This is a genomic window from Xanthomarina sp. (genome assembly GCF_035306605.1).
Classification (GTDB): domain Bacteria; phylum Bacteroidota; class Bacteroidia; order Flavobacteriales; family Flavobacteriaceae; genus Xanthomarina.
In genome coordinates this window covers 1-49,778 of record NZ_DATGNR010000006.1, presented here as the reverse complement: position 1 = coordinate 49,778, position 49,778 = coordinate 1, and the positions used below count along the sequence as shown (strand labels likewise).

The window sequence follows — 49,778 nt, the reverse complement described above, 5'->3', positions numbered from 1 at the left end:
TGTAATACCTCTTTCTTTTTCTTCTGGAGCATTATCAATTTGATCAAATGATCTTGCTTCTGAATAACCTGCATCAGCTAATACTTTTGTAATAGCTGCAGTCGTGGTTGTTTTTCCGTGATCTACGTGTCCAATTGTACCAATATTTAAGTGTGGTTTTGAACGATCGAAAGTTGCCTTTGCCATGTTTTAAATAATTTAATCTTAGTTATATAATATTATTAGTGTATTCTATTTTAATCTAGCTTTTTAAAAGAGCCAATGACGAGAATTGAACTCGTGACCTCTTCCTTACCAAGGAAACGCTCTACCCCTGAGCTACACCGGCGCAAAGTGTTTATTCTTACTTTAAATTTTGCAAGAACCCTGCCTTCGCAGGTAATTTTTGAGCGAGAGACCGGGTTCGAACCGGCGACATTCAGCTTGGAAGGCTGACGCTCTACCAACTGAGCTACTCTCGCATTTATCATTTTTTCCCGAACTTAAACTCCGTAAAACAGAATCTTTTGTTTTAGAATAATGAAAGGTTTTCAATATTTCAATTAAACAGCCTTGTTTCAACTTGGCATATTTAATAAGAACAACAGCTTATTAAACTTTTAATTAATTTTCAGAACAAGTTTTTTTTTTACAACAACCTATTTTGAAAATTTTGTGGGGAGAGCAGGATTCGAACCTGCGAAGACGTAGTCAGCAGATTTACAGTCTGCCCTCGTTGGCCGCTTGAGTATCTCCCCAAAACCTCAGTTTTTTAATGAACTTTCTCAAAATGTATTTTATTTTGAGACTCCTGACTTTCTCAGGAAACTTAAGAGCCGATGGAGGGACTCGAACCCACGACCTGCTGATTACAAATCAGCTGCTCTAGCCAGCTGAGCTACATCGGCTTGTTAAACCTTTTTTAACACAAAAAAAAGCCCGCTATTTCTAACGGACTGCAAATGTATATATTTATTTTCTTTTTCAAAACATTTTTTCTGAAAAATTTATTATAAATGTGCTCTTAATTTCTCTTTTCGTTTTTTAAGTTGTCGTTCTAATGACGCTACGGCCATATCTACTCCCTCTTCAAACGTTTTACATTGCTTTTTCACTACCAAACTATCTCCTGGAACATTTACGCGAGCTTCAAAAACTTTATTTTCTTTATCGCTAGTGTTTTCTACTTTCAAATAAACATCTGAACTAATTACTTTGTCATAAAATAAATCTAACTTATCCATACGCTTTTGAATAAAGTCTATCAATTTTTTATCGGCAGTAAAATTGACTGATTGCGTGTTTACTTTCATACTTCTTTTGTTTTTGGTTATACAATAGATTGTACTGTTTTACTTTTTACTTCTTGGATGCGTGCTTAGGTACACCTTTTTCAATTCAGATATACTATTGTGAGTATAAACTTGGGTTGCAGCTAAGCTCGAATGTCCTAAAAGCTCTTTAACAGCATTTAAATCTGCACCTTGGCTTAGTAAATGAGTTGCAAACGAATGCCTTAATATATGAGGACTCTTTTTTACTTTACTAGATGCTAAACTAAAATACTCATTAATTATTCGGTAAACAAGTGTTTCATAAATTTTAACTCCTTTTTTTGTTAAAAACAAAGCCTCTGAATCAGTTACAGTTTCTAATTTATTTCTGTGTTCTAAATAAATCTTTATGGAATTTATAACTTTTGGCAATAAGGGTACAAATCGTTCTTTATTTCTTTTGCCTAAAACCTTTAGAGTTTGATTAGAAAAGTCGACATCCTTTAGCTTTAAATCTATCAATTCAATTCTTCTAATTCCTGTAGAATAGAAGAGCTCGATAATTAATTTATTTCTGATTCCTTCAAAATCATTTTCAAAATAAAGCTCTTCTAAAACCGTGGTAATTTCATTTTCCGAAAATGGAACCTGGATTTTTGTACTGGTTTTTAAAGCTCGGTGTTTTGCTAAGGGATTCGCTTGAATACGGTCAATTTTCAATAAGAACTTATAATAGGAATTTAATGCCGAAACTTTCCTATTAACACTTCTATTAGAAATGTTTTTTTCTACCAAACTTACAATCCAACTTCTAATTTGTGGATAATTTACACCGTCTATTGAATCCTGATCAAATTCTAATTTAATAAAGTCTGAAAATTCGCTTAAATCCTTCTGATACGCTTTTATAGTGAGCTTAGAATAGTTCTTCTCAAGTAACAAGTAATCTATAAATGCTTTAAAAGACATAATAAAAGTGTATAGTTACGTAAATATATAGAATAAAAAAGGAAGCAAACTGTTTAACGCAAAAAATCCTGTTAACCTCAGCTTTAGCTATGGTTAAACAGGATTTAATTTGGATTTAACAAATATCGAGATTAGATATTCTCTTGATCTCTTAAACGTTGGATATATTGCGCTTTTTGATGCTGTGCTCTTTTTAGAACAGAAGGCTTATCAAACTGCTTACGAGTTTGTAATGCACGTTTAGTTCCAGTTTTATCAAACTTTCTCTTGTAACGCTTTAACGCTCTATCTATATTTTCTCCTTCTTTAATTGGTATTATTAACATAGTGTCTTAACCTCCTCTCTTTTAGAATTTCAAGGCGCAAATATAAAAACTATTTTAGAATGGACAACCAAAAATTTAAAAATTATTATAAAGTTTTATTCTATTCTAAAAACCAAGGACCCTTCACGCAATAAAACACTGATTAACAGCTTTTTATTGTTATGTTTTTTTAAGAGTTCCTTTTATTCTTTATACAAGGAAGAACGCTTAGTTAAGTCTTGAATAAGCTTTTCTTCTTCTTCACTCTCCAATAAGGTGTTGTAGTTTTTCCAAAAGTCTTTATTGTATGGCCTAGACATAAAGATGTCAGGGTTCCAAGTACTATTTAAAGCCGCATTGATTTGCTCCTTGTCTAAAATAATTTCGGTAAACAAGATTTCTTGAACGGTATAATAATATCGTTCTTCCGGATTACTTTCAAGCTCTTCGCCTTTGGTATTCGTTCCTGTTCTTGAACCAACATTTACAAGTTTTGGAGTTTCGTAATAAATATAGCTTGGGTACATTTTATCTTGATACTCCATATAATTAATGACTAACTTATGGTTTGTTTGGGTTCCAAAAAGGGTTTTGCTTCTGCTTTTTTGAGCACTAGAGGCCGCAATTAACTCGTACTCTATTCTTTTAATAGCATAGGTATCCCAATAAACATAAACCCAGCCATTCGCCTTATACCCATCATTGTAAATTCCTTTAGTTTCTAAATTGATATAATCTTTTCCTTCAGAAATTTTAATTTTATAAATTTTCCTGTTGTTATCAACCAAAACGGTGTCTAAAGAAAATAAATGCTGATCTAACATATTTTCGTTAAATAAGCCATTTGATTTATTAGAATTTCTAATAAGGTTTAATTTTCCTTGAAACAAATTCTCCAAACCGTTAATTCTAGTATCATTCCATTTAATGGCTTTTACCAAGGAAGCTGTTTTAATGGTATCTCTTCTTAAATTGCTAGATTTTAGATTTCTGTTATTGGATTTGTCTTTTAGGTAGGCTGTATACGTCAACAAACTGTCTATGTCTCTTAAGTCGTAACTTTTCCTAACCTCATCCACATTAACTTTAAGAAACTTGGAAGTGTTTGTTTGATAGCTGGAATCGTAGAGGGTTATTGCCCCCTCTACGAGCCATTTAAATTCCTTTTTGTTACGTTCTTTATGTCTTACGAAGCCTTTTTCAATATAAGCAGAGTCTGGCAAATTATTTGGCAGCCTTTCCAATGCACGAAGCATAATATCGTTCCCTGTTTTGGGTCTTGAATCTGCAACGAGCAAAATTTCATCCAAAGAAGCTACATCTGGCTCTAAATAGACATCAAAAGTGCTATCAAATTCATCTACCTTAACCTTATAACTTTTAAAACCTATAGAAGATACAACTAACGTATCGCTTTTATATCGGTCTGGCACTACTAAAACAAACTTTCCGTCGGTATTGGTAATAGTTCCTATGGTTGTGTTTGCAACATACACACTCGCACTTTCTAAAGGCAGAAAGGTTTCGGCATCCAACACCGAGTTTTTTAACTCAGTTTGTGAAAATGTCGAAAAACTACAAATAAGCACAAGGGCTCCGAAAATACGCTTGATATGTTGAGACTTCATAAAATTAATGACTTAAAAATTAGGTAGCAGGTTTATAGTTTTTATCGTCTAAAAGCATTTTAGCCAAAATTTCGCGAAGTATTTCTGAGGTTCCCCCACCAATTGGTCCCAATCTACTATCGCGAAGCAGTCGTGCCATAGGATACTCTTCCATATAGCCATAACCTCCTAAAAATTGAAGGCAGTCATAAATAACTTCATCTGCCATTTTAGTCGATTTTAATTTAGACATGGTTGCTTGCTTCACAACATACTCACCTTTATTAAGTCTGTAAGCTACGGAATAATTAAATTCCCTACAAACCTCCATATCTGCATACAGTTCGGCGAACCTGTGTCGAAGAGCTTGAAAGGTATTAATCGTTTTACCAAAAGCTGTACGCTCGCTCATATATTGTTTGGCATAATCTAAAGCATACTCCGCTCTGGCGTGGGCATTAATTCCCATAATCAGCCTTTCTAAAGCAAAGTGCTGCATAATGTATGGAAAACCTTTTCCTTCTTCACCCATAAGTTGGTTCGCTGGAATAACAACATTATCGAAAGCAATTTCGGCTGTATCACTAGCTCTCCATCCCAATTTATCTAACTTAGTTGCAGAAATTCCAGGAGTATCTCTATCCATAATAAAAATACTCATGCCTTTATGGCCTGCATCTGGATCTGTTTTGGCTGCAACCACTAAATAATCACTATAAACACCATTAGTTATAAAAGTTTTTGAGCCATTAATTACATAGGTATCTCCTTTTTTTACGGCAGTGGTTCTCATTCCTGCAACATCACTTCCTCCAAAAGGTTCTGTAATACACAAGCAACCTATTTTATCTCCAGAAATACTTGGGGTTAAATATTTTTCTTTTATTTCATGACTCCCTTCTTTATTAACATGAGTCATTGCTAAATAAGCATGAGCCCACATATTTGCGGCAAAACCACCTGAATTTATTTTTTGAAGTTCTTCTAAAAAGATTACTGTGTAAAATAAATCTAGATTCATTCCACCATATTCTTCAGGATAGGCCAAGCCAAAGAATCCCATATCTCCAAATTTCTTCCAAATAAAACGTTCTACCGTTCCGGTTTTTTCCCATTTTTCAATATGCGGAACTACCTCTTTCTGTAAAAAATCTTTAAGACTTTCTCTAAACATCTGATGTTCTTCCGTGAAGTACATACTATTCATACCTTATTTTCTTTATTAATTAAGCTTCAAATATAATTTAATTATCTCGAATTTGTTAGAGGGAAAGCTTTTAACTTTTAATAATTCGTCCATAGAATAATATCCATCTCTTAAAGTTCGTTGTTCTAAAATATGATGAGCAATTTCATAATCTATATGAGGAACAGTAACTAACTGCTCGAGTGTGGCGGAATTTAAACTAATTTTATCAACCTGTTTTGGAGTTTTTACTGTGAAGTGCTCTTTAAGGCTTTCAATAACATCTGGTGATAATCCATAAATCTCCTGCAACTGAACATCTGCAATAAAACCACCAAACTTATCCCGGTAAGCAATAATCCGCTTGGAATAAGCTTCGCCAATACCATTAACTTTTTGTAATTGTGATGCTGTAGCCGTATTTAAATCCTGTTTTTGTTCGAAGGTTTTTGGCTGATTGGTATTTTTAAGTAAAAAATCGGTTTTTGGTTTCGGGTTAGTAACCCAATCAGGAAATTTAAAATAGGGCGAAAGTACATGTAATAACGAGTCGGACACTTGAGTGACCTGTTGAAACTCTTTAGCTGAATTAATCCATTGATCTTGTTTTCTGAATTCTAATAACCTATCAATTTCTTCATTAGTCATACCTAAAGTATACCCCTTATAATCTGTGATATAATTTGGGTTAAAGGGATACATTTTTGGTTTTCTATTTTCAATTTCAACCTGACGAAGAGAATCGATTTCCTTGTGAAAAACCTCTAATTCGTTTGGACTTATTTGAACATCCTTAGAAGAAAAACTTACAAAAAAGTAAAGAACCTGTAAGGTCACTATAATGAGTATCAATAAAAAAATCCCACTCCGTTGTTTTTTTGAAAACGTGAAATGGGACTTTAAATTTTTCATAATAATTTATTTCTTTTCTACCACCGGCTTTCGAAAAAGCAGATTGGCTTTTAACTTTTTAGTATAAGCATCTAAATCAAATTTAACTTCTTTAGACATAATATACAATCCTATAATATTTGGGAAGGACATAGCAAGAATCATCATATCTGAAAAGTCTAACACAGCTCCTAAACTTACGGATGCTCCTATCACCACAAACACTAAGAATAACATTTTATAAATAAACTCAACTTTTTTACTTTTTCCAAATAAGTAAGTCCAAGCTCTCATTCCGTAATAAGACCAGGAAATCATAGTTGAAAAAGCAAATAAGAACACTGCTAAAGCTAAAACATAAGGGAACCAAGAAATCTGACTTCCAAAAGCATCAGAGGTTAATTGAGCACCTGCCATACCTTCTACTTCATGCATTCCTGTAAAAATTAATACCAATGCTGTTAATGTACAAACTACAACGGTATCTAAAAATGGCTCTAACAGGGCCACAAATCCTTCTGAAGGTGGATGATTCGTTTTTGCTGTACTGTGTGCAATAGCTGCAGATCCTACACCAGCTTCGTTTGAAAACGCTGCACGTTGGAAACCAACTACCAATACCCCAATAACGCCTCCTTTTAAAGCTGACGGACTAAATGCTCCTTCATATATAGCAGAAAATGCCGGACCTATATTTTGGATATTCATAATGATAACCGCCAAAGCTGCTACAATATAAATAGAAGCCATAATGGGTACTACACGACCAGTTACTTTTGCAATACTACTAATACCTCCAATAATTACAACACCTACTAAAATAGCTGTTATTACTCCGAAATAAAATCCGTTTCCAACTAACATAGGAAATTGCCCTGCTAATTGCTCGAAAGACTGATTGGCTTGAAACATGTTTCCTCCTCCAAATGAAGCTCCTACAGCTAAAACTGCAAACATTCCAGCTAAGACTTTACCTAAGCCTTTCATATTTCTTTTTTCTAATCCGTAACGCAGATAATTCATTGGACCACCAAAAACACGTCCATCAGGTAGAATGTCTCTATATTTCACTCCTAAAGTACACTCTACAAACTTGGTAGACATCCCTAGCAATCCACATACAATCATCCAAAAAGTAGCTCCAGCACCTCCTAATGAAACGGCCACGGCCACACCTGCTATATTTCCAAGACCTACAGTTCCTGATACGGCTGTAGCCAATGCTTGGAAGTGTGTTACTTGTCCTGGTGCATTAGGATCATCGTATTTCCCTCTTGCCAAATCAATGGCATGTTTAAATCCTCTAATATTAATAAAGCCCATTCTAATAGTAAAAAACAACGCTCCTAATACCAACCAAATAACAATAAACGAAATGGGTTTAGTAAGTGGGTCTCCATTAGGGTGTGTTAAAACTATTGGCTTATCATAGGTTATTTCAGCAAAAAAGTGCGCACCTTGTTCAATAACATGCTTTTTGTTATCCGAGTTATAAATAACTTCACCTTCTTTAGTTATATGTTTTAATTTTCCGTTTGCTAGAGAATTAACGACTATCTCTCCTCCAGATCTATCAGTTATAATAGCAATAGCCTCATCTTTATAAACATGAACACCATCCTCTTTTAACCATTTTTTAAGTTCATATTTATTATCTACCTCATTCGTCCAATTTGGAATTCCTATACGCTTAGAATCGGCATAAACTACAGGATCATAAATTCCAATAGCTGCAAAAGGATCCCAGAACAAAATAGAACCTAAGGCACTAACAGCAGGCGTCATAGCTCCGTTAAAAACCTCAGTAATAGCTTCGGTTTTAACCGTAAAAACTGCCGTTTTAGAATTACCTACAGCATCAGTAACAACTACGGTATAAGGAACACCCTCGGTTAATCCTGTCGACCTATTTGAGGTTAAAGAAGTAGCCTGATTGCTCCATCGATAAGTGTAAGGCGCTACGCCTCCTGTTACTTCTACGGTAACAACGCCATCATTAATAGTTTTGGAAGGGTTAGAAACAATTCCCTCAACATTAAAGTCTTGGGCAAAAATTATACTTGGTAAGATTAATGTGAAAATTGAAAGAAGAAATTTCTTCATAAAAATTGATTGTTAGTTAGTTTCTGGTTTTATGGACAGCAAGATGCTAAAAAAAAATGGTTTTTTAAAGTTTCAACTTTTATTTAACTCGATATGATGTTAATTAAAGCTTATGAAATATTTAATAAATTTAAGTCTATATTATAGTTAATCTCCAAAAACCATTGATTTCCGTACCATACACACGCCCAAATGGAATTTAAAATTGGTCTGAAACACAATTGTAAAATTTTAAATCTATAGTTTCCTGCTGTACAAACTAACTTCAATAACGAATCAAATGGTTTGTGTTTTACAAGTCGAAAACCGATGAGCGTTTGGTATACAACAAGTCCTTAATGTGCATCCAAAACGCTATAAAAAGATACAATGCAAATCCAAAGCCTAGAGTTACAAAGGTTAAGTACATAAATGAGGTTCTAACAACTTTAGCCCTAATCCCCAATCTGTCAGCTATGCGCTGACAAACGTAATATCCATGCTTTTGGAAATAAAGTAAGATTTTATAAAAAATATTCATACGGCAATGTACTTATAATAATTAATAAATAAGCTTGTAAAATATAACAAACATAATATTTATAAATTGGTTTTAATAAACAATCAACGCGTTACCTACGGCGCATTCCAAACACTTGTTTTTACTACAATATTCAGTTTTAAGCTGAACTAAAGCCTGAGATTGCATGGCCGAATGAGACAGCTTCCTTAAATTATTAAACGCCGAAACAATATTATTTTTCTCTGCAGGAATTTCTTGAATTAAGCTCAACAAACTTTCATTAACATCCTTGCCTTGAAATTTAGAATAAGTAAATTTGATAGGTATGATGGTGTTTATCAATAGTAAATCAATAAAAGGCTTGGCTATTTTTTTAGTTGAAGGTTTTGATGTCTTTCCAAATGTATAATGAGAGTCCCAAAAGGAAGAAGCTCCTACTTGGAAGAGTTGATAAAACTCTTTCCTAGTATTAATATCAATAATTTGAGAAAACAGATGGGTTCTAGAACTGTAAAGAGAAGCCAATTGCGACAACCGAATAGTTGGAAAGTTTTGTGGTCTCAATCTGAAAAATTGCATGGGCAACACCTGGCCTTGATTCAACTGAAACTTTTGTTTTAAAAAGTGATATGCCTTCCGCAACTCTAAATAATAAGAATCTTGAGCATCTACTTCCAACAATCCTGCCTGACCAAAAAACAAAGCTTCAAGCAACATTTGGTCGGTTTGTATTTTTCTAATCACATTATAATCAATTGATTTTGCTAAGCTAAAAAAAGCATCACCATTGACTTTTAATCCAAAATTTTTGGCAAGCATCTTAAACAAAACGGCTTCCCAATTATTTTTAGAATCTATTAGTAAACCTTCTATCGTTTTAGACTTCCTTTCAAGACGTTCAAAATACAGTCGTTCTAACCAATGATCCAAGACAAAATTATCGACCTCACCAAAATCTGATTCACAATTAATCCATTTGTTTTGAGAAGACATCAGTTTGACATAATTTTTATAAATGCCTTGATTCACTACTTGCTTTAACTCCAAAGTTGGGATGATAGAATTATCTTTTCTGAAAATTTCGGTATCATGCTCCCAAACCACATGTAAAATTACATTATCGTAGGCTGGGTCAATTTCATGATTGTGCACAAACCAATCACTGGATTTAATATGAACTTCTACATTTCCAGCCCAAAGTTGCTCTCCAATTTTAAGTTGAGCATTAAAAAAGTCTGGTCCGGCATTGGTGTTATACTGTCCAACCGAAACAATATCCAAAGCTTCAAATTGCGTAGTTGTTAAATTTACAACCGCCATTTTTTTATACTGCCAGATATAATGTAAAAATGATTCTTGCATAATCTAAAAATAATAAATTTTATTGGATCTTTTCAAAAGGAGAACACAACAACATAAAACAAGAACAAACAAAAGATAATCAAACACTTAAGCCACATAAATCTTCCTGATATTCAATGTAAAAATTAAACCTTTTAATAACTACCAATATATATATTCAATAACATAGATTGACAGGACTAACCGATAGTAATCAGTTAATATGGAAAAAGACTAATAAAGTTATATCTTTGCAGCTTTAAACAATCAGCCATTATTAAACGAAGATTTGGATATAATGGCACAAAAACCTTATACCTATGAAGACTTATTTAGGAGTTTTATTTTTTAGTCTAATTTTATTTTCTAGTTGCGATCAATCTGATTCTAAAAAATCAAATACGAGTACTGAACAGACTGTAAAACAAGAAGAACCTGCAAAACAAGCAATAAATGCAACAGAAAGTAATTCTGAGAATGCAGCTGCGACTTCAACTCCTGCTCAAACTGCTACAGGCATGAACCCACCTCACGGCGAGCCAGGACACAACTGTGCCATTCCTGTTGGTGCTCCATTGAATAATAAAACCAATGCATCACCTGTAATTAACCAGGGATCTTCAAGTCCTGTAAAAAATGCCTTAGGAACAAATCCTCCTCATGGTTCACCAGGACACGACTGTGCTGTTCCAGTTGGTGCCCCATTAAATAAATAATATAACTATTACCATAAACATACACATAAAAAAACCTGAGCAAATAGCTCAGGTTTTTTTATATAATATAATTTAAGTTATACTAATCTATATAACCCATTTTCTTCATCCACTCGTCGTTAAACATTTTACCAACATATCTACTTCCATGATCGTGAAATAATACCACAACCACATCGTCTTTTGTAAAGTGTTCTTTTAATTGCAACAAACCTTTTATAGCTGCTCCGGCAGAGTTCCCTAAAAACATACCTTCCTTTTTAGCCAATAATTGTGTGTAAACTGCAGCGTCTTTATCGGTTACCTTAGTAAAACCATCAATAATATCGAAATCCACATTTTTAGGTAAAATGTCTTCACCAATTCCTTCGGTAACGTATGGGTAAATTTCATTTTCATCAAAAATCCCGGTTTCATGATATTTTTTAAATACAGAACCATAGGTGTCAATTCCCCATACTTTAATGTTTGGATTTTGTTCTTTTAAGTACTTTCCAACACCAGAAATAGTTCCACCTGTCCCTACTCCAACTACAAAATGCGTGATTTTCCCTTCGGTTTGTTTCCAAATTTCTGGACCCGTACTTTGGTAATGCGCTTTAGAATTACTTAAGTTGTCATATTGATTTACATACCAAGAGTTTGGAATTTCTTCACCTAAACGTTTCGAAACAGAGTAATATGAACGTGGATCTGATGGTTCTACATCTGTTGGACAAACAATAACTTCTGCTCCAACAGCCTTAAGTATATCAACCTTTTCTTTACTCTGCTTATCAGCCATAACAAAAATACACTTGTAGCCTTTTACTATGGCAGCTAAAGCTAAGCCCATTCCTGTATTTCCTGAAGTTCCTTCAATAATTGTTCCTCCTGGTTTTAAGCGTCCATCGGCTTCTGCATCTTCAATCATGGTCAATGCCATACGGTCTTTTACGGAATTCCCAGGATTAAAAGTTTCGTATTTAGCCAACACCAAACATGGTAAATCCTCTGTTAATTTATTTATTTTAACCAAAGGTGTATTTCCTATGGTTTCTAAGATATTCTTTGCGTAATCCATACTAAATTTTTTCAACTGCAAATGTAAGTTTTTGCTACGAATACACGAATTGTTTTAACGAAGAATTAATTGGCAACAATTTCATAAGTATTCATTAAAATAGATAATACAAAAACTTGAAGCTCTTTTACGAGTCTTATTACAAGCTGTTTTACCAATTGAATTTTTTTTCTGAAAGAAGTTTACTCGAACCGAATTGCTTTTACTGGCGAGATTTTTGTTATAATATAAGATGGCAATAACAACATAATTAAACACAGAACAAAGGTTCCTATATTTAATGCAAGAATATAACCTAAACTAATATAAACTGGTGCTTCTGTTACATAGTACACATCCGGATTTAAAGGAAATAGCTTTAAATATTTTTGCGCAAACAATAAACCCAATCCTATCACATTTCCCCATATCAATCCTAAAGTAATTAAATACGAAGCATTGTATAAAAATATCTTTCTAATAGCCCAATTGTTAGAACCCAGGGCTTTTAATATTCCAATCATTTGTGTACGTTCTAGAACAAGAACCAACAAAGCGGTAATCATATTAATGCCTGCCACCAAAATCATGACGCCGATTATGGCATAGATGTTTTTAACAAAAATTTTGATCCATTCGAAAATAGAACCAAATTTCTGCTCTACAGTAACCACATTTAATAAGGAGGGCGTATTTTGGTAAACTTCATTAAAAACCTCATTCAGTTGACTATAATCATTTACAAAAACCTCAAAATGCCCGGTTTCATTACTTTGCCATTTGTTTAAACGTTGAAGGTGACGTAAATCTCCAAGCACATAAGTTTCATCAAAATCTTTAAAACCCGAACTGTAAACTCCCACAATAGTATAAGTAATCATACTTGGTGGCTTATTCGGATCATCTTTTCTAAATAAAGAAGTAAAACTGTCTCCTAGGTTAAAGCGTAATCTGTTAGCTAAATAATGAGAAATTAAAACCTCTTCATTTCTTTCCTTAGAGTAATCTGGAAGCCGTCCTTCTACTAAAAAATCTTCAAAATATTTCCAGTTAAAATCGGCTCCTACACCTTTTAAAATAATAGCTTCAAAGTCTGATTCCGTTCTAATAATACCAAATTTAGTAGCAACAGCTTGAATATGGCTGACTCCTTTAACCGATTTAAATTCAGGATAAAACTCCTGATCCATAGAGATAGGATTGCCACTTTCCTGAGAATTATTACTATCAAAATTAGAAATTATTATATCCCCATTAAAAGCAACGACTTTTTCTCGAATTTTTTGTTGAAGTCCAATTCCTGTAGCAATGGCAATCATCATCACAATGATTCCAATAGCAATAGCTGCAATACCAATTTTTATTATTGGTGCCGATACACTACTTTTATACGCTTTACTATCAATAATGCGTTTGGCTATAAAATATTCGAATTTCAAATGATGCAATTAAAATTTATACAGTTCAAAAATACATTTTTATTATTTGTTTTAGTACTCATTTCTTGTGGAAACTTCTCGAGTACCAAAACAGAAAAAAAAGTAAAACCGAATGACATCGGAATTAATGAGCCCCAAGTTCCACAGGATATAGAACCAATAATTGTTGGGGCAAATCAAACCGAAAATTACCTTCCTCTTCTAAACGGAAAACGCGTTGGTATTGTTGCTAATCAAACCAGTGTTATTTTTAAAAACACAAATCATACAGAAAATACTCACCTAGTGGATTCTTTATTAGCACTAAATGTAAATGTGAAAAAAGTATATTCTCCAGAGCATGGTTTTAGAGGAACTGTAGATGCCGGAGAATTAGTAGCTAGTGGAAAAGACACTAAAACAGGCTTGCCTATTATTTCCCTTTACGGAAAAAACAAAAAGCCTTCATTAGAATCTGTAAAAGATATCGATATAATGATTTTCGATGTACAAGATGTTGGGGTAAGATTTTACACCTATATTTCTACGCTTCATTACATGATGGAGACATGTGCTGAAGCCAACATTCCTCTTCTTATTTTAGATAGACCAAACCCTAACGGACATTATATTGATGGGCCAACTCTTGAAATAGAACATAAAAGCTTTCTTGGTATGCATCCAATTCCCCTGGTTCACGGTTTGACCATTGGTGAATTTGCGAAAATGTTAAATGGTGAAAAATGGTTAGAAAACAATGCACAATGCAACATAACAGTGATACCTGTAAAAAATTACACCCATAACACTCCGTATAGCGTACCTATAAGGCCTTCACCGAATTTACCAAACGATCAATCAATAAAACTATACCCTAGCCTTGGCCTTTTTGAAGGAACAGATATAAATGCTGGTCGCGGAACAGAATTTCAGTTCCAACGTTACGGAGCTCCATTTTTAGATAAAAACTCATTCTCCTTTAGTTATACCCCTAAGGAAAATTTTGGGGCTAAAAACCCAAAACATAAAAATGTACTTTGTTATGGCGAAGATTTAAAAACGGTAAGCATCAATAATGAAGTGTCTCTGAAATGGTTGATTAAAGCGTATAACCATGCTACAGATAAAAGTAAAGTTTTCAATACCGCAAACTTCACCAAACATGCCGGTACAGCTAAACTACAACAACAAATTGAAGCCGGGATAAGCGAAAAAGATATTAAATCTACTTGGCAAAAGGACTTGGAAAACTACAGAAAATTAAGAGCCAACTATTTAATTTATGAGTAGAAGTTAATCATAAGGTCGACCATTAGGTCGTAAATTGTTTCTTCGATACTCAGCTCTAGATTGAATGTTATGATTTCCATAACGAATATCAGTTAGGTTATAAACTTTAGAATATACAGGTTTACTGCGTTCTAGGATATTACCAATTTTTCTGGTTCTTAAATGCTTCTCATCTAAGACCTCTTTTTCTTTTATGGCAGATAAGGATCCAGTAGTTCCAATATCAGTTAGTAAACCAATAAGCTCATGATCTGAATCTATAGACTTTATATCCTCAGAACTAGCCAAAACTTGAAGTTCAGGATACTCCTTAATTATTTTATTTTGCTCTAGATCCAAAATCGGAATATTATTAGACACCAAACTCATTGAGCTTTTTAATGGTTTTATTCCTCTAGAGATATCACTATCTATGGGCAATAATCTAGAAATTTTAAAAATGATGGTTTTTGTGTAAATATATGTGTCATCACGACCTTCCGTTTGAACTACTGCAAAAGTATAATCCCCAGTTGGCAAAGCATTTAAAGGAACTTTAATCGCTTTAGTAATATTGTTAATGGCATATATTTCAAGACCACCATCACCAATAATTTCAATTTTATTCAAATCAAATTTACTTTCTAAGTATAACGTGTCGCCTGTATAATTTAGATGGTGTTTTAAATTTTTAGCTGTTTTATTTACGTTTTTAAATATGGCTGAATAAATAACATCCTGGCTATAGGACGTATGTACAAACAGCACTATTAAAAACATAAAAACCTTGGAGCTACAAATTCTCATTATCACTAAATTTTGTTGAACATATGCTATCTCGCTATAATTAATTCTTCGATGAACAACATAAAAATACAACAATAAGAATGGTAAAATTCAAATGGAATTACATATTCGACAAGACAAGTACTAAATTAGATAAAACGCTAAAAAACACACTAATCATCTGTTTTTTATGTATTTAAACGAAATAACACCTAAGGATTTAAAGTAAAGTACTTCTTACAACATGAAGAATTTAATCATCGATTGCCATTAAAGGTCCAGCCCCAAAAACATGTATAACAAACAAAATTTTCTTAGGACTCTGATTTACAATGACAACGTGTTTTCCTGAAGATAAATTGGAAATCGGGATTTTTATATCTCTAGAATTTAGGTACATATCAATTTCCCTTTCATTCTCTGAATTTAAAGAATACACCTGTGAAATTTCTAAATTACTTTTTAATAATAAAGTATCCTTTGCTCTATTCAGTTCGTGATATAATCCTTTTGCTAGGTTGTTCCTGTTTTTTTCAAGTTTAGCAAAACTTGCCTGAGAAAAAACAGAGCTAGTAAAAACCACCAAACAAATAGCTATTAAAAGTGATTTCAAACTATATTCCTTATAATTTATATAAAACATACAGTACTAAACGCCAAAACCGTACGGTTATTGAGTATTTTCAAGTATGTCCTTATCTGGAAGAATGGTTGGTTTTTGATAATTTTGAAAAGGCTGCTTTAAAAGTTCCTTAATTTGGCCATTTCTAACTTCATCTGGAAAAACATCTACACCATAAACCAACTTCTCCCTATCTAATTCCATATAGGTTCCAAGTAGCCTGTCCCAAATAGAAAATATATTCCCATAATTAGAATCCGTATAAGGCAACACGTAATGATGGTGAATTTTATGCATGTCTGGCGACACAAACAAGTAACTTATCATTTTATCCACCTTTTTAGGCATTTTAATATTAGCATGTGTTAATTGAGTAAAAACTACGGATAGTGATTGATACATAAACACAATAGCAATAGGAGTACCTACTACAAAAACTCCCATAAGAGTAAAAGTAAACCTAATAATACTTTCTAAAGGATGATGTCTATTTCCAGTTGTTGTATCAACATAATGATCCGTATGGTGTACGATATGAATCATCCATAAAGGTTTTACTTTATGCTCGACGTAATGCGCTAAATAAGCTCCAAAAAAATCAAGTAATAAAACCCCTAAAGTGGCATATAACCACAGTGGCATGCTTGGCAACCAATTAATAATTCCAAAATTATTGGCTTTTACCCAATCGGCTGAAAACAATAATAAAAAGGCTAATCCGAAATTGATCAGGATGGTGGTAGCAGTAAAAAAAAGATTTGGCCAAGCGTGTTTCCACTTCTTATACGAAAACTTAAACAAAGGCAAAGCACCTTCCATCAACCAAAACAAGGTAATACCTCCGGCAAGAAGCAGCCCTCTATGTAAGCTTGGAATAGTTTCGAAATAATGATAAAGGGTTTCCACTGATAAAATTTTTGATTAAATATACTAAAAAGAATGAATTCTAAAATTTATCCATCACAAATCCGATTTCTCAATTAGAATTTGTGAATTTCAGCGCTAAAAACAGGATAAATAGAGTCTGATTTAACTTATAATTTTTAAAATTACTAATGAAGGTTTAATTCGCTTAATTCTTATCTTTGAAGAGTTTTGAAAGAAATTCTATTTTGGATTTAAAGTACAAAAACCAGAACCCTACAAAACAATAAAAATTCAACTTAACAATAAACTGTAAGCCTTTGGAATTAAAAGACCTGTTTGGAAAAGCACTACTTGATTATCAAAATGATAATTATACAGAAGACATAATCACTTCTACTAATATTTCAGACGAAGATGAGCTCCCGCTTCCCTACCTTTTCAGAGATTTTAACGACATGCCTAAATTAGAACAAAAAGCCTTGCAACTTTCTAAAGGAAAAGTCTTGGATGTTGGCTGTGGTTCCGGAAGTCATAGTTTGTACTTACAAGAAAAAGGTTTGGATGTGAAAGCTATCGATCTTTCCAAAGGAGCAATTGAAGTTGCCAAAAAACGTGGTGTTTTAAAAGCTGAATTAAAGGAGCTTTTAAATGAAACCGAAACTTTCGATACGGTTTTACTGCTTATGAATGGCACAGGCATCTTTCAAGAATTGTCTCAGGTTGCTACATATTTAAAACACTTAAAATCACTTTTAAATCCAAACGCACAAATCCTTATAGATTCTTCTGACATAAAATATATGTACGAAGATGAAGATGGCGGACTTTGGGTTGATACCAATGCGAATTATTATGGCGAATTGGATTATTTTCTAAGCTATAAAAATGAAGATGAAAATCCGATGAAGTGGCTCTACCTAGATTTTGACAACTTGAAATTTGCGTGCGAGAGTGTTGGCTTATCCTGTGAAAAAGTAATGGATGGCGAGCATTTTGATTATTTAGCCAGATTGTATTAGCACCCATTTAACTTGGAAGCCAGTCTAGCATTATTCTACCATTCATCTACGAGGATGCTTCAAGAACAGCATAATGGCTAAAATTACCTTCTTAAAATTAAAAGGACTCAAATCAAGGTCTTACTACAAGTTATTGTCTTTTCCCATCAATAAAAGTATGTAGAACTTTTGTGCTTGGAATGTTTTTCAAATCTGTAGTCATTAAGTCCTGATCTAGAATAATGAAATCGGCAAATTTTCCAACCTCAATACTCCCTTTTTCATTTTCTTCAAAATTGGCATAAGCAGCCCAAATAGTCATTCCTTTTAAAGTTTCTTCTCGAGTTAAAGCTTCTTCTATTTGAAAGCCTTTCTCTGGGTAACCTGAAACATCTTGCCTAGATACTGCTGAATAAAAAGTTAAAAACGGACTAACATGTTCTATAGGAAAATCAGTTCCAAGAGCCACATTTCCACTGGCATTTAAAAGCGATTTAAAAGCATAAGCTCCTTTTATACGCTCAGCCCCTAATCTATCCTCGGCCCAATACATATCGCTAGTAGCGTGAGTTGGCTGCACAGATGGAATGATGTTTTCATTTTTAAAAACCTCAAAATCTTCGCCCGTAATTATTTGAGCATGTTCCACTCTCCAACGTCTATCTTTATTTCCTTTTAAAGCTTTTTCATAGGTACTTAAAACGACTCTGTTGGCAGAATCGCCAATGGCGTGAGTATTCATTTGAAAATTAGACGCTTCAAGTCTTGCAGCTAAATTCTTAAAATCATCTAATCCAATCACCATAGCGCCAAAATGGTTTTCTTTATCAGAATAAGGAGCTTTTAAAGCAGCTCCACGTGAGCCTAAAGCACCATCGGCATATACTTTAACCGATTGCACATTCAACCTATCGGTTTTAATTTTACCTTTTGTTAAATAGTAATTTAGGTTTTCCTCAGAGTTATCAATCATGGCATACACGCGCATGTGCAAATCACCTGATTGTTGTAAACTATCTATTAACTCGATCACATCTCTATTTAATCCCGCGTCTGAAACAGTTGTTAAACCTAAATCTGTACATATTTTTTGAGCATCTAATAAAGCGCCTATTTGAAAGTTTTTGTCTGGTTGAGGGAAAACATCATAAACTAACTTCATCGGATTATCGATTAAAACACCGGTTAACTCCCCATCTTTAAGTACGACTTCTCCTCCTTCTACTTTCATGTCCTTAGTAATTCCGGCTAAATCCAAAGCGGCTTGATTACACAACAAAGCATGACCATCAATTCGGGTTAAAGCTACGGGTGTATTTGGAAATAATGCATCTAACAATCTTTTATTTGGAAAGGTCTTATCCTCCCAATTGTTTTGATCCCATCCACGACCAATAATAAAATTGGTTTGCTTTTCATTTTGATAATCCAACACCCGCTTCATTACCTCTTCAAAACTAGTCGTGCCTCTTAAATCTACTTTTTGGAGATTCGTTCCTAAACCATAAAAATGACAATGTGCATCTATAAACCCCGGAAACACAGGCTTTCCTTGGGCATCAATAATCGTATCCGCTTTAAATTTGTTTTGTATCTCTTTTGAGCTTCCTATTTGGAAAAACTTACCATCTTTTATAGCAAAAGCTTCAGCTTTATCGAAGTTTGTATTTACCGTATATACCTGGGCATTGATAACAATAGTATCAACTTGTTGCTTTTCTTTCTGACAAGATAGGATGAAGATGAAAACGAAAATTAGTAAGAGTTTTTTCATAAGTATTGGTTGTGATTGACGGTTGGTAAATAGGAATTTGTCAATTTTATGAATGATGTGTTTGGATTTTATTTTTACAAATATAAATTAATTGTTACAAAACAACTCTATGGTCTTCTCGAGGACTTGAGAAAACACCCTTAATTATAAATTAGTATTGATTTGAATGATCTTTACAGTTTTCTTTAGTGGACTTAAAACAACAAAAGCGTTCTGGTTTGAACGCTTTTGTTAAAGATTATCTACGCTGAACCTTACGGTTTGACACGTCGTTATATCCCTGTCTGCCGACAGGCAGGCTCGCAATGACATGCCTCCTTTAAAAATCAAACTTATAAGTTGCTCCTGCAATAACTTGAATGCTTTGCACTGGGTAATCTAACCATCGCTGGTAATTTTGATTCGCAATATTATTGGCTCTAGCAAATACTGAAAGTTTATCGTTTATACGATATCCAACATGAGCATTGGCATCGAAATATCCATCTAGAGTCATCGTGGTAAATGATAAAATATCTGTGGTTTCATACCCCTGGTCTTTACGTTCACCCACATAGAACAAGCTTGCTCCTGCAAACCAATGTGAATCTATTTGATAATCCATAAATAAGGATCCTGTGATACTAGGTAAATTCCACGCTTCACCTTCATCACTTGTATTGTATGCGAAGAAATCTGCTTTTACTCCTAACTTGAAATTTCTATTAACATCTACACTTAATTCCCCTCCTATATTAAAGGTTGATACCTTATCATAAGCTACTGCAAATGAATTTCCATATTGATAGCTTTTTTCTGGAGTTGTTGTAACAATTTCGTTGTGTTTAAAAAGCGCTTTGTTATTTTCAGAGTAATAAGCTCCATTAATATCATAACTTACACTATTAGACACTTTACCTTTTAAACCAACATATCCATGATATTGCTGATCTGTCGGACTCATATTTAAAGTAGGCGAAACAAACTTATTTTCCTCAACAAAGTTCTCGTAAGTATTCTGGATCAAGCCTCCTTTAATTCCCCCATAAGCTATTAAAACCTCATCAACTAAACGATAAGACGCTGCAATGTTTGGATAGATATAGAACTTATTTTCACTCGCTTGTGTGTCGTTTAAATAAAACAAGGAAACACCTAAATCTAAGGTTAAATCGTCCTGAGTATATCTATAGGTTGGAGCCAAACCAATATTGAAGTTCCCATATTTATTTTCTACATCTAAATCGTACGCTCTATCAAAAGAACCTCCTAGAAAATCAAACATCACTTTGGTAGAAATTTCTATATCTGCAATAGGAATATTTGCTAAAAAATCGGCTGAGAATCTATTTTCTCCTGAACCATAATTGTCTCCAAAATGTCTGAACATGACATGGGCCTTTTTAAAGTATGAATCATTAAAAGCTAGGTCGCCTCCTAAATTCCCACCATAAAAAGTATGACTAACACCTAATTCCGTTTCAGGCGAAGTAATATCGTAATAAGGTTGTGGCAAACCATACCAATTAAATACTTGATGCTTGAATCCACCTTCTACATTCCAACTTAAATCTCTTTGTTTTCTTGAGAAATTAACATTTAAATTAGTATCGTAAAAATAATCGTCCAACAAAGCATTATCAATACCTCCCTGTGAGGAATGATGACTTAAGTAACCTCCAATATTATCAGTTTTGCTTAACTCATGATTTAAATAAGCTTCTCCTAAAATGGAAGTATAACTTCCAAAACCTAGGGAGGCATAATTATCATAAAACTTTGCTGGTTTTACTTTATCTAAAACAGCTGCCTTTCCTTTTGCAGGAGTAAAGGTTGAGGCTACTGGAAAGGAGAAAATATTATACTCTATGTCCTTTTTAGCTGTGGTTTCATCGTCGTCTAAAATGGGGGTTTCTTTCACTTTAAACGCATCTGAAATAGTTGGTGTATATGGTTTTATTACCTGAATAACATCGGTTTTAATAGTATCGTTTCCTCTTTCTTGAGCCCAAAGTGAGCCAACATGTAAACTTATAAGTAAAAGGATAATTTTATGAATGTGCTTTCGCATAGATTGTGTTTTATTGACGATTGTTGATTTATACAAAAAACTGAGACTGAGAACTAAATTAATCTTTGTCCTCCTCTGGTAAAATGGAGGCGTTAGTTTTAGCTTGTTCTGTTTTAATTTTACTTAATTCTTCTTGGGCTTGAGTGACCACTTCGCTAAACTCTTTAAAGTTTTCTATAACACTTTCTAAAATATAAGTGGCTTGAAATGCATCATCTAATTGATAGAAGTTTTTGGCCATAAGCACCAGTCCCTTTGCACTAAAGTACTTATAACTAGAATAATTTTTAGCTAAACGTTGAACCATTTCATTAGATGCTTCATAATTACCTGCTTTATTTTTAAAATAAGCATTGTAATACAAGGCTTCGGCAGCCGCTTCACCCGTGGCAGTTTTTTCTACTTCGGCATACGCTGTTTTTGCGCGATCTTCGTTTTTGGTTTTTATAGCAGAGCGTGCAATAATTAAATGTGCATCACTTTTAATTTTTGAATCGATGACACTTTGACCAAGAACTTTTTCAGCATAAGCCACCGCTTCAGCATATTTATTTAGCTGATAATTGGCTTTCATTAAATTTGATTGTGCGAAAATGACATTCTGAGGAAAACTAGCTTCTTGCTCCAAACGATTTAGCACAGGAACAGCCTGAATCCAATCTTTCTTTTCCAAATAAATTTGCGAAACCTTAGTTAAAGACTCCTCTGTAAATTCACTAGGAGTTGCATTTGCCACGTGTTGATAATGTGGAGCCGCATTTTCTTTAAGCCCCTTTTTATCATACAATTGCGCAAGATAAAAATGAGCTTTTAAACTATGTAATCCTTTAGGAAACTGACTTAAATAGCTATTAAATTGTTTAATAGCATCATCCGTTTTGTTGTCTATATATTTCTTTTCAGCAGACTCATAAGTCGTGTTATCTAAATCAGCATCGGTAACTTCTACATAATCTAAAGTCCTTACCCAAGTAGCGTAATCGTTTACACGACCTAAATCGATATAAATTAATCGTGCTGTAGCCACAGCTTGATTGGCTTCAGGTGTTCCTGGATAATTCTTTGCAACTGTTTTAAAGGAATTCAACGCTTGTTCATTGTTGCTTTTATTATAATGAATCAAACCTTGACGCAACATAGATCTTGGTACAAACGTACTCATTCTGTAATCTTCCTGAAGTTTAGAATACATTTTTAAAGCCTTCACATCATCATTGGCCTTAACGTATGAATTTCCTAACTCGAACATGGCGTCATCACTCAGGGTAGATTTTGGATATTTTTGAAGGAAGTTTTCTAATTCTTCTATCTTTTTTGATGCTTTTCCTTCGTAACCATAACTTATGGACTTCTGAAAAAATGCGTAATCTGAATCAACTTTATTTATTTTTATAGCTGCATCATAAGCTTGAATAGCTTCCGCATATTGACTAGACACAAAATGTGCATCTCCAAGACGTAAATAGGCATCATTTAACCGAATGTCATCAGTTTGCTGACTTGAGATAAACTGTTTGTAATTGGAAATGGCCTGTGGATAATTTTTTTGTTTAAAATATGTGTAAGCCAAGTTATAGGTGATATTCTTATTTTCTGGAGTACTAGAAGCATTTGCTTGTTGTTGAAATTGCTTAAAACCAATTAAAGCTTCGCCATAATTTGCTAAAACATAATTTGTTTCTGCATTCCAAAAAGTAGCTCTAGTTGTAAATTTAGCATCTCTAGGTTCCTTTAAAGACCCAGAAAACATCTCTAAAGCTTCTTGATACTTTGCCTCGTTATATAGCTCCAATCCTCGATAAAAAGCCACTTTCTGATAAGCAACTTTATTTTCGAAACTATTTTTTCCTTTTAATAATTTTAAAGCTTCCTGATAGTTTTTAGAAGTAATATAAGAGTCTATTAAAAGCGTTTCTATTTCTTCTTTATAGGCCGAGTTTGGATATTTGGCTAAATAACTAGTCAATACTTGTGGCGCCGACTGGTATGGATTACCTATTTCGTAACTGATTTTGGCATAATTTAACCACGCATCTTCTTGAATTTTTAAGTCGAAATCCATTTGAGAGGCATTTCTAAAAGCGTTTAATGCTTCTTGTTTTTTGCCAGATTCCACATAGCTTTCCCCTAAGTGATAATAGGCATTTTGTGCCACAGCATTATTTCCTCCAACTATTTTATTGAATTCTGAAATGGCACTATCGTAATGACCTTCCTTGTAATGCGCATAACCCAATTGGTAATAATCTGTGTTGTTCCATTTTCCTTGTTTCCCTCTGTATTCGGTTAAATAAGGAATGGCTTCGGCATATTTTCCAAGATTGAAATAACTTTCACCTATAATTTTATTAAGCTCGGACACCTCACTTCTCTCACTTGTAGGTAATTGTTCTTTTGCTAATTTGATAGCTTCTTCAAATTTGCCAAGTTTAAAATTTAAATCGGCTTGATAATAAGATAGTTTCTCCTTGTACTTTTCATTGTCGCTAACCTGATCAAAGTACTGGTTCGCTTGCTTGTAATCATCACTTTCATACGCCATAAAGCCAATATAATATTTGGCTTGCGATCCGTATTTTTGAGAATTTTCAACTCGAGTTAGGTATTTTCTAGCATCTTTAAAATTTTTGGTGGTAAAAGCTACATATCCGTTATTAAAATTGAATTTCTCACGTTCATTTCTAGCTAAGGAGTTTTCATCTACCTTATCGTACCATTTTTTAGCGTAAGCAAATTTCCCGTTATTGAAATAATATTCTGCTACATCTACATAGGCAGAATTCCGCTTTGTACTCGTTGGATAATCATTAACAAAATTCTCCATTAACTGATCGGCATTAAGCTGATTTAATCGCACAGCACAGTTGGCTATATAGAAAGCACAATCTGACTGTAATACTTCGGTTTCGGCCGTTTTCTGTATTTTAGTAAATAAAGATTGAGCAGCAGCATATTGCTGGTTGTCGTACAAAGCCAAGGCTTTTTGATAGTCTGCCAAATGATTGGTATAAATAGCAGATTCCTGACTAAAAACATTTAAGTTAATGCTGAAAGCAATAAATAAAATTAAAATTTTATGGATACTCATAGATGCGATTTTTCAATTAAAACCAAAGATAATTCAATCTTCATTTTATAACGTTAGAATTATGTTATAATTATAAACAGACTTCTAATTATTGTACTTTAGCATCAAAATTCGTTCCTTTTTAAGTTTGGTTCAAATTTCATAAATTGAAAAATTATTTAATACTATTAAAACGTAACTAATTACTTTTACAAACCTAAATAAAGGTAGAATTTATTGTATGCAAAAAACCTGTGTAATTATTCCTTGTTATAATGAAGAGTTTAGATTTCAAACTGAAGATTTTAATACTTTTTTAAAATCACATCAAGAAATAGACCTGTGTTTTGTAAACGATGGTAGCTCCGACAACACCATCTCTCTATTAAATAGTCTACAAACAAGCTTTCCAAACGTTTCTGTATTTAACTTGGAAAAAAACCTTGGAAAAGCAGAAGCTATCAGACATGCTGTTTTGCGATTAGACAATAAAAAATACGACTATCTTGCTTATTTAGATGCGGATTTATCAACCTCTTTACAGGAAATATTACGCTTAACTGGTTTTACCTCTAACACAGCTAAATTTATAGTTGGATCGCGTATTAAAAAACTGAATTCATCCATAGAAAGAAGTCAGATAAGACATATTTCAGGAAGATTTTTAGCCACAGTCGTACATACCTTTATATTAAAAATGCCTATTTACGACACGCAATGTGGCGCAAAAGTAATTGAAACCAAGCTAGCTAAAGATATTTTCAAAGAACCATTTGTTAGCAAATGGCTCTTTGACGTTGAACTTTTACTAAGAACTAACAAGTTAAAAGGAACCGACTTTTGTAAGGAAGCCATTCTTGAAATACCTTTAAAAAAATGGCACGACAAAGGAAGTTCAAAAATTACCTTTTTTGATTTGCTAAAGGTTCCAATAGATTTATTGAATATATATTTTGAGTATCGCAAATAGAATGTTAAAAAAAATAAGCACTTATATCAATAGCTACCCTTTGGCTATTTTGCTTTCCTATGCTCTTATACTTAGGATGCTAGTATTTGTGTTTTACCACGATGTAACTATTTTTCCTGATACTGAAGACTACACCAATTTAGCAAACTATCTGTTAAATTTTAGCTTAGAAAATTATACTGGAGAACGCACTCCAGGCCTACCACTATTAATAGCCTTAGTTGGAGGAAACATATACGCTGCGGTACTTATACAAATCCTACTCGGAATTTTAAGCTTATATCTTATTTTCGATTTCACTAAAACTAAAACCCAAAACACACAAATAGCTTTTTGGACAAGCTTTATTACAACCTCGTTTTTGCATTTTGTATTTTATGAGTTTGCTGTGCTAACGGAATCACTTACTTTATTCTTCCTTTTAGTCTCCTTTTGGTATATTCAAAAATTTAATGTTTTAAACCCTTCTACATCCTTAAAGCATTATCTAATTCTATCGATAATCTTAAGTTACTTGTATCTAATAAGACCTATGTTTATTTATATTCCCATTGGATTTTCACTTTTTTATTTAGTGAAAAATATAAACTTCGGGATAAAAAAGGCCCTTCCAAAAGCTATAACATTAAGCCTATTACCTTTACTTACCTTTTATGCTTGGTCTTCTTTAAATGAAAAAAATATAGGACAATTTACTAGCTCGTATTACATTGGAATAAACTATGCACAAATGGCAACTTCCTTTTTTGAAAAGGCGCCCGATGAAGATAAATTGATTCGTGATGTTTTTGTAAAACACAGAGACTATATTGAACATAATTTACCGTATTACAAATATCCAATGACCGCTTGGTACGCATACGATGAACTAATTGAAACAACGGACTTAACAAGGCGTGAATTAATTCTTGAATTTGGAAGGATAGCCAAAGATTTAATTAAAAACAATCCAGACTTATATGCCAAACAAGTGCTTATCTCCTTTAAAGATTTTTGGTTTACCACCTCACTGTTATGGAATGTAGACAAATTTGAAAACATCTATGTAAAGAAAGCACTCATAGGGTTATGGAATTATGTACAAAGCTATTTAGTGCTACTTTTAAATATTTTATTCTTGATTTTTTCAATAAAAAAGCTATTTCAGTTTTTTAAATCTAAATGTCAAGATTTCGATTTAGACCTTTTAATCGTTGCTATTATATTATCTGGCGCTTTAGCTCAAGCTTTAGTGGCTTACGGTTCAAATTCTAGATTTTCCTTTCCCTATTTCCCTTTAATTGTTTACTTTGTGATGGTAAATATAATGACCCTAAAAAACAACTATGCAAAACGTACTTTATCTTAAAGATGCTTCTATTTTTCAAGGGGACAGCCTGGTGCTTTCCGATATTAATATTGAAATTAACAAAGGTGAATTTGTTTATTTAATAGGAAAAACCGGAACTGGAAAAAGTAGTTTCATGAAAACACTTTATGCCGATTTGCCTTTAACCAAAGGTGAAGGAAGCATTGTTGATTTCAACCTAAAAACACTTAAAGAAAAAGATATTCCGTTTTTAAGACGAAAATTAGGAGTTGTTTTTCAGGATTTCAAATTACTTACAGATAGAACTATAAACGACAATCTTTTATTTGTTTTAAAAGCTACGGGCTGGAAAAACAAATCTGATATGAATACTCGAGTTGAAGAAGTTTTGAAAAAAGTAGATATGAGGACTAAAGGGTTTAAATATCCTCACGAACTTTCTGGAGGAGAACAACAACGTGTAGCTATTGCAAGGGCACTACTAAACGATCCTGAGTTAATTTTAGCCGATGAGCCTACAGGAAACCTAGATCCACAAACAAGTATTGAGGTTATGGAGGTTTTGCAAGAAATTAATAAAAACGGCAATACAATCTTAATGGCAACACACGACTATGCTTTGTTGCTAAAATACCCTAGTAAAACCCTTAAATGTGATGAAAACAAAGTGTTTGAAGTGGTTCAACGTAGTAGAACAAGTTCTTAATTTTTATTTTAAATAGTCGTTAATCAATAAAGAGCATTTTTTAGCTCCATGAACATTTAAATGATCTGGATCTTGAAAGTCCGTGATTTCAAATCGAGAATCCCTTAAAAGATTTACTCGTGTTACATTAGGATTTTCTCTTTCAAATGCTTCACAAGCCGCATCAATCTTTTCTAACTTTTCAGAATTTAATCTATTTAAATATCCTGTAAAAACAGGCATATTCACTAATAACACCTCAATATCCCTTGCTTTACACAATTCAATAATCTCTTGAATTCTTTCACTATTTAAACCAAAGTCCATAGAGCCATCCTCGTGTTTCTGTGCTGTAAAATGCGATATGCGTTGCATTTCAGCAGAATCCATTGTAGAAAGATAAGTGTTTCCCCACCCTCTAGAATCGCAACCAATTAAATTCCCATCCCTGATATAGTCTTGAAAGCTTTTCCAGGTTTTATCAAACTTCCTAGTCAATGCCAAACTATACCTTTGGGGACTATACCATTTTATTATAGGCACCTCCAACTCCATTTGAGCACTATAGAAGTATTTTCGCCAAATATCCTCTTGCGTATTGTCCTCCTGACTTAAAGTAGTATACTCCACCGACAAGATCAAGTATTTTAAATCTGATAAATGAGTGATGTGTTTTTCAAACAATAACTTATCGAAATAAATAGTCTGGCTGACATTAGACAAATTAAAAGTCTTGAGGGTCAACCATTCCGGATTAATCCCATAAAAAGTATGCGAATCACCTAAAACAAGTACTTCAACCTCATCGTTATGATGTGAAATTTGTTCGTGTTTATAGCTATAGGTATTCGGAACCGTTCGATAAAACACTTCTGCTAAAATCCAAATCAAAAGAATTGGAATTAAAAAGAGAGTAATATGTGTAAGTAGTTTTTTCATTAAAATTGAAAATATATAAACGGTTGCGTATCGCCTGCATAATAAAATATTACAAACACAACGAAATAATAAACTGCTATTCTGAACGCTTTAAACGGGATAAAATCTATCTCCAAAACATGTTTTTTAGATCGTTGTAGCCATTCAATAATCATATAAACCAATAAAAACAACACCAAACCTCTTGAAACCGTAGGAAATGAAAATAAGGACTTTGAAAACATTCCTTCAAAATACATGAAAGCATGAGACAGGTTTTCTGCCCTAAAGAACACCCAAGCCATCAGCACAATAAAAAAGGTGCTACCAATTTGAAACACAGTTTTTAAACTAGGAAGCAACTTGTTAGGGTCGGCTACACCTTTAAAATTAGCTTGTTTGTTTTTAAAAATAAGAGGTAGAAAAAACAGAGCATGAATAAGCCCCCAAATGATAAAAGTCCAGTTGGCGCCATGCCAAAAACCGCTTAATAGAAAAACAATAAATATATTTCTAACCCATTTAGCTTTGGACACCTGATTTCCACCTAAAGGAATATACACATAGTCCCGAAACCAAGTACTTAAGGATATATGCCAACGCCTCCAAAATTCACCTAAATTTCTAGATAGATAAGGCGAATTGAAATTTTGCATCAAGTCGAAACCTAATAATCTAGCTGAACCAATGGCTATATCGGAGTAGCCTGAGAAATCGCCATAAATTTGAAAAGCGAAAAAGAAGGCCCCAAAAAATAAAGTACTACCATTGTATTCCGTATAATTTGTAAAAATCTCGTTGACAGCTAAGGCACAATTATCTGCAATAACCATTTTTTTGAAAAGTCCGAGTAAAATCAACCGCAATCCATCAACACTTTTAGCATAATCAAAGTGTCTTTTTCTTTCAAATTGAGGCAACAAGTTAGAAGCTCGTTCTATGGGACCAGCCACCAACTGTGGGAAAAAACTAACAAATGCAAAAAACGACAAGATGTTATTGGTTGCCTCTAATCTTTTTCTATACACATCTATGGTATAACTTAAAGTTTGAAAAGTATAGAAACTTATTCCCACAGGCAATAAAATATCTAAAGTACTAGATTCTAAACTTCTTCCGAAAAGCGAAAACGCATCCTGAAAAGATTCAAGGAAAAAATTGTAATATTTAAAAAAACCTAGAACACCTAAATTAACAACAAGACTCGTTATCAAAAGCGTCTTCCTTTTTACATTTTCATGGGTTTTAGCTAAGGAAAGTCCTACCAAATAATCAACTAAAGAACTTAAAAATATTAGTCCTAGAAATCGCCAATCCCAGCAAGCATAGAAAAAATAACTTACCACTAATAAAAATAGATTTTGGTTCCGAATGTTCTTCTTAAAAACAAACCAATACATCAGAAAGACTATTGGCATAAAAATGGCAAAATCTATGGTATTAAATAGCATGTGTTCTGGTTAGAATTTGGTTGTAAATGTAATAATCGAATGCAAGAGACAAAACTATTGAATGTAAATATATACTTTTTGAAGCATTGATTATAATTTCAATAAAAAAGACTGGCAATTTCTTCTATTTACATGAAAAATGAATATCACTGAATTTATTTTATAAAATTTGCAGCAATATTGATTAGATTTGATCTACGAACCACATTCATGTTATCTATATTAATCCCAACATATCATTACAACGCCTACCCCTTAGCCAAAGAACTTGTTAAACAAGCTGTGGAAGCCAACCTTGTATTTGAACTAATTTGTTTAGACGATGGGTCTCTTTCTAAATTAAATTTAGAAAATAAAAAAATCAATATGCTTACAAACTGTAAGTTTATTGAAGCCTATAAAAACATGGGTAGATCTGCTAGTAGACAATTCCTAGCTACAGAAGCAAAATATAACTGGCTACTGTTTTTAGATGCTGATACTTGGCCAAAATCAAGGTTCTTTTTAACTAATTATCTGAATAAAATAACGCCTTTATCTGAAGCTATTTTTGGAGGGTTTTCATATCAGCAATCTACTCACGCTAAAAACAAATCCTTACGGTATACCTTTGGCAAGCAACGTGAAGAAGTGGATGCAAATATTAGAAACAAAACCCCATATAAAGTAATTATTTCAGCAAATTTTCTAATTAAAAAACCCATTTTCATAGAGCTTACACAACAAAACACTGAAAACAACTATGGAATGGATTATTTGTTTGGAGCATTACTTAAAAAACACAAAATTCATGTAAAACACATAAACAATGAAGTAATCCACCTTGGAATAGATGAAAATACGGCCTTTTTAAAAAAAACAGAAAATGCCATGAAAACATTATCTTATCTATGCAAAACCAAAGAAATAACAAGTAACGACATTAGTTTATTAAAGGCATATAATTTCCTTAAACTATTTTATTTACAATACCTATTTGGTAAATTTTTAGGATATTTCGATGCCGTAATAAAAAAGAAACTTTCTGGAGAAAACCCTAGTTTATTTATATTCGACTTATATAGATTAGGTTATTTTTGCAGGATACATCAATAGTATGACAGCATTTTTCTCTATAATCATCCCTTTATTTAATAAAGAAAACTTTATTACTGACACCATTTACAGTGCTTTAAACCAAGATTTTAAGAATTTTGAAATCATTGTTATAAACGATGGGTCTACAGACCATAGTTTAGAAAAAGTAAACACAATTCAAGATAGTAGAATTAAGGTTTTTACCATAAAAAATATGGGAGTCTCGGCCGCTCGTAATTTTGGATGTAAACAGGCAAACTCTGAATACTTGGTGTTTTTGGATGCGGACGATTTATGGGAGAAAACCCATTTATCCAATCTTAAAAAACTTTTACAAACATTTCCTAAGTGTGGATTATATGCCACAGCCTATAGCAAAAAGCAAAACAATAAAACATTAAAAATTAAGTACCACCAAATTCCTGACAGCAAAAACTGGATGGGAATTATTCCCGATTATTTTGAAGCTAGTAGATACAACTCAATCGCATGGACTTCGGCTGTTATGGTCCCGAAAACCATCTTTGAAAACTTTAATGGGTTTGATGAAAATATTACACTTGGAGCTGGTGAGGACACGGATTTATGGATAAGGATTGCCCTAGAGCACCCGGTAGCTTTTTACAACGCTGCTACTGCCATACACAATTTACATGCAGACAACAGATTGTCCAATACTAACACCAACAAGAGAGCATATTTAAACTTAGATAAATATGAAGCACATGCCAAAACCAATCCATCACTAAAACGCTATCTAGACATCAATAGGTTTTCCATAGCCATCCAATATATGTTAGTAGGAAATACCGAAAGAGCTAAATCTTTATTCAAAGCTTTAGATTCAAAAAACCTGAACAGCAAGCAACGGTTTTTAATGAAATTAAATAGACCTTTGTTAATCTTGTTTGTAAAACTTCAAAAAGGTTTGTTGGCTTTAAACATCCGCTTGACCCCTTTTCACTAAAACAAAATCAGCATAATTTCGAATATAATCTGCTTCGTCAAATTCTTCAGAAGCTAATACCAAACAAACAGAGCCTGAAGAAAAATTACCAATTTCCCTCCAAATGCCCGGAACAATTAGCAAGCCTTTATCTGGTTTATTAAGGGTGATTTTAATTTCATTTTCACCGTCCTTTAAATGAACCTCAAAACTGCCACTTAAAGCCACCAACATTTGATACAGCTTTTTATGAGCATGTCCGCCTCGATGAGCAGAACTCGGTACATCATATAAATAATAAACACGATTAATTTTAAAAGGAATAACATCTTTTTCTATAAAGGCTAAGTTTCCTCTTGGATCTTGAACTTTTGGAATATCTATTATTTTTAAATCTGATATGTTGCTAATCATGGTATTTTTTTTAATAACCCATCCCATTCTAAAGCAATATGCTCTATAGAGAAAGGTAAGACACTTTTACGAGCATTTTGTTTACAAAAACGATATAAAGTGTCATCAAATATAAAACTATTCATGGCTTCTGCGAATGCATTCACATGAAAATTCTCAACCAACAAACCATTAAAGCCATGTTTTATAATTTCATTGGGCCCCGATTGACAATCTACAGAAATAACGGGTGTACCTAAACAAAGTGCCTCAGGCAAAACAAGTGGAAATCCTTCATACCTACTTGTAAGCACCGTAAACAAAGCGTTCTTTACAAAAGGAAACGGGTTTTTTACTTGAGGTTTAAAAATAACATGAGAGTCTAAATCCAAATCTGTGGCATATTGAGCAAGTTGGTTTTTATCAGGTCCATTACCTAAAATTAATAACTTTATGTTTTTTGAAACTAGTTTAGAAGCTTTGTAAGCCTGTAAAAGAAGCTCTAAATTTTTCGAACTGTTGTCTAAGCGCCCATAAAATAGTATATAAGCATCATTTAAAAGCTTGTCGTTTACTGGTGCTTCGGATTGTTTTTGAATAGCATCAAATGAAAAAGCATTATAGATAGTTTGAATCTTATGGAGCTGATATTCCTTTTTATAAAAGTCGGTAATGGCTTTTGAAACTCCTACCAGTATTTCATTTTTATATAAGAACTTGTTTAAAAAAGGATACTTGGTAAACATTATCGATTTTTCAAAGGAATGAATGACGTAAATAGTAGGAACGTTATAAATGAATTTAGTTATAATAAATTCGCGATAAGCTTGTACCCGCGAACGATGATCGATGATAACATCAAAATGGTGCGCCTTTAAGTAACGTTTAAACTTTAAAAGCCTGGCTAGTCTGTTCCAAACAGTATTCTTTTCCTTCTTAAACAGACCCAAATTATACAAAGTTCCTTTAAAGGGATAAAACACTTCTGGAAAAACAGTTACAATATGAACTTCATATCCTAACTTAGAAAGCATCTGAGATTGCAAGGCAGCAGCATGTTGTGCACCTCCTTTTCCTAAGGAAGATACAACCAAACAAATCTTTTTATTGTTACTTTGCACAGATGAGAATTAAAAAATCAAATATAATAAATGAAATAGCGGTTAGTCTAAATAAAGCCTTTTAAATTGCTTAATCAAACTAACTTTTCAAATATCTAAACTATTAAAATGAAAATCTTACTTCTTGGTGAATATAGCAGGTTGCATAACTCTTTAAAAGAAGGACTGCAAGCATTGGGACATGAAGTGGTTATTATTGGAACTGGCGATGGTTTTAAAAAGTTTCCAGTTGACATTTATTTAAAAGAAAAATATAGAACGGGAACCTTATCAATTCTAAAAAAAGTCATCTACAAATTGACTAATACCGATTTAACCTCATGTAATATTCACAAGCAGTTCAAGAAACATGAACATAATTTAAAGGGGTTTGATGTGGTTCAATTAATTAACGAAAATAGTTTTTACACCATACCAAGTGTCGAAAAAAAGCTGTTAGAGTTTATTTTCAAAAACAACCAGCATGTTTTTCTTTTATCCTGTGGTGCAGACGTTCCGAGTGTAGAATATGCGTACCAGAAAAAATTTAAATACTCTATTTTAGACCCTTATTTTGAAGGCAAACTTGCAAAAAAAGACTTCTGGCCTGTGTTAAAATATCTGTCCAAGCCTTATCAAAAACTTCATCATTATATTTACAAAAACATCAAGGGAGTAATTGCTTCGGATTTAGATTATCATATTCCCCTAAAAAACCACAACCAATATTTAGGCCTAATTCCCAATCCAATAAACACCAAAAAACTTGTATTTACACCTTTAAATATTTTAGATAAAATCGTGATTTTCCATGGGGTTAACTCAAAAAACTACATTAAAAAAGGAGGAGATTATTTTGATGCGGCTTTAAAAATTATAGCTGAAAAATATCCTAATAAAGTTGAAGTTATTAGAACAGAAGACCTGCCGTATAATATTTATATTGAAAAGTACAATCGCGCCCATATTATCCTAGATCAAGTTTTAGCTTACGACCAAGGCTATAATGCTTTAGAAGCCATGGCTCAAGGAAAAGTTGTTTTTACCGGTGCTGAAAAGGAGTGGTTAGATTACTACAAACTAAGTGAAAACACCATAGCCATAAATGCTTTACCAAATGTTTCTAACCTGGTAAATCAGATGGAATGGCTGATTGAAAATCCTGAAAATATTTTAGAAATTTCAAAAAATGCAAGGGATTTCATCGAGAAAGAACACAACTACATCAACGTAGCTAAAACCTATTTAAATGTTTGGAAAAGCCATTCTAAAACCTAAGATTCCAAGTCGTTTTTCTCTGGAATGATACCAAAAAGCGAAGAGCTAAAAATCAAAAGTATCACCCCATAATATAGGACATAAGTTACAAAATGTGCAATATTCGCCCCTTTCACACCGTACATATCAATAAATAAAATACTAGAAAGGTATAAGGTTATAATCGAAAAAGCTTCCGTAATCATGTAATGCCAAAACATTTTTTTAGCTAGAAACTGATAAGCAATTACTATGGATAAAACCTTTACAAAATCGCCTAAAAGTTGCCATAAAAACAAGTCTTCTACTGGCTTAAATTCACTAGAAAAAACTATGGTAATTATATACGTTCTTAAAAAATAGATAGCCACCAAACCAATTCCAAAAATTGGGATGATGGTTTTATAAAAATTAAAAACCTCATTCCTAAATTCTTTAGCGTTATCAATTTCGGACAATCGAGGTAGAATATAAAGTGTCAATAAGGAACTTACAAACATCAAGTAATAATTAGATATCCGGTTCATCGCTTCCCAAAAACCTGCTTCTTTGAAGCCCACATTATCTATAATATATGACCTAATAGCAATAGCAACCATAGGTAAAACTATTGCAGAAAATAAAGCCATGACAGAAAATGAGCTGAGTTTTTTGATGGTCGAAAATCTAACGCGACTAACCTTTACTAAAGGCATTAAGCTACGCTGATTGATAACTCCAACCAAAGTGATTAGAAAAATTAAGGATTCTGAAAGCACTACCGAAATCAAGGCTCCATCTATCCTGTTATTATAAATTAAAATTAAGGTTACTGCAACCCCTAGAATTTGACCAATGATATTAATGATTATCAAAATTTTAAACTTTGAAAACCCATTCAATATCGAGAAGGTAAATAAATTCAAGGTGTAAAAAGGCAAAGCAATCGCCAGAATCCTAATTACGTAGGCATAATCGTTGTACTCGGGGAAAATAACATTATTGATAGCATCTGCATTGAAATAACACAAAAAAGAAACTACAACAGTTGAAATAAAACCTAAATAAAAGACTGACGATAGGGTTTTACTTAATTCTAGTGTATTGTTTTTAAACTCGGCTACGTATTTAACAATCCCATTGTACAAGCCTAAAGAAGCTATTGATTGTATGGAATATAAAAAGTTTCTTAAATTTCCAATGAGCGCCATCCCTTCTGCACCAATAAAATGAGCGATAGCATTAGACGTTAAAAGGCCTCCAACTATTTTAGTAATTAAAGACACCGAGTTTAAAGAAGCGACTTTAATTAAAACGTTATTATTTATATAGTTTAAAAACCGTTTCAACTAATATGAATTTATCGTATTTATAATATGGCTTACCTCGTCGTTCGACATAACTGGACTCATTGGCAAACTAACAACCGTATTATGAATAGCTTCAGTAATTGGTAAACTTAATTGGTTAAAATTATTTAATGCTTTTTGCTGATGAGGGGGAATTGGATAATGAATTAAAGTTTCAATATCATGCTTTTTCAAGTAGGACACAAATTTATCTCTGTTTTCCACTCTAACAACAAACAGATGGAACACATGATTTTTGGAACCGTTATAGAACGGTAACTGCACTTTTTCTGATAATATTTCCGCCAAATAACGCTTGGCTACTTCTTGACGATTTAAATTATCTGAATCCAACTGCTTTAATTTAATATTCAAAAACATGGCCTGAATCTCATCCAACCGATTATTAAATCCAGTTAACGCGTATTCGTATTTTTTTTCTGCACCATAATTATGCAGCTTTTTAATAGTTTCTGCTAAAACAGAATCGTTGGTAGTTACTGCTCCTCCATCTCCTAAAGCGCCTAAATTTTTACTTGGATAAAAACTAAAAGCAGCTACATCACTCAAGTTTCCAGACTTAATACCAGATTCGGTTTCCGCGCCATGAGCTTGGGCCGCATCTTCTACCACAAGTAAATGATGCTTTTTCGCAAGAAGGCTAATAGCTTCCATATCGGCCAAGTGCCCATATAAATGAACCACTAAAATTGCTTTTACGCTTGGACTTAATTGCTTTTCTATTTCTTTTACAGAAATATTAAAGGTGTTTTCATCAGGCTCAATAAAAATAGGAATCAATCCACTGTTTACAACCGACAAAACTGTGGCGTAAAATGTGTTAGCAGGAACTAAAACGTGATCTCCTGTTTTTAATATACCCAACTCCAAGTAGGCTTTAAATATTAAAGTTAAAGCATCCAATCCATTACTAGTTCCTATGCAATATTTAGTACCACAATAGGAGGAAAAATTGGATTCAAAAGTCTCAACCTCATTTCCAAGGATATAATGAGCAGAATCTAAAAAACTCTTAAATTTCTTTTGAAATTCGGGCTCAAATCTTTTATTGACTTCATGGAGGTCCAAAAACTTTATCATACTAAAATATCATTTAAAAATCGATGGTTTTTTGTGAAAACGCTATAATAATCGTGTGAAATACTACGGGCTCCAAAGGATTCTTTCCAAGCTTGCAAACCAGAATTTATTTGCTGCCCGTTCTTTTCACTGCACACACCAAAATCAAAATAAGGTTTGGCTGCATACACCTCATGAATTAAATGGTGAAATAGAAAGTCTAAACTTCCTAATTCTTGCTTGGTATGATTTGCTGAAATATATTGTGCATGAGCTACTTGTTCTGTTTCAAAAATAGTTGTACCCGCAACAATATCATTTTCTTTATATACATTAAATTGTCTAATCCTTTTAGGGAATTTAGATTTTAAATAAGTTATTTCCTCTAAAGTATGAACGGGTTCTACGCCATGTCTTTCCTTTAAATTGGGTGTTAAAATCTCATTCCAAAATCCTTCAAACGCAGCCTCTTCTTTTATAATTAAATGATTCTTTTGAGCCTTTTTTAAACCTCGTTTTCTATTAGACGAGGTAACTTTGATAGCTTTCGTCGTATCTATAGCTAAGGACAAATCTCTTCTTAAAAGTTCGGCTTTCAACTTAAACAACAAGTAGTCCAACTCATCGCTTGGCCCTGTGTGATACATTCTAGGTGCTGGCTTAATAATTAATTCACCTACCCGCCTATCTTCCAATGTTTTTAATAAACTCTGAAACGCTTTTAAAATTGTTTTAAAACCAATGTTTTTTCCTACTACCAAACCTCCATAAGTAAGTCCTTGATGGGAATAAACAATACGGTTTTTAATGTTTGCAGGAAAAACAGCTACTAGCTTGTCGTCTTTATAAACCAAAAAGGAGTGATCTTGAAATCTATCTTGATGATATTCCATAAAATCACGTTCGTATAAAAAAGTGCCATTTTTAGAACTCTGGATAAATTGATTCCAAATTTCTCGATTTTTATCGGAATACATTACAACGTTAAAGTCACTCATAAGAAAGAATATAAAAATCTAAAATTAAAGCTCTTTTCTTTTAAAAAAAATTAATGTCAGTTTTAATTTAATAAAACAAAACATGCCAAATTGAAGTGACCCTCATATCTAAACAAATATAACTAGCTTGAGTTTTAAATCGAACACCGTATTTTAAGAGGATAATATTTTTAGTTAAATAGATTAGTTATATTTAATCGCTAAAATAAATGTCTTTGAATTTTTTAAAAAAAATAAACAAACAGGCGGGTTTTGCTTCTATTTACATTCTAACGTTCATGATTTTAATTTTTCATGAAGCTATTTATACTCCCGACACGTACAGCTATTTACATGCTTCCATTTACCGATCGCCGGGCTACGTGCTTTTTGTTAAATTATTCCAATTTATATTTCAAGGCTATTTTAATTTCTTTACGGTAGCTTTCCAACTTCTTTTAGGACTTTTTGCAGCTCATTTAGTTCGGACCAAGGTTTCCAAGGTTTTAAAATTACATATACTAAGTGAGTTGATTTTTTTAGGCCTATTAATTTTTCCCTTTTTCGGACCATTATATATTGCTAATAACATTTGTTCTGAAGGTTTAAGTTATCCATTTTACCTTTTATGTATTGCCTTCACCGTAGAATTCCTTGATAACTACAAGCTAAAATCGTTTTGGTTACTACTAGGTTCCTTTGTGCTACTAGCTTTAACTCGTGGTCAATTTATTGTGTTACCAATTATAGTGGCCGTTATTTATATCATTAAAATCAAAAAACTAGCGCTTAAAAAAGACCATCTTAAAAAAATTGTCTTGCTATTGTTAATCCCTTTTGTTATAAGTTTAATGGATAAAACCTACCACAAACTAAAGGACAATCTGTTTGTATCTACACCTTTTACAAACATTTGCTTGTCTGGCGCTGCATTTTATGTTAGTGAAGCATCCGACATGCATTCCTTAACAAATGAAGACGATAAAAACATTTTTGAGGATTGCTATAATTTTTTAGACGAAAACGGGTGGATGCTGTCAAGCAAAGAAAGAGACTCATACAAGGACTATTACAAACATTTTCATGATAATCTTGGAAAAATATGCAACTACACAGTTCATGATAGAGGAACTGAATATTTTTTAAATCGTGGATATAGTATGGCAGAAGCCCATGTTGGAATAGAAAACTCGAGCGGAAACATAGTAAGGGTTTTGATAAAGAATAATTTCGAAAAATGGATAAAACTCTATTACAGCAATTTGATTCATGGTTTTAAATCGGAGTTACTCATGCTTTTTATGGTCCTTGTCTTTATTTTAAGCGGAATAAAATTCTTTATGTCTAACAACAAGTATGTTCTCTATTTATTTTTATTTTCGTCCTTAATACTTTCAAATGCTTTGATTGTTGCCATAGCCTGCCATTCCATTATGAGGTATTTGTTTTATAATTATTCTTTATTTTTCCTAATATTCATCATTCTCTTCAAACTACTCAAGCATGAAAAAAAAGCCTGAATTATCTATCGTTATGCCTTGTTTAAATGAAGCTGAAACCTTAGCGACTTGTATTACTAAGGCACAAAACTTTTTAAACCATAATCAGGTAGAAGGTGAAATTATAATTGCAGATAATGGTAGTACAGATGGTTCGCAAGAGATAGCAAAACACTTAAATGCTAGGGTTGTGCCGGTAAATGAAAAAGGTTATGGAAGCGCTTTAAGAGGTGGGATTGAAGCTGCTTTAGGAAACTATATCATTATGGCAGATGCAGATGACAGCTACAATTTTGAAGCTTTGTTGCCATTTTTAATAGAACTTAGAACCGGGACCGATTTGGTTATGGGAAACCGATTTAAAGGAGGGATTGAAAAAGGAGCGATGCCTTTTTTACACAAATACTTAGGCAATCCTGTTCTTTCCTTTTTAGGCCGTTTGTTCTACAAAATAGATATTGGCGACTTTCATTGTGGCCTTAGAGGTTTCAGTAAGATTGCTTACTATAAAATGGATTTAAAAACCACAGGAATGGAATTTGCCTCAGAGATGATTGTTAAATCAAAACTTAACAATTTAAAAATTGCTGAAGTTCCAACAACACTAAAACCTGATGGAAGAACTAGAGCTCCGCATCTTAACACCTGGAGGGATGGTTGGCGCCATTTAAGATTCTTACTGCTATACAGCCCTCAATGGCTCTTTTTAATACCGGGCATCTGTTTAATACTATTCGGAGCTATTACCTCAGCAGCACTTATTAGTCAGCCAATTGCAATAAACAGCATTCAGCTCGACATTCACACCTTACTTTACACCTCAAGCTCGGTGCTTATTGGTTTTCAATTTCTAGTATTTTATGCGCTTACTAAAATATATGCAGTTGAAAACAACCTCCTCCCTCAAAGCAGCCGTTACCATAGTTTATTTAAATATTTGAATCTGGAAACAGGTTTAATTATTGGAGCGCTCTTCCTAATAGTAGGAATTGTATTGAGTTATTTCGGTTTCAATATATGGAAACAATCAAGTTTTGGAGAACTAAGACCTACAGAAACATTAAGAATAATAATTCCTGCAGTATTCACCATACTTTTAGGTATGCAAATAATTTTCTTTAGCCTATTTTTCAGCATTCTAGGCTTAAAAAACACAAATGATTAGTCTTTCTTTATCAGTAAATAATAAAGATTAATAAAAACAATAGCCCCATTAGAGATAATAATTGGCCAAGAAGTTTGTAGCATAAAACCATAGGTTACAAAAAGTATACAACCAATGGTGTTGACTATTCGAAGCTTCTTAACATCCTTCATCATAAATGATATTAACAAAGCTGCCATGGCTGCATATCCAACCCATTCTGTAAAGGGAATTCCAAAAAAATCCATAATCTAGTAGTTATTTAAGTCGAAAAAAGAGGAATCCGTCTATAGAATTCCTCTTTGTTAATATGTATTATATACGTTTAATTAAACGTTTTTGTTTCTTTTACGCTCTACTTCTGTTAAAAAGATTTTACGAATACGAATGTGATTTGGTGTTACCTCAACATACTCATCTTTCTGTATATATTCTAAGGCTTCTTCTAACGAAAACTTAATAGCCGGAACTATTTTTGCTTTATCATCTGCACCAGAACTACGTACGTTACTTAATTTTTTAGTTTTAGTTACGTTCACAGCCATATCGTCACCACGAGAGTTTTCTCCAATAACTTGACCTTCGTAAATATCTTCTCCTGGATCAACAAAAAACTTACCTCTATCTTGTAATTTATCAATAGAATAAGGAATTGCTTGACCTTTTTCCATAGAAACCAATGATCCATTCTGACGTTCTGGAATACCTCCTTTTAATGGTTGATACTCTTTAAATCTATGAGCCATAATAGCTTCTCCAGCAGTAGCTGTCAATAATTGATTACGTAAACCGATAATACCTCTAGAAGGAACAATAAACTTACATACCATTCTATCTCCTCTCGATTCCATGCTAAGCATTTCACCTTTACGTAGAGTAACCATTTCAATAGCTTTTCCTGAAACTTCTTCCGGTAAATCAATAGTCATTTCCTCAACTGGCTCACATTTTACTCCGTCGATTTCTCTAATAATAACTTGTGGCTGTCCAATTTGAAGTTCGTAACCTTCACGACGCATGGTTTCAATTAAAACCGATAAGTGTAATACACCACGGCCATAAACCATAAACTTATCTGCACTATCCGTTTCATGAACACGTAATGCTAGATTTTTTTCTAACTCTTTTGTTAAACGGTCTTTTATATGTCTAGAGGTTACAAACTTTCCGTCTTTTCCAAAGAAAGGCGAATCGTTAATAGTAAACAACATACTCATCGTTGGCTCATCAATAGCGATGGTTTTTAATCCTTCTGGATTTTCATAATCGGCAACAGTGTCCCCAATTTCAAAACCTTCTAGTCCAACAATAGCACAAATATCTCCTGGTTGAACTTCCTCTACTTTTCTACGACCTACACCTTCGAATACGTGTAGTTCTTTAATTTTATTCTTTACAACGCTTCCATTTCTTTTTACTAAAGAAATGTTTTGTCCTACTTTAAGCTCTCCACGGGTTAAACGCCCAATGGCAATTCGTCCTGTAAATGAAGAGAAATCTAAAGAAGTAATTAACATTTGAGTGTTTCCTTCAGGAATTGTTGGTGAAGGAATATGCTCTATAACCATATCTAATAATGGTTCAATATTTTCAGTTTTTTTCTTCCAATCTGTACTCATCCAGTTATTCTTAGCAGAACCATAAACAGCTGGAAAATCTAATTGCCATTCTTCCGCTCCTAATTCAAACATTAAGTCGAATACCTTCTCATGTACTTCATCTGGAGTACAGTTTTCTTTATCTACTTTATTTATAACCACGCATGGTTTTAATCCTAAATCAATAGCTTTTTGTAATACAAATCGTGTTTGTGGCATTGGACCCTCGAAAGCATCCACTATCAGCAGAACACCATCCGCCATGTTTAGTACACGCTCTACCTCTCCACCAAAATCGGCGTGACCAGGAGTGTCTATAACGTTAATCTTTGTTCCTTTGTAATTTACTGAAACGTTTTTTGAAGTAATGGTAATACCTCTTTCTCTCTCTAGATCATTATTATCTAGAATTAAATCCCCTGTATTTTCGTTTTCACGAAATAATTGACAGTGGTACATAATTTTATCTACCATAGTTGTTTTACCATGATCGACGTGGGCAATAATTGCAATGTTTTTAATGTTAGCCATATAGGTGCTGTATTTTAAGCGTGCAAAGTTACGCTATATTTTTTTAGCACAGCTATTTTATTCCTATTAATAGTTAATTATATGTTATTATTCCGTAAGCACTAAACTCTTGTTCGTACCTTTATTTTTAAATTTATTAAAAACAAACAGCCCCAACTACCAAATTTAAATAGAGTTAAACAAGTACTTTATTATGGAAAAGACAACCTTGTATAGCATAAAAAACCTTATAATTAAATATACCAAATTCATTCCCTATTTGTATTTTATTATTGCTGTAGCTTACTGGTTTACTAACGTGAATAAAATAGAAGGAATTACAGCCTACCCTATTTTACTGTTTGCCACACCTTTTGTTTGGCAATTAATAAAACCTAGCAAACAACTTAATTTTACACTTGGAATTATTTTTGTCTGCCTCTCTTCTTACATGATTTTAGCATACCTAATAGATGCTCTTAATATTATAATCTTCCCAGAAACAGTAAGAAACGTGATTGCTTTAAGTGGCTCTTTCGTTTTTGCAAACTTTTTAATGTCGCTTTGGATGATAAGAAATAGTATGAAAAAAGCATTCTAAATATGTATCTTTGCCGTATAAATTCTAGTAGTTATGACTCTTAATAATATTCCTAAAATAAAATTTACCAATTCAAATAATTTTTTCCTCCTTGCTGGCCCGTGTGCAATTGAAGGTGAAGATATGGCTTTACGCATAGCTGAAAAAATTATCACCATTACAGACAAACTCCATATTCCTTTTATTTTTAAAGGAAGTTTCAAAAAAGCGAACAGAAGTAGAATTGATAGTTTTACAGGTATTGGAGATGAAAAAGCACTTAGAATTCTTCAAAAAGTATCCAACACATTCAATGTACCAACAGTAACAGATATCCATCAGGTTTCTGATGCCGAAATGGCAGCCGAATATGTGGATGTTCTGCAAATTCCTGCATTTTTAGTACGCCAAACAGACCTGGTTGTTGCAGCAGCACAAACAGGAAAAGTGGTAAATCTGAAAAAAGGACAGTTTATGAGTCCTGAAGCCATGAAACATGCCGTACAAAAGGTGTTAGACTCCGGAAATGACAAAGTTTGGATTACTGACAGAGGAACCATGTTTGGCTACCAGGATATGATTGTAGACTTCCGCGGCATACCAACCATGCGTCAATACGCGCCTACCATTTTGGACGTGACACACTCATTACAGCAACCAAACCAAAGCGTGGGAGTAACAGGAGGAAGACCGGATATGATTGAAACCATAGCCAGAGCTGGGATTGTAAACAACATTGATGGTTTATTTATTGAAACGCATTTCGACCCGGCTAATGCTAAAAGCGATGGAGCTAACATGTTACATTTAGATAATTTGGAGAAACTATTAACTAATTTAGTAGCGATTAGAAAAGTGGTGAACACCCTATAATTTTTAATTTACCAAAGAATTTAGATGTTACACCTCATTTAAGGCTGGAAACAAATTCTATTTTTTTGGCGTGATGTTACTTCAACCGCCTCAAGCTCCAAGGTCTTTTTTGAAGTTTTGCTAAAACTATTTTTTTAAGCAACAGAAACGATACAAAATAAATAAGCCAGAAAGTTAACTCGTAACTTTCTGGCTTATTTTATTAAAAGGCTCCGGATTTATTTACCATCGACATAATCTTGTAAATACGAAAATCTATCGGTAAGCTTCCCGTTGCTTGTAACTCTGGCTCGTTTTAAAATACCGCGTTCATCGCCATTAAAAAAGGCTGGAATCACATGTTCTAAAAACATTTCACCAAAACCTTCACTAGCATCTTTAGGTAATTCACAAGGTAAATTATCCACAGCCATAACGGTTATCGCACCCTTAGCTGTATAAGCCACTTCTCTTTCAGTTTGAGCATCATACCCATAAAATGGATCCGCAATCGTAGAAGGTCTTATAGTAGAAGCCACAGGTCCATCTATATCGCAACTAATATCAGCTACCAAATTAATTTTGAAATCGGGATGTTTAGCATCTTCTCTGGTATATAAGTAAGGTGCGCCATTGCCATAAAAATGTCCTGCTATAAAAAAGTCGGTTTCTTTGGCATAAGGCATAAAATTGCTTTCATAGCCCGTAGGATCTTTATAAAACTCATTTTTGGTTCCTACCTTACCGTCCATACGTTTGTTATATTCCATAACATTCATCATGCAATAAACCGGTTCTGTAAATTTTGAAGTTAAATACAAGGCGTCACTAACTTCTTTGATTTTTAAATGATCCAATATTTCTTTAGCACCCAAAGCAACTTTCCCCGTACCTGTTAAAGCAATTTTTATATTGGGCAGTGTAATTTTGTCTAACTCTGCCTTCACTTCATTTAAATCTGTCAAAGTTTCCACTTTAGGCAACTCGAACAAGCCATCTCTTAAACCTAAAGCTCTAAACCCATTGTAAGCACCAACCAAACCAGCATAGCGACCAAAACCTATTAATCGTGCGCCACTTTTCTTTACAATAGTTTCATGATCATACAAGTCGATGTTTTTTTCAAGCATAGCTTGAAGTAATTTTCTATTATAAGGTTGTTTTTTTATAGTATGCGAAAAATAAAAATACTTTTTATTAGGCACTAAATTTTCAATTGGAACCTCTTTTACCCCTAGAAACACATCACAATCGCTAACATCATCAGTTACTTCAAACCCTAAGGCTTTGTACTCTGAATCAGGAAAAACACGAATATCACTAGATTCCACCTTAAAGGTAGCCTCAGGAAATCGACTTCTTACTTCTGCAAGTTTTTTAGGTGAAAAAACCACCCGTCTATCCGGCGGGCTTTTACGTTCTTTTATTAAAGCAAATTTAATGTTCATAGCAAAAAGGTGTTACTTAAAAATTAATTCGTTACTATATATCTTCCCTTTGGAAATTGTCTAGAAATGACAATAGGGTTTTTGGTATAGAATTTGCACGAAAATACATGGATTTATGAAGTTGCACAACTTTTTTTTGTAACTTCGCATTCCTTTTGAAAAAGTTCTTTGCAGAATGAAAATTTTATGGAAGAAATTCTTTAAAAAATAGTTGTCAGAAAAGAATTGATGAAAAAAGGAAATGTAATATTTACTACAACAACTTGGGGTCGACTGGTTTTGACAGCGAGATTAATTAGATAGTAAGCACGTCGTGTAATGACTTTGAAACACGTAAAAGGCTAGGTCAAACTTTTAAACGGCGAGAATAACTACGCTTTAGCTGCTTAATCCGAATTATAGTAGGATGGGCCTAGGTACACAAGGTGTACAAGCTAAATGTCTCCTGAAAGCCTTGATTAACGGCGTTCGATTAGAGGCATCGTAAATGTTAATATAGAAAGTAAAACGCTTCGGTTTGCTTTTGAAACTAAAGAAGATAAGTTGTAAGTAGGTTGTCTTTAACCAGCTTGCAATCGAAAAACCAAGAAAAGAATAAACGTGTAGAAAGCTTTTTGGTTACTTGTTTGGACGAGAGTTCGATTCTCTCCGACTCCACTTTTACCCTTGTATGCGCCAGTATACAAGGGTTTATTTTTTTAGGTGACAAACCAACACTTGTGAACTTAATTTGAAATCAAAACCTTTAGGACACGTCTTTTACACTTCGTACGACTTAAAAATAAAAAATACCCTCAGAGGGAAATCGCATACAATTAAAACCTCCTTAAAGGCAAAAAAACTTCTATGACCCATTGGGCCATAGAAGCTTTTTTAAACTTAGAATTTATAGTAAGGCTTAATTCGCCTGCATTTGTTTTGAATTTTGCAGCCTTTTTAGCTCTTGTTTTATCTCATTACTTCGCTCCATAAATCTTGCGAACTTTTGACGTCTTTTTTCAGACTTCTCCTTCATACGTGCCTGAAAAGCCATTTCTAGATGACGCTTTTTCTCCCAAAGGTCTTTTCGTTTTTTGTCCTCCAAAGTTACAGTACGATAAGAATACCAATAAATGATAAGGAACATAAGTCCTACAATAGATACTATTAGATAACCGTTCATAATGTTATTAAGTTTTAAATTAATAAATAATAATACATACGATTTTGTGAATTAGAATCTGGGGCATCATTCTTAAAATACGTAATTACCTAAACATACAAATAATTAACCATGACCCACAATATAATAGACTAACTATCAATATCTTAGACGAACGTCATTTTTTCGGGTATTTTTATGATAAAACAGACTAGAAACCTCCTCTAACCTAAAAATGGTGAGCCTATTAGAAGATGCTTATCACCTACTCCAATCTGTAAAAAAACAAAAAAAAAGCTAGCTCTTCCTTATCAACACAAAAGAGTGGATAATTATTATTCAATCACTAGGCAGGCCATAAATCTGAATAGGAAAAATTAGAGCAAAAAAAAGAGCCAAATAAGATGGCTCTTTAATACGTATCAATAAAGTGTTTATACGCCTTATATAATCCTGGCAAATGCCTAATGGTCTAATTCGAAACCTTCGTGCTCCCATTGGGTGATTCCTCCTTTAAGATCGTACACTTGAACAAACCCCGCTTCTAAAAGCTTCTCTGAACAAGCCGCACTTCTTCCACCCGATTTACAATATAGAATAACAGGTTTTGATTTATCAAGCTTTAAAATGTCCTCTTCAAAAGTATCAGAATAAAAGTTTATATTTTGAGCGCCTTTAACATGACCATTCTTAAACTCTTCAGGGGTTCTTACATCAACCAATTGCACTTCTTCCAAATCTAAAATGGCCTGCATCTCTTCGGCCGTAACAACATTGATTTGCCCATTTTTAGTATCATTACAACTAAAAATAGTGATTAAAAACAAGGAGCATAATAAGAAATGTTTCATAGTAGATTGTTTTTATAATTTTAAAACTTAACTTTAGTTACAAGTGGTTTCACCTTCCCACTCGCTAAACCCACCTAATAAATTATAGGTGTTTTCAAAACCCAACTGATTCATAATAGCACAAGCTTGAGCACTTCTACCACCAGAACGGCAATACACATAGTAGTTTTTACTTTTATCTAAGCTTTCTACTTGGTCTATAAATTCTTGACCAAGATAAATATCAATGCAGATGGCCTTTGGAATAATTCCTTCCTCAACCTCTTCCTCGGTTCTAACATCTAATATTTGTGCGTTTGGATCGTTAGATAACTGCTCTAACCATTTATCTTGTATTAAATCTGCCATAAATCTTGAATTATTTTGTGCAAAAATACCAATTCTAAATTAAATAGACGCAATAATCACCTCTAGAAATACACGTCTAAAAAACCCCACAACATTAAATTTTTATAGTACAACCTATAGCTCTAGTATGGGCTTCTTTTATAGGTTTCCCCGCTAATAAGGCATCAACAGCGTGTTCAACATATTTCTGGTTTACAGAGTCTGGATGTTGATAATTATCGTCAATGGCACCAATGTATTTTACCTGGTTCCCTTTATTGGTTTTTTCCAAAACATATACATGAGGAGTTCTTGAAGCGCCATATTGCGGATATACCTCTTGATTTTTATCCATTAAATAAGGAAAGCTAAATCCCTTTGCTTTCGCTCTAGCTTGCATGGCTTCCATACTATCTCCTGGACTGGTCTCCGGATTGTTTGGCATAATAGCGATTACCGGATACCCCTTAGATTCATACTTTTTATTTAAAGCATTAATCCGGTCTTCATATGCTACAGAAAAAGGACAGGTATTACAGGTAAATATGATTATAAACCCTTTTGCCTGAACATAATCTGACAACGAAACCATCTTTCCGTCAATGTTTTCTAACTTAAAATCTGTTGCAATATCCCCAACTTTATAGCCGCTTTGAGCCATGCCAACTGTTGATATTAATAAAGCAATAACAAGTGTTTTTAATTTATACATAACGTTTATTTTAAAAATTGATTTATTTCGTATTCTAACTCTTTGTATGTAAATGGTTTTTCAAAAAATTTACGAGTTTGATTATTAAAAATTAAAGTTGCTGGAATAGCACCAGACCAGCTTTCATCGACCTTTGGAATCCACGAATTAGAGTCCATATCGTTTAAAACGACAACTTTAGATTTTATATTGTTTGCTGTAATAAATGGTTTTAATTTGGTCTCGTAAACATGAGGGAAATCTAAACTCACCAAAATAACCTCCACATTTTTATCAGAATAATTTTTATTCAAATCTTCAAAATAAGGCAACTCTTTAATGCAAGGTGCGCACCAGGTAGCCCAAAAATTCACGACATATGTTTTCTCTGTTGTTGTAGTTAAATATTTTTCTAATCCACTAAAATCTACTATTTCCAATTCAATGACCTCATCGTTTGTATTGGAAGTAAAAGTAGCTTCAACCTTGGTTTCATTTTTACACGAAAGCATTAAAAAAACCAATAAAATCAATAAGTATCTCATGCTATAAAATTAAGTCTCAGTTTAAATTAAAATCTGTTTTTCACAAAAAACGAAACGGATTTACACAAAAATAGGAAAATTTATAAGGTTCGCGTCAACTACTTCATTTTAAATAAATCAGTACTGAATTACAAGGTGTTAATATTAAAACTAAAATTATAAAAATTATTTTTACGAAAATTAGTTGGCTAAATTAATTTTCATTTCTATCTTTGACTCATTAAATCCTTATTAAGGAGATTATTTATGAAAACAATTTTAAACAATACTTGGTGGTGGAACTCTCGAAACTCAAACTTCGTGAAGTAACCATATTGTATATTTAAAACTCAACA

At 33.2% G+C, this 49,778-nt stretch carries 46 protein-coding genes, 4 tRNA genes and 1 other RNA gene; 14 read left to right on the top strand and 37 right to left on the bottom strand.

Features of this window, described 5'->3' with window-relative positions:
* From VKY41_RS01080 to VKY41_RS01015, 14 genes are all read right to left on the bottom strand, one after another.
* Positions 1 to 186: GTP-binding protein (locus VKY41_RS01080; protein ID WP_324309214.1), on the bottom strand; the 186-nt coding region annotated here is incomplete at its 3' end.
* Between the two features lie 70 nt (positions 187 to 256).
* Positions 257 to 328, bottom strand: a tRNA-Thr gene (locus VKY41_RS01075).
* Between the two features lie 60 nt (positions 329 to 388).
* Positions 389 to 461, bottom strand: a tRNA-Gly gene (locus tag VKY41_RS01070).
* Between the two features lie 194 nt (positions 462 to 655).
* A tRNA-Tyr gene (locus VKY41_RS01065) sits at positions 656 to 737 on the bottom strand.
* A 76-nt stretch (positions 738 to 813) separates the two neighbouring features.
* Positions 814 to 887 (bottom strand) — tRNA-Thr (locus tag VKY41_RS01060).
* A gap of 102 nt (positions 888 to 989) precedes the next feature.
* A complete protein-coding gene (hpf, locus tag VKY41_RS01055; RefSeq protein ID WP_500812579.1) occupies positions 990 to 1,292 on the bottom strand; it encodes a ribosome hibernation-promoting factor, HPF/YfiA family in 303 nt (100 codons plus the stop codon).
* Between the two features lie 39 nt (positions 1,293 to 1,331).
* Positions 1,332 to 2,222, bottom strand: a complete 891-nt coding sequence (locus VKY41_RS01050) for a tyrosine-type recombinase/integrase (protein ID WP_500812578.1) — start codon at positions 2,220 to 2,222, stop codon at positions 1,332 to 1,334.
* Between the two features lie 131 nt (positions 2,223 to 2,353).
* Entirely contained in the window at positions 2,354 to 2,548 is a 195-nt protein-coding gene (rpsU, locus tag VKY41_RS01045) for a 30S ribosomal protein S21 (protein ID WP_500812577.1), read from the bottom strand.
* Positions 2,549 to 2,730: 182 nt separating this feature from the next.
* Complete coding sequence (locus VKY41_RS01040; protein ID WP_500812576.1) at positions 2,731 to 4,155, bottom strand: carboxypeptidase-like regulatory domain-containing protein; 1,425 nt, start codon at positions 4,153 to 4,155, stop codon at positions 2,731 to 2,733.
* Between the two features lie 19 nt (positions 4,156 to 4,174).
* Positions 4,175 to 5,341: an acyl-CoA dehydrogenase family protein gene (locus tag VKY41_RS01035; RefSeq protein ID WP_500812575.1), complete on the bottom strand. Its 1,167-nt coding sequence runs from the start codon at positions 5,339 to 5,341 to the stop codon at positions 4,175 to 4,177.
* Between the two features lie 15 nt (positions 5,342 to 5,356).
* Positions 5,357 to 6,232, bottom strand: a complete 876-nt coding sequence (locus VKY41_RS01030) for a ComEA family DNA-binding protein (protein ID WP_500812574.1) — start codon at positions 6,230 to 6,232, stop codon at positions 5,357 to 5,359.
* Between the two features lie 6 nt (positions 6,233 to 6,238).
* Positions 6,239 to 8,314: an alanine/glycine:cation symporter family protein gene (locus VKY41_RS01025; protein ID WP_500812573.1), complete on the bottom strand. Its 2,076-nt coding sequence runs from the start codon at positions 8,312 to 8,314 to the stop codon at positions 6,239 to 6,241.
* Positions 8,315 to 8,606: 292 nt separating this feature from the next.
* Positions 8,607 to 8,834, bottom strand: coding sequence for a PspC domain-containing protein (locus VKY41_RS01020; RefSeq protein ID WP_500812572.1), 228 nt, complete (start codon positions 8,832 to 8,834; stop codon positions 8,607 to 8,609).
* A 72-nt stretch (positions 8,835 to 8,906) separates the two neighbouring features.
* Entirely contained in the window at positions 8,907 to 10,178 is a 1,272-nt protein-coding gene (locus VKY41_RS01015) for a DUF2851 family protein (protein WP_500812571.1), read from the bottom strand.
* 299 nt (positions 10,179 to 10,477) lie between these two features.
* Here VKY41_RS01015 and VKY41_RS01010 point away from each other — a divergent pair, with 299 nt between their 5' ends.
* Positions 10,478 to 10,873 (top strand): hypothetical protein, encoded by a 396-nt coding sequence (locus VKY41_RS01010; protein WP_500812570.1) that lies wholly within the window; start codon positions 10,478 to 10,480, stop codon positions 10,871 to 10,873.
* A gap of 82 nt (positions 10,874 to 10,955) precedes the next feature.
* On the opposite strand, the gene VKY41_RS01005 is transcribed toward VKY41_RS01010, so the two are convergent.
* Positions 10,956 to 11,936, bottom strand: a complete 981-nt coding sequence (locus VKY41_RS01005; protein WP_500812569.1) for a PLP-dependent cysteine synthase family protein — start codon at positions 11,934 to 11,936, stop codon at positions 10,956 to 10,958.
* A gap of 182 nt (positions 11,937 to 12,118) precedes the next feature.
* The gene (locus VKY41_RS01000) at positions 12,119 to 13,354 is read right to left on the bottom strand and encodes an ABC transporter permease (RefSeq protein WP_500812568.1); all 1,236 of its coding nucleotides are present in this window, start codon (positions 13,352 to 13,354) and stop codon (positions 12,119 to 12,121) included.
* On the opposite strand from VKY41_RS01000, the gene VKY41_RS00995 reads away from it, so the two are divergent.
* Positions 13,355 to 14,623, top strand: coding sequence for an exo-beta-N-acetylmuramidase NamZ family protein (locus VKY41_RS00995; RefSeq protein WP_500812567.1), 1,269 nt, complete (start codon positions 13,355 to 13,357; stop codon positions 14,621 to 14,623). It begins immediately after the preceding gene.
* A gap of 3 nt (positions 14,624 to 14,626) precedes the next feature.
* Here VKY41_RS00995 and VKY41_RS00990 read toward each other — a convergent pair whose 3' ends face one another.
* The 3 genes from VKY41_RS00990 to VKY41_RS00980 all read right to left on the bottom strand — a co-directional run bounded on the left by VKY41_RS00990 (position 14,627) and on the right by VKY41_RS00980 (position 16,916).
* Positions 14,627 to 15,409 (bottom strand): hypothetical protein, encoded by a 783-nt coding sequence (locus tag VKY41_RS00990; protein ID WP_500812566.1) that lies wholly within the window; start codon positions 15,407 to 15,409, stop codon positions 14,627 to 14,629.
* A 232-nt stretch (positions 15,410 to 15,641) separates the two neighbouring features.
* Positions 15,642 to 16,001, bottom strand: a complete 360-nt coding sequence (locus VKY41_RS00985; RefSeq protein WP_500812565.1) for a hypothetical protein — start codon at positions 15,999 to 16,001, stop codon at positions 15,642 to 15,644.
* A gap of 57 nt (positions 16,002 to 16,058) precedes the next feature.
* On the bottom strand, positions 16,059 to 16,916 hold the full coding sequence (locus tag VKY41_RS00980; protein WP_500812564.1) for a sterol desaturase family protein: 858 nt from the start codon (positions 16,914 to 16,916) through the stop codon (positions 16,059 to 16,061).
* Between the two features lie 278 nt (positions 16,917 to 17,194).
* On the opposite strand from VKY41_RS00980, the gene VKY41_RS00975 reads away from it, so the two are divergent.
* Complete coding sequence (locus tag VKY41_RS00975; RefSeq protein ID WP_500812563.1) at positions 17,195 to 17,896, top strand: class I SAM-dependent methyltransferase; 702 nt, start codon at positions 17,195 to 17,197, stop codon at positions 17,894 to 17,896.
* 130 nt (positions 17,897 to 18,026) lie between these two features.
* Here the strand turns inward: VKY41_RS00975 and VKY41_RS00970 are convergent, their stop codons facing one another.
* The 3 genes from VKY41_RS00970 to VKY41_RS00960 all read right to left on the bottom strand — a co-directional run bounded on the left by VKY41_RS00970 (position 18,027) and on the right by VKY41_RS00960 (position 24,787).
* Positions 18,027 to 19,649 carry an amidohydrolase gene (locus VKY41_RS00970; protein ID WP_500812562.1) on the bottom strand — a complete coding sequence of 541 codons (1,623 nt, stop codon included), beginning with the start codon at positions 19,647 to 19,649 and terminating at the stop codon, positions 18,027 to 18,029.
* A 319-nt stretch (positions 19,650 to 19,968) separates the two neighbouring features.
* Positions 19,969 to 21,699 carry a TonB-dependent receptor gene (locus tag VKY41_RS00965; RefSeq protein ID WP_500812561.1) on the bottom strand — a complete coding sequence of 577 codons (1,731 nt, stop codon included), beginning with the start codon at positions 21,697 to 21,699 and terminating at the stop codon, positions 19,969 to 19,971.
* A 58-nt stretch (positions 21,700 to 21,757) separates the two neighbouring features.
* Positions 21,758 to 24,787: a tetratricopeptide repeat protein gene (locus VKY41_RS00960; protein WP_500812560.1), complete on the bottom strand. Its 3,030-nt coding sequence runs from the start codon at positions 24,785 to 24,787 to the stop codon at positions 21,758 to 21,760.
* 220 nt (positions 24,788 to 25,007) lie between these two features.
* Here VKY41_RS00960 and VKY41_RS00955 point away from each other — a divergent pair, with 220 nt between their 5' ends.
* Genes VKY41_RS00955 through VKY41_RS00945 form a run of 3 tightly spaced genes read left to right on the top strand, consistent with a single transcriptional unit; the run spans position 25,008 to position 27,751 of the window.
* Complete coding sequence (locus VKY41_RS00955) at positions 25,008 to 25,736, top strand: glycosyltransferase (RefSeq protein WP_500812559.1); 729 nt, start codon at positions 25,008 to 25,010, stop codon at positions 25,734 to 25,736.
* Between the two features lies 1 nt (position 25,737).
* A complete protein-coding gene (locus tag VKY41_RS00950) occupies positions 25,738 to 27,084 on the top strand; it encodes a glycosyltransferase family protein (RefSeq protein ID WP_500812558.1) in 1,347 nt (448 codons plus the stop codon).
* Positions 27,062 to 27,751, top strand: coding sequence for a cell division ATP-binding protein FtsE (locus VKY41_RS00945; RefSeq protein ID WP_500812557.1), 690 nt, complete (start codon positions 27,062 to 27,064; stop codon positions 27,749 to 27,751). Before VKY41_RS00950 ends, VKY41_RS00945 begins: the two co-directional genes overlap by 23 nt.
* A gap of 3 nt (positions 27,752 to 27,754) precedes the next feature.
* Here the strand turns inward: VKY41_RS00945 and VKY41_RS00940 are convergent, their stop codons facing one another.
* Together VKY41_RS00940 and VKY41_RS00935 are read right to left on the bottom strand one after the other, a co-directional pair.
* Positions 27,755 to 28,669, bottom strand: a complete 915-nt coding sequence (locus tag VKY41_RS00940; protein ID WP_500812556.1) for a hypothetical protein — start codon at positions 28,667 to 28,669, stop codon at positions 27,755 to 27,757.
* Positions 28,669 to 30,099 (bottom strand): MBOAT family O-acyltransferase, encoded by a 1,431-nt coding sequence (locus VKY41_RS00935; protein ID WP_500812555.1) that lies wholly within the window; start codon positions 30,097 to 30,099, stop codon positions 28,669 to 28,671. The genes VKY41_RS00940 and VKY41_RS00935 overlap by 1 nt, the downstream gene beginning before the upstream one ends.
* A 210-nt stretch (positions 30,100 to 30,309) precedes the next feature.
* On the opposite strand from VKY41_RS00935, the gene VKY41_RS00930 reads away from it, so the two are divergent.
* Positions 30,310 to 31,194, top strand: a complete 885-nt coding sequence (locus VKY41_RS00930; protein WP_500812554.1) for a glycosyltransferase — start codon at positions 30,310 to 30,312, stop codon at positions 31,192 to 31,194.
* 1 nt (position 31,195) lies between these two features.
* Positions 31,196 to 32,143, top strand: coding sequence for a glycosyltransferase family A protein (locus VKY41_RS00925; RefSeq protein ID WP_500812553.1), 948 nt, complete (start codon positions 31,196 to 31,198; stop codon positions 32,141 to 32,143).
* Here the strand turns inward: VKY41_RS00925 and VKY41_RS00920 are convergent.
* Positions 32,114 to 32,536, bottom strand: a complete 423-nt coding sequence (locus VKY41_RS00920) for a sugar 3,4-ketoisomerase (RefSeq protein WP_500812552.1) — start codon at positions 32,534 to 32,536, stop codon at positions 32,114 to 32,116. The genes VKY41_RS00925 and VKY41_RS00920 overlap by 30 nt on opposite strands.
* The gene (locus tag VKY41_RS00915; protein ID WP_500812551.1) at positions 32,533 to 33,636 is read right to left on the bottom strand and encodes a glycosyltransferase; all 1,104 of its coding nucleotides are present in this window, start codon (positions 33,634 to 33,636) and stop codon (positions 32,533 to 32,535) included. Before VKY41_RS00915 ends, VKY41_RS00920 begins: the two co-directional genes overlap by 4 nt.
* Before the next feature lie 108 nt (positions 33,637 to 33,744).
* On the opposite strand from VKY41_RS00915, the gene VKY41_RS00910 reads away from it, so the two are divergent.
* Positions 33,745 to 34,893 carry a glycosyltransferase family protein gene (locus tag VKY41_RS00910; RefSeq protein ID WP_500812550.1) on the top strand — a complete coding sequence of 383 codons (1,149 nt, stop codon included), beginning with the start codon at positions 33,745 to 33,747 and terminating at the stop codon, positions 34,891 to 34,893.
* Here VKY41_RS00910 and VKY41_RS00905 read toward each other — a convergent pair.
* From VKY41_RS00905 to VKY41_RS00895, 3 genes are read right to left on the bottom strand one after another with little or no spacing between them, the layout of a single operon-like run.
* Positions 34,890 to 36,200, bottom strand: coding sequence for an O-antigen translocase (locus VKY41_RS00905; RefSeq protein ID WP_500812549.1), 1,311 nt, complete (start codon positions 36,198 to 36,200; stop codon positions 34,890 to 34,892). The genes VKY41_RS00910 and VKY41_RS00905 overlap by 4 nt on opposite strands.
* Positions 36,201 to 37,301 carry a DegT/DnrJ/EryC1/StrS family aminotransferase gene (locus VKY41_RS00900; RefSeq protein ID WP_500812548.1) on the bottom strand — a complete coding sequence of 367 codons (1,101 nt, stop codon included), beginning with the start codon at positions 37,299 to 37,301 and terminating at the stop codon, positions 36,201 to 36,203.
* Complete coding sequence (locus VKY41_RS00895; protein WP_500812547.1) at positions 37,298 to 38,278, bottom strand: GNAT family N-acetyltransferase; 981 nt, start codon at positions 38,276 to 38,278, stop codon at positions 37,298 to 37,300. Before VKY41_RS00895 ends, VKY41_RS00900 begins: the two co-directional genes overlap by 4 nt.
* Positions 38,279 to 38,556: 278 nt before the next feature.
* On the opposite strand from VKY41_RS00895, the gene VKY41_RS00890 reads away from it, so the two are divergent.
* Both VKY41_RS00890 and VKY41_RS00885 read left to right on the top strand, forming a co-directional pair.
* The gene (locus VKY41_RS00890; RefSeq protein WP_500812546.1) at positions 38,557 to 39,777 is read left to right on the top strand and encodes a hypothetical protein; all 1,221 of its coding nucleotides are present in this window, start codon (positions 38,557 to 38,559) and stop codon (positions 39,775 to 39,777) included.
* Positions 39,761 to 40,921, top strand: a complete 1,161-nt coding sequence (locus VKY41_RS00885; protein WP_500812545.1) for a glycosyltransferase family 2 protein — start codon at positions 39,761 to 39,763, stop codon at positions 40,919 to 40,921. The genes VKY41_RS00890 and VKY41_RS00885 overlap by 17 nt, the downstream gene beginning before the upstream one ends.
* On the opposite strand, the gene VKY41_RS00880 is transcribed toward VKY41_RS00885, so the two are convergent.
* Together VKY41_RS00880 and typA are read right to left on the bottom strand one after the other, a co-directional pair.
* Positions 40,918 to 41,148 carry a uroporphyrinogen decarboxylase gene (locus VKY41_RS00880; protein ID WP_500812544.1) on the bottom strand — a complete coding sequence of 77 codons (231 nt, stop codon included), beginning with the start codon at positions 41,146 to 41,148 and terminating at the stop codon, positions 40,918 to 40,920. The genes VKY41_RS00885 and VKY41_RS00880 overlap by 4 nt on opposite strands.
* Positions 41,149 to 41,229: 81 nt before the next feature.
* On the bottom strand, positions 41,230 to 43,029 hold the full coding sequence (gene typA, locus VKY41_RS00875) for a translational GTPase TypA (RefSeq protein ID WP_500812543.1): 1,800 nt from the start codon (positions 43,027 to 43,029) through the stop codon (positions 41,230 to 41,232).
* A 193-nt stretch (positions 43,030 to 43,222) separates the two neighbouring features.
* Here typA and VKY41_RS00870 point away from each other — a divergent pair, with 193 nt between their 5' ends.
* Positions 43,223 to 43,609, top strand: coding sequence for a hypothetical protein (locus tag VKY41_RS00870; protein WP_500812542.1), 387 nt, complete (start codon positions 43,223 to 43,225; stop codon positions 43,607 to 43,609).
* Positions 43,610 to 43,642: 33 nt separating this feature from the next.
* Positions 43,643 to 44,461, top strand: a complete 819-nt coding sequence (gene kdsA, locus VKY41_RS00865; protein ID WP_500812541.1) for a 3-deoxy-8-phosphooctulonate synthase — start codon at positions 43,643 to 43,645, stop codon at positions 44,459 to 44,461.
* A gap of 218 nt (positions 44,462 to 44,679) precedes the next feature.
* Here the strand turns inward: kdsA and VKY41_RS00860 are convergent, their stop codons facing one another.
* A complete protein-coding gene (locus VKY41_RS00860) occupies positions 44,680 to 45,882 on the bottom strand; it encodes an NAD(P)-dependent oxidoreductase (protein WP_500812580.1) in 1,203 nt (400 codons plus the stop codon).
* A gap of 271 nt (positions 45,883 to 46,153) precedes the next feature.
* On the opposite strand from VKY41_RS00860, the gene ssrA reads away from it, so the two are divergent.
* Positions 46,154 to 46,548, top strand: a transfer-messenger RNA (tmRNA) gene (ssrA, locus tag VKY41_RS00855).
* A gap of 238 nt (positions 46,549 to 46,786) precedes the next feature.
* Here ssrA and VKY41_RS00850 read toward each other — a convergent pair.
* The 5 genes from VKY41_RS00850 to VKY41_RS00830 all read right to left on the bottom strand — a co-directional run bounded on the left by VKY41_RS00850 (position 46,787) and on the right by VKY41_RS00830 (position 49,443).
* Entirely contained in the window at positions 46,787 to 47,050 is a 264-nt protein-coding gene (locus tag VKY41_RS00850; RefSeq protein WP_500812540.1) for a hypothetical protein, read from the bottom strand.
* 443 nt (positions 47,051 to 47,493) lie between these two features.
* A complete protein-coding gene (locus tag VKY41_RS00845; protein WP_500812539.1) occupies positions 47,494 to 47,880 on the bottom strand; it encodes a rhodanese-like domain-containing protein in 387 nt (128 codons plus the stop codon).
* Positions 47,881 to 47,913: 33 nt separating this feature from the next.
* Positions 47,914 to 48,228, bottom strand: coding sequence for a rhodanese-like domain-containing protein (locus VKY41_RS00840; RefSeq protein WP_500812538.1), 315 nt, complete (start codon positions 48,226 to 48,228; stop codon positions 47,914 to 47,916).
* A 94-nt stretch (positions 48,229 to 48,322) separates the two neighbouring features.
* Complete coding sequence (locus VKY41_RS00835; RefSeq protein ID WP_500812537.1) at positions 48,323 to 48,919, bottom strand: thioredoxin family protein; 597 nt, start codon at positions 48,917 to 48,919, stop codon at positions 48,323 to 48,325.
* Positions 48,920 to 48,924: 5 nt separating this feature from the next.
* The gene (locus VKY41_RS00830) at positions 48,925 to 49,443 is read right to left on the bottom strand and encodes a TlpA disulfide reductase family protein (RefSeq protein WP_500812536.1); all 519 of its coding nucleotides are present in this window, start codon (positions 49,441 to 49,443) and stop codon (positions 48,925 to 48,927) included.
* Positions 49,444 to 49,778 lie beyond the last annotated feature (335 nt).

What these genes read in the sequence shown, in the direction of transcription:
- hpf (WP_500812579.1), bottom strand. Translation starts at nt 1,292, where the DNA reads ATGAAAGTAAACACGCAATCAGTCAATTTTACTGCCGATAAAAAATTG.
- VKY41_RS00920 (WP_500812552.1), bottom strand. Translation starts at nt 32,536, where the DNA reads ATGATTAGCAACATATCAGATTTAAAAATAATAGATATTCCAAAAGTT.
- VKY41_RS01025 (WP_500812573.1), bottom strand. Translation starts at nt 8,314, where the DNA reads ATGAAGAAATTTCTTCTTTCAATTTTCACATTAATCTTACCAAGTATA.
- VKY41_RS00955 (WP_500812559.1), top strand. Translation starts at nt 25,008, where the DNA reads ATGCAAAAAACCTGTGTAATTATTCCTTGTTATAATGAAGAGTTTAGA.
- VKY41_RS00835 (WP_500812537.1), bottom strand. Translation starts at nt 48,919, where the DNA reads ATGTATAAATTAAAAACACTTGTTATTGCTTTATTAATATCAACAGTT.
- VKY41_RS00840 (WP_500812538.1), bottom strand. Translation starts at nt 48,228, where the DNA reads ATGGCAGATTTAATACAAGATAAATGGTTAGAGCAGTTATCTAACGAT.
- VKY41_RS00895 (WP_500812547.1), bottom strand. Translation starts at nt 38,278, where the DNA reads ATGAGTGACTTTAACGTTGTAATGTATTCCGATAAAAATCGAGAAATT.
- VKY41_RS00845 (WP_500812539.1), bottom strand. Translation starts at nt 47,880, where the DNA reads ATGAAACATTTCTTATTATGCTCCTTGTTTTTAATCACTATTTTTAGT.
- VKY41_RS00995 (WP_500812567.1), top strand. Translation starts at nt 13,355, where the DNA reads ATGATGCAATTAAAATTTATACAGTTCAAAAATACATTTTTATTATTT.
- VKY41_RS01030 (WP_500812574.1), bottom strand. Translation starts at nt 6,232, where the DNA reads ATGAAAAATTTAAAGTCCCATTTCACGTTTTCAAAAAAACAACGGAGT.
- VKY41_RS00880 (WP_500812544.1), bottom strand. Translation starts at nt 41,148, where the DNA reads ATGGATTTTTTTGGAATTCCCTTTACAGAATGGGTTGGATATGCAGCC.
- VKY41_RS01005 (WP_500812569.1), bottom strand. Translation starts at nt 11,936, where the DNA reads ATGGATTACGCAAAGAATATCTTAGAAACCATAGGAAATACACCTTTG.
- VKY41_RS00910 (WP_500812550.1), top strand. Translation starts at nt 33,745, where the DNA reads ATGAAAATCTTACTTCTTGGTGAATATAGCAGGTTGCATAACTCTTTA.
- VKY41_RS01015 (WP_500812571.1), bottom strand. Translation starts at nt 10,178, where the DNA reads ATGCAAGAATCATTTTTACATTATATCTGGCAGTATAAAAAAATGGCG.
- VKY41_RS00885 (WP_500812545.1), top strand. Translation starts at nt 39,761, where the DNA reads ATGAAAAAAAAGCCTGAATTATCTATCGTTATGCCTTGTTTAAATGAA.
- VKY41_RS00945 (WP_500812557.1), top strand. Translation starts at nt 27,062, where the DNA reads ATGCAAAACGTACTTTATCTTAAAGATGCTTCTATTTTTCAAGGGGAC.
- VKY41_RS00925 (WP_500812553.1), top strand. Translation starts at nt 31,196, where the DNA reads ATGACAGCATTTTTCTCTATAATCATCCCTTTATTTAATAAAGAAAAC.
- rpsU (WP_500812577.1), bottom strand. Translation starts at nt 2,548, where the DNA reads ATGTTAATAATACCAATTAAAGAAGGAGAAAATATAGATAGAGCGTTA.
- VKY41_RS01040 (WP_500812576.1), bottom strand. Translation starts at nt 4,155, where the DNA reads ATGAAGTCTCAACATATCAAGCGTATTTTCGGAGCCCTTGTGCTTATT.
- VKY41_RS00935 (WP_500812555.1), bottom strand. Translation starts at nt 30,099, where the DNA reads ATGCTATTTAATACCATAGATTTTGCCATTTTTATGCCAATAGTCTTT.
- VKY41_RS01010 (WP_500812570.1), top strand. Translation starts at nt 10,478, where the DNA reads ATGAAGACTTATTTAGGAGTTTTATTTTTTAGTCTAATTTTATTTTCT.
- VKY41_RS00990 (WP_500812566.1), bottom strand. Translation starts at nt 15,409, where the DNA reads ATGAGAATTTGTAGCTCCAAGGTTTTTATGTTTTTAATAGTGCTGTTT.
- VKY41_RS01020 (WP_500812572.1), bottom strand. Translation starts at nt 8,834, where the DNA reads ATGAATATTTTTTATAAAATCTTACTTTATTTCCAAAAGCATGGATAT.
- VKY41_RS00960 (WP_500812560.1), bottom strand. Translation starts at nt 24,787, where the DNA reads ATGAGTATCCATAAAATTTTAATTTTATTTATTGCTTTCAGCATTAAC.
- VKY41_RS00900 (WP_500812548.1), bottom strand. Translation starts at nt 37,301, where the DNA reads ATGATAAAGTTTTTGGACCTCCATGAAGTCAATAAAAGATTTGAGCCC.
- VKY41_RS00950 (WP_500812558.1), top strand. Translation starts at nt 25,738, where the DNA reads ATGTTAAAAAAAATAAGCACTTATATCAATAGCTACCCTTTGGCTATT.
- VKY41_RS00850 (WP_500812540.1), bottom strand. Translation starts at nt 47,050, where the DNA reads ATGAACGGTTATCTAATAGTATCTATTGTAGGACTTATGTTCCTTATC.
- VKY41_RS00940 (WP_500812556.1), bottom strand. Translation starts at nt 28,669, where the DNA reads ATGAAAAAACTACTTACACATATTACTCTCTTTTTAATTCCAATTCTT.
- VKY41_RS00970 (WP_500812562.1), bottom strand. Translation starts at nt 19,649, where the DNA reads ATGAAAAAACTCTTACTAATTTTCGTTTTCATCTTCATCCTATCTTGT.
- typA (WP_500812543.1), bottom strand. Translation starts at nt 43,029, where the DNA reads ATGGCTAACATTAAAAACATTGCAATTATTGCCCACGTCGATCATGGT.
- VKY41_RS00930 (WP_500812554.1), top strand. Translation starts at nt 30,310, where the DNA reads ATGTTATCTATATTAATCCCAACATATCATTACAACGCCTACCCCTTA.
- VKY41_RS01050 (WP_500812578.1), bottom strand. Translation starts at nt 2,222, where the DNA reads ATGTCTTTTAAAGCATTTATAGATTACTTGTTACTTGAGAAGAACTAT.
- VKY41_RS01035 (WP_500812575.1), bottom strand. Translation starts at nt 5,341, where the DNA reads ATGAATAGTATGTACTTCACGGAAGAACATCAGATGTTTAGAGAAAGT.
- kdsA (WP_500812541.1), top strand. Translation starts at nt 43,643, where the DNA reads ATGACTCTTAATAATATTCCTAAAATAAAATTTACCAATTCAAATAAT.
- VKY41_RS00890 (WP_500812546.1), top strand. Translation starts at nt 38,557, where the DNA reads ATGATTTTAATTTTTCATGAAGCTATTTATACTCCCGACACGTACAGC.
- VKY41_RS00965 (WP_500812561.1), bottom strand. Translation starts at nt 21,699, where the DNA reads ATGCGAAAGCACATTCATAAAATTATCCTTTTACTTATAAGTTTACAT.
- VKY41_RS00870 (WP_500812542.1), top strand. Translation starts at nt 43,223, where the DNA reads ATGGAAAAGACAACCTTGTATAGCATAAAAAACCTTATAATTAAATAT.
- VKY41_RS00830 (WP_500812536.1), bottom strand. Translation starts at nt 49,443, where the DNA reads ATGAGATACTTATTGATTTTATTGGTTTTTTTAATGCTTTCGTGTAAA.